This is a genomic window from Oceanobacter sp. 5_MG-2023 (assembly GCF_030548165.1).
Classification (GTDB): Bacteria; Pseudomonadota; Gammaproteobacteria; order Pseudomonadales; family Oceanobacteraceae; genus Oceanobacter.
The window spans coordinates 1-57,671 of record NZ_JAUORS010000013.1 but is presented as its reverse complement, the minus strand read 5'-3'; the positions used below and the strand labels follow the sequence as shown (position 1 = coordinate 57,671).

Below are 57,671 nucleotides of genomic sequence, written 5' to 3'. Positions count from 1 at the left end.
TAGTCCGTCTGCTCTTCAATCTCTTCAAACAGTTGCTGGCGCTGCTCCACCGCAGGGTGCTCGGCATAAGTAGCAGCAGATGCAGCCAGCAAAAACAATACGATCAGGTGTTTCATAAGTGAGTCCTCGTGGTTTGCCTATGACGTGACTTATGTTATTTTGCAAATGCAACTATTGCAATAGCAACTGTTAGAACAGGAACTACCAGGGAGGTCATCCTTTATGCGAATCTGGGATTTGCCCGTGCGTCTCTATCATTGGTTACAGGCGGGCCTGGTCATCACCTTGCTGATCACCGGCTGGACTGGCAGAGGCTCAGCCGGGCTGCACCAACTGGCGGGCTACGCCTTATTGATCTTGTGGCTCTGGCGAGTCCAATGGGGTTTATGGGGTAGCAGCACCACACGTTTCGGCCAGTTAATCAGCACCATTCAACGCTTGCCTGGCTACCTGCAAGGACGAGCCAGCAGCATACCGGGGCACAACCCTCTGGGTGCCATCATGGTGCTGGCCTTACTGCTGTTACTGGCTGGCCAGATAATTTCTGGGCTGGTCGGCTCAGAGCTATTCAACGCCGACGCCAGCAGAACCGCCGCTCGCTGGGCGATATTCATCCACACACAATTGGCGATACTGATCACCATTGCCGTGAGTTTGCATGTGCTGGCTGTGTGCTGGCATGAATACAAAGGCGAACGCCTGACTCAGGCAATGATCACCGGCATCCGCGATATCCGTGGACAACCACCGCGTTTGCAGAGCAAGCGCCTTGCCGCCGGGTTACTATTCATCAGTATCAGTATGTCCGTTGGCTACCTGGCCATTTCGATGAGAGTGTTTATATGACAAGTTATGCAGAAGACCTGATCCTGCCCAGACACAACAGCCTGGGCTGGCTAATCGCCGTTTTGGGCAAACAACTGGCCGAGGATCTGGATCAACGGTTAAAAACCATGGGACTCAATATTGGTGTATGGCCCACTCTGTTTGCCCTGTGGGAAGAAGAAGGCCTGACCCAGACTGAACTGGCCGAACGTTGCATGACCGCGCACTACACCACCACCCGCACCCTCGATACCCTGGAAAAAATGGCATTGGTTGAACGTCGCCCGCACCCGACCAGTCGCCGGGCCTTGCAAATTTACCTCACCCAACAAGGCAAGGAACTCCGTCACTCGGTACTGCAACAGGCCATTGCCTGCAACAAACAGTATCTGGACCGGCTCAGCCAGAAAGAAGCACAAACACTGATCCAATTGCTCAACAAAGCCGCAGGCACGCGATAGCCCACAGTCGATATCCCCAGCGGCCAATACACAGCCACCGGCCACAAAAAAGCCCCTGGTGAGTGATCATCAGAGGCTTGGGTTTGCTTTATGTTTCCGGCGCTACATCTGGATACCGCCGTTTAAAGCAACTGACTGCGATTAACGCATAAACAGCATTTCGCTGTATTTCGGTAATGGCCAAATGTCGTCGGCAACCAGAGTTTCCAACGTATCCGCAAAGCCACGGACTTCCAGCATCAGGCCACAAATCGTATCAGCACAGAACTTCATGTGCGCTTCAGTAGAGTCGAAGTCATGAGTTGCCATGGCGGTTTCCAGCTTGGCCACGGCAGCCATCATGCCATTAAGGTTTTCGCCGACAGTCGTCGCCAAAGAAGCGTCCAGTGCAATCGACAGCTCAGCTGCCCCGGCAATCGCATCCGTCAGGCTCGACAGGTAGCTGACTGCGGCTGGATAAATAATGGTAGTCGCCATATTGACCACCAGTTTGGCTTCCACCTCAATCGACAGCACGTACTGCTCGGCATACACCTCATAGCGGCTTTCCAGCTCGACAGGGGTCAGCACACCGGTTGAATCAAACAGATCGATCACCGTCTGATCCAGGAAGGCAGGCAAGGCGTCAGCCGTGGTCGGGATGTTTTTCAGACCACGCTCTTCAACCGCCATGGTATGCCATTCGCTGGAATAACCATCACCACCGAAGATGACATTGCTGTGCAGCTCCATCAGCTCTTTCAGCACAATAATAACGGCTTCGGTCTTGTCACTGGTGGTTTCCAGTGCCGTTTCCAGTTTGGTCGCAATCCAGCCCAAGGAATCCGCCAGCATGGTGTTCATCGCCACCAGAGGTCCGGAGACCGACTGTGAAGAACCCACCGCACGGAATTCAAAACGGTTACCGGTAAAGGCAAACGGTGAGGTACGGTTACGGTCACCGGGATCACGCTCAAACTTGAGGATTTGATCCAGACCCAGATCCATCAAACCGCCATCGGCGGTTTCATTGATCGCGCCGTCCTTGATATCCATGAACAGTTTTTCCAACTGATCACCCAGATAAACCGACAGGATCGCCGGAGGCGCTTCGTTCGCACCCAGGCGATGGTCGTTGGCTGCCGACGCAATCGCAGCACGCAGCAACGGGCCATAAACGTGAACACCACGAATCACCGCACCACAGAACAGCAGGAAGTTGAGGTTTTTGTCCGGCGTATCACCCGGGTCCAGCAGGTTGCCCTGCGTGGCGTTACCCACCGACCAGTTAACGTGCTTACCGGAACCATTCACCCCGGCAAACGGTTTTTCATGCAGCAAACACATAAAGCCATGTTGCTTGGCAGTCAGTTTCATCAACGTCATCAGCAGTTGCTGGTGATCGGATGCGACGTTAGCCGCTTCAAAATACGGTGCAATCTCAAACTGGCCAGGAGCCACTTCGTTATGGTGCGTTTTGGCCGGAATACCAAGGCGATACAGCTTGTCCTCGAAATCCTGCATAAACACCTGAACACGCTCAGGAATGGCACCAAAATAATGGTCATCAAACTCCTGACCCTTGGCCGATGGCGCACCAAACAGGGTACGACCCGCCAACAGCAAATCCGGACGAGCCGCCGCCAGTGCAGAGTCCACCAGGAAATATTCTTGCTCCGCACCACAGCTGGAGTTCAGCGTCGCGATTTCGGCTTCGCCCATCAGCGCCAGAACTTTTTGTCCGGCCTTGTTCATGGCAGCGTTGGAGCGTAACAGCGGAATTTTTTTATCCAGCGCTTCACCGGTCCACGACATAAAGACACTCGGGATCATCAGCGTCGCGCCGTTGTCCGTGTGCATGATGTAAGCAGGGCTGGTCGGATCCCAGGCGGTATAACCACGGGCCGCATTGGTCATCCGCAAGCTGCCGTTAGGGAATGAGGAGCCATCCGGCTCACCCTTGATCAGCAGGCTACCGGTAAACTCGGTGATCGCCCCGCCATCAGAATTGGTAACAATAAAGCCATCGTGCTTCTCAGCCGTGGCATTGGTCATTGGGTAGAAAATATGGGAGAAAAACTTCACCCCTTTACCAATGGCCCAGTCTTTCATCGCAGCCGCGACAACATCAGCGGTGGCAGGATCGAGTGCCGCACCGGTCTGCACGGTTTTTTTCATCGCCTTGAAGGCATTTTTGGACAGGACTTCTTCCATCGTCGCCATATTAAAGACGTCGGTTGCCCAGATACGGCTCAACGGCTCAGGCTTTTCCACAGCAGCAGGCTGACGATTCACAATGTCACTGATCGCCATCAGACGCGTCTGGTTTCCACTCATATTATTCTCCTGGGTTCCAATTATCATTAGGGGACATCTATTTAATCCGGTGCTCACTCTGAGCTACCGGATGGTTTCGAATCACGAAGCCGACTTGCAGGCCTGACGGGTCAAGTCAAACGTCGGCGACACCGAGTCGAGATCATCCGGCAGCCCCCGAAGGGCGCGGGTTGCCGCCGTCCAGTGCGGTGTTGACGAATTTGAAAAGGACTCGTCATTTCGCTGCATTCGTCGCCTTGCCCTGAACAACGGCAACACTCGCGCAGAGCCGTGCAGGATTAAATAGATGTCCCCATTAGTGCTTCGCTAGCACGTTGATAGTCAAAAAATCACCAGATAGTGGGCTTCCAACACATCAAGGAGCGTAACGACTCAAACTCGGCATTAAAAAAGCGGGCCTGCAATATCACTGCAATAATTGATCCAGACAAACCAGAAACGCCAACCGCCACAAAACAAAGCATGGCCAGACAGTCCGCGCCCGGTTATAGGGAGAAGTGTGAACTAACACATAGAAAACGAGCTAAAAGAGTGCAAAGAAAGGTCACGAAAATGAGCCACACCCCCGGATGGATGGCCAGCCCCAGCCAATAACCGTCGCCCGGCAGCACCGGGCGACCCGCAGATCAGAGCGCCAGCGCGGCATCGATTGCCGCTTGCAGAACCGGCGAATTCACCGTCATATCCGGAGCAAAACGACCGATCACCGTACCGTCTTTACCGATCAGGAATTTTTCAAAATTCCACATCACATCGCTGTCATCGTCCGACAACAGATTCATACCGGCCAGCTTGTCCCTGAAGCCACTTCCCTCTTCGGTCGTACGCTGTGGCTGGGCAGCAATCAACTGCTGATACAAGGGATGACGGCCCTCACCGTTCACCGCAACCTTGCTGAACATCGGAAACGACACGCCATAAGTCAGCGAACAGAACGACTTCACCTCTGCTTCGCTACCCGGCTCCTGACCCAGAAACTGGTTACACGGAAACCCCAGAATCTCCAGACCACTGGCGTGCTTCGCCTGATACAAGGCCTCCAGCTGCTCGTACTGTGGCGTCAGACCACACTTGGACGCGACATTCACCACCAACAATACCTTACCGGCATAGTCAGACAGCGATTGAGAAACACCATCAATGGTGTTTACCGTGGTGTCGTAAATCGTACTCATAATCTATCTCCAGAAGCAGTGCGTTTCAGCCATCCATCAAGACAGCCAGACTCTCACCGTCAGCATAGCAGCCTCAAGGGTAAACAGACGCTCCGTTCGTGACCGGTTTCGTCCGTGGCCGTTTTGCAGCAAACAGCCCCCGGCACAGACAACAAAAGCTTTTAACCATCATCAGGCTGACTTTGCTGCGGCAACGGGGCAAAGTACTCAGGTAAGAAATAACAGGTGCTTTGGCAACCATATGCTGTTTAAAAATCAGTCAACTTTTGCAAATGCGATGATTTTTGCAACCCTCTTTGCAAGCCATTGTTTTATAAGAATTTTTCACAAGAAAGGGTAGAAAACCAACCCTGAATTAAAAGGGATTAAGAGCACCCACACCGCCGTTGCGGACAGCCATAGCGAGCGTCTCTACGGTCGTGCGGAGGATTCCGGGGCAAGCCCGGAATGACGCGGATCGCCGCTACGGGGACAACCCCGGACGGCGTCCCTGCGGCTGTTTATTGTTGCAGCTGTTTTATTGTTGCTGCAACACAGCCACCAGCCAACCTGCGATCACTGGGGAATCCAGGCAAGCGTCGGGTTGACGAACGCTGATCAGTCCTTGTTCGGTGTCTTGCAGCGGGATGCCTTTGCCTCCTCGGTCGGTGAGCAGGGCGTCTTCAAAGTCGAGGGTGAATTCCGGGTGCGGTTGCAGGCTGACGATGCGGTTGTTGAAGTAGCCCAGAACGGCATAGCGGCAGAAGTCGGAATGCGCCAGTACGGTGGCACTGGCGGGCAGAATGGTCACCTGGTCCTGATGCACGGCGTTGATGCTGAGTGTTTGTGGTGCGTGCCCGGTGGCTTGTTCGAGCTGTTGGGCAAAGCCGTTGTCGAGCTGGTAGGTGTTGACTCCGAGACCCCAGCCGCCGTGGTATCTTTCGACCTTGCCGCCAAGTGCTTCGGCAATCAGTTGGTGACCAAAACAAATCCCGACTAACGGTCGTTCGGAATCAGCAATCTGGCGGACAAAATCCTTGAGCTGGACAATCCAGTCCAGTTCTTCGTAAACGCTGTGTCTGGAGCCGGTAATTACCCAGCCGTCGCAGTCGTTTGCTGCCGCCGGGAAGTCGCCCCGGCTGACGCTGTAAACGGTGTATTCAAAGCCGGGGTTATGGGGTTGGAACAGGCGCTGAAACATATCGGCGTAGCTGCCGTATTGGTCGATGAGGGTATCCGGGGTGAGCCCGGTGACCAGAATACCGATTTTCATAAAGTGCTCGTTGTTAACGGTCATAGGGTACGCATAACGCACCGTGATGCGTTATGCGGCTGCCGGTTGGCGGCAGGTATTACGGCTTGGGCCGCTTTCGCATTTGTAACATGGCCACGACAACGCCCACGGCAACAATCAGGATCATCAGGGTGGCCAGGGCGTTGACTTCCGGGGTCACACCCAGGCGTACCTTGGAGAAGATGACCATCGGCAAGGTGCTGTCCCCAGGCCCGGAGACAAAGCTGGCGATCACCAGGTCGTCGAGCGACAGGGTAAACGACAGCAGCCAGCCTGATAAGATCGCCGGTGCAATTAATGGCAGAGTCACCAGAAAAAACAGCGAGGAGGGTTTGGCGCCGAGGTCCATTGCGGCTTCTTCCAGCGAGGTATCAAAGTCTGCCATGCGGGCTTGCACCACCACCGCCACATAGGCCATGCAGAAGGTGGTATGGGCCAGAATAATGGTCAGGGTGCCCCGTCCGGCAGGCCAGCCAAACAGGTCTTCCATGGCGACAAACAGCAGCAGTAACGATAGGCCGGTAATCACTTCGGGCATGATCAGTGGTGCCGAGATCCAGCCCGACAGCAGCATTTTGCCGCGAAAGCGCCCCATCCGGCTGAGGGCAAAACCAGCCATGGTGCCGAATACCACTGCCAGCGAGGCGGAGATAAACGCAATTTTGATACTGAGCCAGGCGGCGCTGAGAATCTGCTCGTTCTGGAACAGTTCGCCATACCACTTGAACGACCAGCCGCCCCAAACGGTCACCAGTTTGGATTTGTTAAAGCTGTAGATGATCAGTGAAATTATCGGCACGTAGAGAAACAGGAATCCCAGTGCCGAGGAGGTATATAAAAACCAGGAACGACGTTGCACGGCCATTATTCAGCCTCCTTGCGGTTGCGCAGCAGCATAATGGGTAGCACCAGTACCACCAGCATCACGGTGGCAACGGCGGAGGCCATGGGCCAGTCGCGGTTGAGTGAGAATTCATCCCACAGTACCCGGCCAATCATCAGGGTATCGGAGCCACCCAGCAATGCGGGGATCACGTATTCCCCCACCGCGGGAATAAACACCAGGGTGCAGCCTGCCAGAATGCCCGGCATGGCCAGCGGAATGGTCACCAGAAAGAAACTCTGGAACGGCCGACAGCCCAGGTCTTCAGCGGCTTCCAGCAATGACATGTCCATTTTTTCCAGCGCGGTATACAGCGGCAAGATCATAAACGGCAGGTAGGTGTAAACGATGCCAATGTAGACGGCAAAATCGGTTTGCAGCATCTGGATCGGTTCGCTGACGATGCCGAGGTTAATCAGGATATCGTTAACCAGGCCGTTTTTTTTCAGCAATCCGACCCAGGCGTAAACCCGCAGCAGGAATGATGTCCAGAAAGGCAAAATAACCAGCGCCAGCAAGATGGTGCGGGTGCGGGATTCGCTACGGGCAATCAGGTAAGCCATCGGGAAGCCGATGATCAGTGCCAGCAAGGTCGAGACGCCAGCAATGCGGATCGAACTCAGGTACGCCTCCAGATAAAAGGAGTCTTCCCACAAAAACAGGTAGTTGCCGAGGTTCAGCTTGATATTGAGCAGCGCGTCTTCCAGCTCGATCAGGGCGGTATACGGCGGAATGGCAATGGCGGTTTCAGACAGTGAGATCTTGAACACCACCAGAAACGGCACAAAAAAGAACACCGCCAGCCATACAAACGGCATCGAGATCACCAGCTGGCGACCCCAGTTGATCCGTTTTAGTGGCAGCTTGTGCAACACCCGTTGCAACCGCGAGTGGGCAGCGGTATAGCCGTTGGCTTGACTCATAAAAGGTATCCTCTCTCAGCTGGTCAGTACGACGGCGCTGTCCACATCCCAGTACAGATGCACCCGTTCATTCCAGGTAAAGCGGGCACCACTGTCGCGGGAGATATTGGGCTGGGTAACGCGGAGTTCTTTACCGCTGTCGAGGCGCACACGGAAGACCGACAGGCTGCCCATATAGGCGATGTCTTCGATCACCCCGGAGCAGGTGTTGTCGGTCTGTGCTGGCGGCTCATGGCTGATCAGCATTTTTTCGGGCCGAATGGCAACACACACTTCCTGGTTGGGCGCGCAGCTGATGCCGTGGTTGAGGTAGACCGGTGGTTCAAAATCGTTGCAGCGGATACGCACCCGGTCTGGCTCGTCTTCGGTTACGCGTCCATCCAGCAGGTTGACCGAGCCAATAAAGCGGGCCACAAACCGGCTGTTGGGGTATTCATAAATATCGTGGGGTTCGCCCACCTGAACGATATTGCCCTGGTTCATCACGCCGATGCGAGTTGCCAGGGTCATGGCTTCTTCCTGGTCGTGGGTCACCACCACAAAGGTGACGCCCAGTTCTTCCTGGATGTTGATCAGTTCAAACTGGGTTTCTTCGCGCAGTTTTTTATCCAGCGCTCCCAGCGGTTCATCCAGCAGCAGCAGTTTGGGGCGTTTGACCAGCGAGCGCGCCAGCGCTACCCGTTGACGCTGACCACCAGACAATTGATGCGGTTTGCGCTTGCCCAGATGGCCCAGCTGTACCATGTCGAGCATATCGGCAACACGACGTTTGATGTCGACATCGGCCAGCCGCTGGCGCTTGAGGCCAAAGGCAATGTTCTTTTCTACTGTCAGATGCGGAAACAGTGCATACGACTGGAACATCATATTAACCGGACGGTTCCAGGGCTGAATGCCAGCCATATCCACATCGTCTATCAGGATGCGGCCCTGGGTCGGCTGTTCAAATCCGGCCAGCATCCGCAGCAGGGTGCTTTTGCCGGAGCCAGAACCACCCAGTAAACAAAACAGCTCGCGCTTGTAGATTTTCAGGCTGATGTTATCCACAGCGGTAAAGTCATCAAATGTTTTGGTGACTCCATCAAAAAACACAAACGGTCGGGCATCCGGATCACGCCATAAATCGGGAGCTGGCGCGGTAAGCGGATTCTTATTCGAAACGGGAGATTTTGCGCTTGTCATAACCTGGCTACCAGTGAGATGGGGGGACAGTCCCCCCTCAGGAATGGTAACACCGCCGGGCGTTCTGCCCGACTGATGCGACGATCAATTAACGGCCGGTTTTCACATTTGACCAGGCGCGGTTCAGTATGCGATCAAATTTGGCGCTGTGGGCTTGCTGGGTAAACAGCTTGGCTTTTACTTCGGCACTGGGGTAGATCCCCGGGTTGCCGATCACGTCTTCGTTCAACAATGGCTCGGCGGCGGTGTTGGGTACGGCGTAATACACATAGTTGGAGATACCAGCGGCTGTTTTTGGCTCCAGGACGAAGTTGATAAACTGGTAAGCCGCGTCTTTATGGGGTGCATCGGCAGGAATGGCCATCAGGTCAAACCATACCAGCGTGCCTTCTTTTGGAATCGCATAGGCCACTTCTACGCCCTGCCCGGCTTCTTCAGCACGGCTCTGGGATTGCAGAATGTCGCCGTTGTAACCCAGGGCTACGCAGATTTCACCATTGGCCAGATCAGAAATGTACTGGCTGGAGTGGAAGTAGCGGTAGTTGTCACGGTTGGCTTTCATCAGGGCTTCGGCTTTGCCGAGGTCGCTTTTGCTTTCTGAGTTAGGATCAAGACCGGCGTAGTTGAGGGCAATCGACATCACTTCTGCCGGGGAGTCCAGAATGCCAATACCACAGTCTTGCAGTTTGGCAGAGATTTTGGGGTCAAAGATCAGGTCGAGGGTATCGGCGGGCATATCACCCAGTCGCGCCTTGATCATTTCCACGTTGTAACCCAGTCCAATGGTGCCCCAGGCCCATGGCACGCTGTGGGCATTGTTGGCGTCGTGACGGGCGACTTTTTCCAGCAAGGTGCTGTCGAGGTTGCCGTAGTTACTCAGTTTGCTGCTGTCGATGGTGGTGTAGATACCAGCCTGGATCTGACGCTCCAGAAACGCTCCGGTTGGAATCACCAAATCATAACCGCTGCTGCCGGTCATCAACTTGGCCTCCAGCACTTCGTTGGAGTCGTAAACGTCGTAGTTCACCTTGATGCCGGTTTTCTGTTCAAACTCAGACACCGCTTCCGGGTAAATGTAGTCCGACCAGTTATAGATATTCAATTCCTTGTTATCAGCGGCCAATACGCTGGATGCGGCCGTCAGCGCACATACAGAGGCCATCAGAGCAGACAGTTTGAGCATACGTTTCTCCAGAAATAAGACGTTATCGATCAAGCTTGATCGTCACGCTACGGATGCCGCTCAGGCATTCCCATACCCCCCAGGGGCTATATCCCCCAGATGCCGGGCGCAGGCCAGTAAAATCAAGCGTTACAGACACATGAATGGCTTGCCACAGGTACAAGCCGACCGACAATGTTCACATTATGGACAACGTGTCCGCAGCCCGGCTGGTTGGCAGGTTATCGCGCTTGGGCAATCTTGATAGCGACCGTCAATCGATCAGGGAAAACAGGCTGGCGGCGACCGGCAAGTCGCGGCAGTGAAATGAGGAAAAACAGGTATAAAAAACGGCTCTGCAAACAGGAACAAAGCCGGCTACCGGCGAGTTAAATGCCGCTCTTGATGTTTGTCCAGGTGCTCTCCAGTACACGATTGAACTTGTCACTATGGGCTCTCAGAGAAAACAGGTTGGATTTCAAGCTCGAGACCGGATACACCCCTTCGTTACTGCTCACGTCCTTATCCAGAAAAGGGGCTGCCGCTCGATTGGGGACCGCGTAATAAACATGGTTGGAAATGCGCGCAGCCGTTTCTGGCTGCAGAATAAAGTCGATAAACTGATAAGCCGCTTCCTTGTTTGCGGCATCCGCCGGAATAGCCATCAGATCAAACCAGATCGCGGTGCCTTCCTGAGGAATTTCATACGCCACGTTAACCCCGTTACCCGCTTCTTCGGCATTGATTTGGGATTGCAGAATATCGCCGTTGTAACCCAGTGCCAGACAGATATCGCCGTTAGCGAGATCTTCTGTGTATTGGGAAGCATGGATATAACGGTAGTTGTCCCGATTGGCCAGTAGCATCTGTTCTACTTTTTTCAGGTGCCGGGTACTTTCGGAGTCCGGCATAATGCCTTTGTAGTTCAGGGCGATGGCGATCACGTCGGAGGGCGAGTCCAGTACACCAATGCCACAGTCTTTCAGCTTGGCGGTGATGGCGGGGTTGAAGATCAGATCCAGGGTATTGGTGGGCATATCCCCCAGCCGCTCGCGGATCATATCGACGTTGTAGCCTAACCCGATGGTGCCCCAGGCCCAGGGGACTCCGTGGGTATTACCTTCATCGTAGGATGAGACCTTGGCCAACAGCACCCGATCGAGGTTGTTGTAGTTATCCAGCTTGCTCCGGTCGATTGGCGCATGTAACCCGGCCTGGATTTGCCGCTCCAGAAAGAGACCAGACGGTACCACAAGGTCATAACCGCTGTTGCCTGCCTTGAGCACGTCATCCAGGGTCTGGTCGGTTTCGTAAACGTCGTAATTCACTTTGATACCGGTTTGCTGCTCGAATTCAGCAACCGCTTCCGGGTAGATATAATCATCCCAGTTATAGATATTCAGCTCCTTGTCTGCGCCCCAGGCGCTGGATGCTATGGTCAGTGCACATATGGATGCTGCCAACTTTCGCATACGTTCCTCCTTGATACGTCGATTAAGCGGCGGACTGTATATCAGACAGGCGGCACAAACAGGCTGCTATAAATCAAGAAAAGCCCAATCGGTGGGCAGAATAAATCCTTCCCTGATGGGCAAAACGGGGCAATGGACGTGGTGTTATGGTAATCGGTGTTATGGCAATCGGTGTTGTGGGAATAGGTGTTATGGGAGTCGCCCCGTCAATCACGCGATGGTGACTGACGAGAACGACTGACCCAAAACGGCGGGTGCGACAGCGGAAAGCCGGCAGAGCCGGTCGGGAACACGCCGCCCCTACAACAAACCCAGGTAAGACTCATATTCAATATCAGAAATACGGCTGTTCAGTTCCGTAATTTCCTGACGCTTGATGGCACAAAACACATCCACAAATTCGTCTCCCAGGTACTCCCGTATCACCGCACTCTTGTCCAGTGCCTTGATGGCGTCATCCCAGCGATACGGCAAGCGAGTGGACTCATCGGAGTCGGCATAGGCATCACCTTCCATGGGTTCCGGTGGGGTCAGCTTGTTGTTCAAGCCATACAAAGCGCCGGCCAAAACAGCCGCCAGCACCAGATACGGGTTGGCATCCGCACCGGATACCCGATGCTCCAGACGCCGTGCTTCCGGGTCGCCTTCCGGTACTCGAACCGCGGTGGTGCGGTTTTCATAACCCCAGCACGCAAAAACCGGCGCGTGCGAGCCATCCTGAAAGCGGCGATAGGAGTTCAGGTGCGGCGCGAACATCAGCATTGAGCTGGGCATCAATTGCAGCAGACCGGCAATCGCCTGGGTCAGCATCTCGGTGCCTTCTTCGCCACCGTTGTCGAACAGGTTATTGCCGTCTTTATCGAGCAGGCTGAAATGCACATGGAAGCCGTTGCCTGAGTGTTCCGCGTATGGCTTGGCCATAAAGGTCGAGGTGTAACCGTGCTTGCGGGCAATCCCCTTGACCAGGCGTTTGAACCAGATCGACTGATCCCCGGCGTTAAGCGGGTCGGACACGTGTTTGAGGTTGATCTCAAACTGGCCCGGCCCCAGCTCGGAAATAATGGTATCGGCCAGTACGCCCTGCACATCACAGGCGGCACGGACTTCGGCAAAAAACGATTCCAGACCATCCACATCTTCGATCGAATAGGCATCAGTGGTATTGAGGCGACGGCCATGACCCCGGTCCAGCACCGGCGGCCGCGGACGCTGTACTTCTTCCGAGTCACCATCCATCAGATAAAATTCCAGCTCCGTTGCCATCACCGGATACCAGCCCTGCTCATGGAAACGGTCGACGATATTTTTTAATACCTGACGCGGATCGACATTAAAGGGCGAGTAATCCGGGTTCATCATCATCGCTTGTAGTTGATGACGCTCCTGACCGGCCCAGGGCACCGGAGTCGGTTTTTCTTGCACCGGCACACAGATGCCATCGTTATCACCGGTTTCAAAAACCAGTCCGTTATCTGGCACATCGCCGCCCCAGAAATCGACACCGATAACAGAGCGTGGCAGCTTGACGCCCTCTTCATAAACTTTTTCCAGCGAGCTGCCTAACAGGCGTTTGCCTCGCAGGTTGCCGTTCAGATCGACGATAAAAAGATCAAAATCATTTTGCATGGAACACCTGGTCATGAAGGAGCACAAGAAAAAGAGGGGTCATAAACACTCTGGCTGACACGCCCGTGTTGTGCTTGAATGTCTGAATTGTGATCACATATTCGATGACAGGCAAGTAAAAAACACCGGTATAACCAGCAGAAAGAGCGCTATCAGCATGGATAAACACACCCCGATTGATCTCACCCTAACTGAGCGCCACAGCGCTGTAACTATCACCCAGTGGGTATACAGCACTCTGCGGCAAGCGGTATTACTGGGCAAAATACCACCAGGACGGGCACTGACAATTCGGGAACTGGCCACATTGCTGGATGTTTCGCCGATGCCAATCCGGGAGGCCCTGCGACAATTGTCTGCCGAAGGCGCACTGGAGATTCAGGGAAACCGGCGCGTGATGGTGCCCAAAATGACGGCGATGAAATTTGCCGAACTGGTCGAAGCCCGCATCTGCCTTGAAACCCACAGTGCCGTCCGCGCCATGCCCTATATCGACGAAGCGCGCTTGGCACAACTCGAAGACCTCGATCACCGCATCGACATCGCCACCGAGCACGGCAACGGCCACGATGTGACCCGTTACAACCAAGAGTTTCACCGTCTGCTGTACACCGCCAACCCGCATCAGGTGACCCAGTCGCTGATCGAAAGCCTGTGGCTGCAACTTGCGCCCTTTATGCAGGTAGCCATCGAAAACCTCGACGATTATTACCAGGTCGATCGCCACAAGGAAGCCATCAGCGCCATTCGTGAGCGCGACTCCCTGGCCCTGCAAATGGCCATCAGCGCCGATATTCGTGACGGCTGCGCCTTTGCTTCATCGCCGGAGCAGCTGCAACAACTGCTGGGTTAGGGGCCGCCGACGGACACTTGTTGCGGCTTGTTTGCCAAATAATGTTAATTCCCTCACAGATCATGGCCAGCCCGGTATCACCCGGCGCGCTGACAGACAATCTGGACGATTGGTCATTTCAGGCCAGTGCTTTTGTACAGCCCTTGACCAAATCATTTTGTGATCACAAAATTGTGATCACATTTTAAAACACGGTCAGCGCCATGAAACACGACTCCACTACTGCTTCCGCCAGCCACTCATCCTTGCAGCAAACCGATGCCCGCTTCCATCTGCATCCGTTCAGCAACGCCACCCGCCTCAATAACAAGGGCGCACGGGTGATCACTCACGCCGATGGTGTGTACATCTGGGATGATCAGGGCAACAAGATTCTGGATGGAATGGCAGGTCTGTGGTGTGTGAACCTGGGCTATGGCCGTGAAGAACTGGCAACGGTCGCCGAACAACAAATGCGCACGCTGCCGTATTACAACACCTTCTTCCAGACCACACATGGCCCGGTGGCCCAGCTGGCAGAAGCCATCGCCAGTGTGACGCCCGGCGACCTCAACCGGATCTTTTTTGCCAGTTCAGGCTCGGAAGCCATTGATACCCTAATGCGGCTGACCCGCCACTACTGGGCCATCAAGGGCAAACCATGGCGTAATATTCTGATCAGCCGTGACAACGCTTACCACGGCAGCACCATCGGCGGCACCAGCCTCGGCGGCATGAGCGGCATGCACCAACAGGGTGGCCCGCTGGTACCGAACATCGAGCGCATCCGACAGCCTTACTGGTATGGCGAAGGCGGTGATCAAAGCGAAGAGGCATTTGGTCTGACGGCTGCACGAGCGCTGGAAGAAAAAATCCTCGCCGTTGGCCCCGACAACGTTGCCGCGTTTGTAGCGGAACCAATCCAGGGTGCCGGTGGCGTGATCGTGCCACCCGCCAGCTACTGGCCAGAAATCCAGCGTATTTGCCGCCAGTACGACATTCTGCTGGCAGTGGATGAAGTCATTTGTGGTTTTGGACGTACCGGCAACTGGTTCGGCAGCGATACCTTCAATATCCAGCCCGACATTATTTCGATGGCCAAGGGTTTGTCCTCAGGCTATCTGCCCATCGCCGCCGTGGCGGTCGGGGATCGCATCAGCAACGCCCTGATGGAGCACGATAACGACTTTAACCACGGCTTTACCTATTCCGGTCATCCGGTGGCCGCCGCCGTGGCGCTGAAAACCATCGAAATAATGAAAACCGAAGGCATTGTTGAGCAGGTACGCGACAGCACCGGCCCCTACTTCCAGAAAGCCCTGCGTGAAAGCCTCTCCGACCACCCGTTAGTGGGCCAGATTGATGGCGTTGGTCTGGTAGCCGGTATCGCACTGGTGCAGGACAAAGCCACAAAAACCCTGTTCCCGTCCAGCCTCGACATCGGCATGATCTGCCGCGACCACTGTTTTGCCAATGGCCTGATCATGCGCGCCGTCGGCAGCCGTATGGTGTTGTCACCGCCGCTGATCATCAGCAAAACCGAGATCAACGAGCTGTGCCAGAAAATCCGTACCTGCCTCGACCTGACCCTCACCAGCGCCCAACAAGCCGGAGCACTCTGATGGCCGATATCATCGCAACCAAAGCCTTGGCCAGTCTGGTCGACCATATTCGCCTGACCAGTTTTCCGAAAGAACTGGCCGATTACCTGGCGACGCTGGCGCATTTCGACACCTGCCTGATGCTGGTGTTTGTTCCCGGTGCCAAGCCAACGCTGGTATACACCGAGACCAGCGAACCCAGCCCGGCGCTGGAAACCTACCTGCATCACAGTTACCTGCTCGACCCGCTCTACAGTGCCTTGCAGAACAACGCCAGCAGCAGCCAGATTACCGGCCTGAGCCGCCTCAGCAGCATCGCACCGGACTCCTTCACCCAGACGGAATACTTCCACAACTGCTATCAGGAATTTGATCTGGTCGACGAGATCAACCTGGTGATCGAGCTGGCAGAAAGCAGCTACTTCACCCTGTCTCTTGGTCGCAAATCCAGCCTCGGCAGCATCACCCGCGCAGAAATGAACCGGCTACAGGAACACTGCGCCATGATCAGCGCGCTGATTCGCCAGTTCTGGCTTTCCAACGCCGACGAATACTTGCCCAACGGCAAAAGTCGCAGCACCCTGACCCAGGCCCTGCGCACCTTCGGCCAGGGCGTACTGACCCGCCGCGAACAAGAGATTACCGCGCTGATTCTGCAAGGCCACAGCTCCCAATCCATCGCCGACCTGCTTAATATCTGTGTCGGCACCGTCAAGGTGCATCGCAAAAATATCCACGGCCGCCTGAATACCTCACAACAAAGCGAGATTTTCACGCTGTTCCTTAATCACCTCAGTGAGATGGATATGCGCATCGTCGCCTGAGAGGATAGGCCTTGCCCGTAGGAACCGCCTCCGTCCGTATCCGCAAACCTATTTCAGGCACAAAAAAACCGGCAGAGCCGGTTTTTTAAATTTACAGCAATCAGGCCATACAGGGCCTCAAGCCAGCGTTGCCAACGCCTCGGTTAGCGCCGCAGACAATTCCGCATTGCTCAGCTCACCTTTCTCAACATCAAAGTTATCGTAGAACGACGGTACCGACAATTGCGCTTTCACGTCCATGGCGAAATACGGCGCAGACCCCACCGCTGCCGCCAATACACTCTGCGCACCCCCGGGGCCTGGGGACGTTGCCATTACACACACCGGCTTGTTCTGATAAACCTTTTGGTCGATGCGGGAAGCCCAATCAAACACGTTTTTATACGCCACACTGAATGACCCATTAAACTCACCAAACGAGATCAGCACGGCATCGGCTTCACCGACTTTCTTGAAAAACGTCTGAGCCGGTTCAGGAATGCCAGACTCCTGTTCACGGTCAACACTGTAAATCGGCATCTCGAAGTCATTCAGATCGAGGATTTCCAACTCAGCACCAGTGGTCTGTTGCAGCTGCTTGGCCGCATGAGTGACCAGCTGCTTGTTAATGGACTGACGGCTGTTAGTAGCGGCAAACGCTAATATTTTCATGCGGTGGCTCCTTTAAGGTGAAGATTGATTGAGAAGGTTGATTGATGAGGTATACCTTACATTAGCCACACAGATTGATTAATAGAGCTTTTGTGGAGTTATTGTTTCCATATGACTATCAATAAGCCATTATTCACGCCGTCAAAAGCCAACACGTCGTGAGCGAGAAAAGGAGACAGCATGACCTACAATGCCCATCTGCTGGACGGCATCATCATCTTCGCCGAAGTAGTCAGTGCTGGCAGCTTCACCCGCGCCGCCGACAACACCGGGCACTCCACCTCCTATATCAGCAAAGAAATCGCCCGGCTTGAAGAACGTCTCGGCACCCGCCTGCTCAACCGCACCACCCGCTCACAGCACTTGACCGCCGAAGGCCGACTCTACTACCAGCAATGCCAGCAAATCATCGCAGACGTCAGCAATGCTCAAAATGCCCTGATGGGTCAGCAACAACAACCGGCCGGCACCCTCAAGGTCAGCTGCCCGGTCAGCTTTGGCATGGCCCAGATGCGCGGCATATTCTCCGACTTTTTGCAGCATTACCCACAGGTCGGCCTCGAAATCGACTTCAACAACCTCAAGGTCGACATCGTCGCAGACGGCTTCGACGTTGTGATACGAGCCACCCCGCAACTGGAAGACTCCAGCCTCATCAGCCGTCGCGTCATGCGCTCACGGGCCGTGACACTCGCCGCCCCGTCCTATTTGCAACAATACGGAACCCCGCAACGGCCGGAAGAACTCGCCGAACATCACTGCATCACCTACAGCGGTTTGAAAACACCGCGCCTCTGGCACTATCGCAACCAATACGGCAAAGATATCCAAGTCGAAGTGAATAGCCGGGTCAGCAGCAACAGCTCGGAAATGGAAATTTCCCTCTGCCTTGCTGGCCACGGCATCGTCTGTATGCCCTCATTCCTATTTACCAACGAAATCAGCAGTGGCCGACTCATCGAACTGTTTACCGACTACCAACCGATGGTGATTGATATCTACCTGATCTATCCCAGCCGCAAACACATGTCCGCCAAAGTACGCTGCTTTATCGATTTTGTTGCCGAGCGACTGGCACAACGCACCGGGATATAAACCTGGCGCTTGCTGTTTCCCTTTGCAAATTTCACACTCCCGATATTCGGTAGCCGTACCAAACCAGCCAATCAGGAGGCAGTCCGCCCAATACCGGCCTCGTATTACTGTGCCATCCGGCATCAACGCAGCACTGACGCAGCACCGGCGCGTGAACTAACCCCTGCCTCCAACTGCTCTATTTCTTCCACCAATCCACCGCTGAAACTGGAACACCTCACAACACCTCACAACACCTCACAACACCATCACAACGCCAGCCCGAACTCTCCCACGGTTTGATCCAGCCCCACCACCCAATCCCGAATAAAGCTGCGTACTTTCTGGCTGTCGGGCCGTTCACTGTCTTGCTGTCGAGACCAGAGGGCGATATCCCGTCGGGCGCTGGTTTGATCTTCTATCTGAATCAGTTGCTGCGGGTCGATTTCTCCGGTCATCAGTGCCAGCCGGGCGGGTAGCCGCACCAGCATATCGGTGGTGTTGAGCAGGTGTATCACCGAGCGAATCCCACCGGTAAAGGCAATACGAGCGGCTTGTTGTGCTGCCGGGTCTTCGACCCCGGACAGGAATCCAGCACTGGCACCCGCAATCAGCCAGCGCTGCTGCGCCACCATATCGAGAGAAACCGGTTGCTGTGAACCCAGCAAGGGCGACTGCTTGCCGACAAAGACGCCGGAGCGGTCGCGGAACACCACTTGCCGTTGCAGCGCCTCCTGGCGATCGCAAGCGTGTGCCACCGACAAGTGTGCCGGGGCCAGCAGAAAGTCCAGCTCACCGTTTTGCAGCCATTCAATCTGGGTAGCAGCAGACCCCACCCGGCAATGGAATACATAACGGCTCTGGCTTAAAAAGCCGCTGGTCATCTCGGCGACGGTGGCGTATTCCCACAGAGGATCAATGCCGATGGTGAACTGGTTGTCGTAACCGCTGTGCCACTGGCGAATGATTTCATCGCCCTGTTCTGTGTCGGCCAGTATCCGTTCACCAAGGTGTGCCAGCCGGGCACCGATGTCAGTCGGCACCATGCCGTAGCGGGTGCGCGTCAGCACCGGTGCGCCGACGCGCATTTCCAATTGCTGCAGCGCACGGCTCAGGGTTGGCTGGGTAATAAACAATTGTTCAGCAGCTGCACTGATCGACCCTTGTTTCACAACCATTGCCAGTTGTTTCAGCAGGTTAGGATTCATATATGTATTTTCTTTGCATCTGAATATAAAAACCAATTTTTCCTGATAACTGGCCACAGGTACAGTGTGATGGCTGATTTATAAAAATAATTCATCACACCTCATCACACCATCCACGACCTGGCTGGGCAACGGCTCAGCCCTGCTGTAGGAGTACCTTATGCAATTTCACCTTAACGGCTTTAACCCCGGCGATCCTCGTTTTGCTGATCCCATGGATGCTGTCGTCGCGCCGCCGCTCAAGCGCCCATTGCCGGAATATGTCGATGTGCTGATTGTCGGTTGTGGCCCTGCGGGTCTGAATCTGGCGGCGCAGCTGTCGCAGTTTGGCGATATTTCGGTCGCCATCGTTGACCAGAAAGACGACCGTCTGCTGGTCGGTCAGGCCGATGGCATTGCCTGTCGTACTCTGGAAATGTTCCAGGCCTACGGCTTTGCTGATCAGGTTATTCAGGAAGCCTGCCAGATCAGCGAAGCGGCATTCTGGAAGCCGGATGCCAATCACCCCGAGCAGATTATCCGCAGTGGCAAGGTGCAGGATGTGGCTGACGATCTGTCCGAGATGCCGCACCTGATCATTAACCAGGCCCGTATTCACGATATGTTTCTGGAGGTGATGCGCCAAGGCCCGGGCAAGGTGGAGCCGCACTACCAGCGTAAATTGCTGGGACTGGAGGTCGACCCGGAAGGCGGCGAGTATCCGGTTACGGTCAAGCTGGAGCGCGGTGTTAACTACTCCCAGTACAGCCAGGAAATCGAGACCGTTAAAGCCAGGTATGTCGTCGGTTGTGATGGTGCCCGTTCCAGCGTGCGCAGTGCGATTGGTCAGGAGCTGGTCGGTGATGCTCTCAACCAGGCCTGGGGCGTGATGGATGTGCTGTTGAATACCGATTTCCCGGATATTCGCCTGAAATCGCTGATCCACTCCAACAACGAAGGCAATATGCTGATCATCCCGCGTGAGGGTGGTTACATGGCCCGCCTGTACATCGAGCTGGACAAACTCAAGGAGAATGAGCGTGTCGCCCGTAACGAGATGACTGCCGACGTACTGATTGCCGGTGCCAATCGCATCATGCAACCGTACACCATTGATGTGAAAGAAGTGGCCTGGTGGAGTGTGTATGAGATTGGTCAGCGCATCACCACCGCCTTTGATGATTCAACTCCCGAGCGGCCGGCACGGGTTTTTCTGGCCGGTGATGCCTGCCACACCCACAGCCCGAAAGCCGGTCAGGGGCTGAATACATCGGTTATGGATACCTGGAACCTGGGCTGGAAACTGGCTCACGTACTGACCGGGCTGGCCGAAGAGGATCTGCTAAAAACCTATTCTGCCGAACGACGTGAGTACGGTCAGGCGCTGATCGATTTCGACCGCGAGTTCTCACGCATGTTCAGTGCCAGACCGAAGTCGGCCGAGTACCCGGAGGGGATCGATCCCGCTGGATTCCAGCGCTACTTCCAGCTCTTTGGCCAATACACGGCCGGGGTTTCCATTCAGTACAAGCCATCCGTCCTGGTGTCTGACGACCGCTATCAGTACCTCGCCAGTGGCCTCACGGTAGGGAAACGTTTTCACTCTGCGCCGGTTATCCGTCAGGGCGACGCCAAACCGGTGCAGCTGGGCCACTGTCATACCGCCAATGGCGCTTATCGGATTTATGCCTTTGGCGGCAGTGCAGACGCCATGTCGGATCAGTGTGGCGTCAACGCCTTGTGTGACTTTCTCGCCAACGATCCCCGTTCACCGTTATTGCGTCACACCCCGGCAGGAGCTGATAGGGATACGGTCATTGATGTCCGTGCGGTGTTTAACCAGCCACATCAGACTCTGGAAACCGGCAGCATACACCCGGTGCTGGCACCACAAAAAGGCAAGTACGGCCTGCGTGACTACGAGAAAGTTTTCTGTGCCGATCACCGCCCGGAGTCGTCTGGTGGTGGCCAGAATATCTACGACCTGCGCGGCATTCATAAAGCACAGGGCTGCCTTGTGATCGTGCGGCCAGATCAGTACGTTGCCGATGTGCTGCCACTGGATGACTACACCCGCCTGACAGCCTTGTTTGAGGGCCTGTTGAAGTTGCAGTAAACCAGCACGACTCACCGGGGCTGATACCGGTGAGTTTATCGACGCCGTCGTGTTTCAGCGCGCCACCCGTCGCAGCTGGTTGGTCATCACAAACACCGCGGTTCCCAGTACCACGCCCCAGAATGCCGAGCCGATACCATAAATACTGATACCGGATGCGGTGGTCATAAAGGCCACCATCGAGGCTTCCAGGTGCTCCTTGTCATCCAGCATCCCCGCGAGGCTGCCACTGATGGCTCCCAGCAAGGCCAGTCCGGCAATAATGGCAATCATCTCCGTTGGAAAGCTGGTAAAAAACAGCACCACACTGCCAGCAAACAAACCCGCCAACAGATAAAAAAAGCCGCTGGCAATACCAGCAATATAACGCTTGTCCGATTCCGGGTGAGCATCCGCACTGGTACACATGGAAGCGGTAATGGCCGCCACAACGGTCGTAATGCCGCCAAACAGGGCAATAGGAATCGAGGTCAGCGACAAGACGGTAATGACCGGTCGGGTCGAGACCGTATAACCGGCCGATTTGAGAATGGTAAACCCCGGCAAGAACTGCCCGGTCAGGCTAACGATCATCAGCGGTAACGCCAGGCTCAGAGTCGAGCTGATCGTCCACTCCGGCATAATCAGGGTCGGGGTCGCCATTTCCCAGCGCAGCGAGCTGAGATCGGCATCCAGCACGGTAAACGACAAACCAAAGCCAAGTACGACCAGCAGCACCAGAAAATAGCTGCGGCTAAAAAACTTGAACATCACAAACGCCAGCACCATCACCACCGCCACAACCGGTGTCGACTCCAGCGTACGGAATGCCCCCAAACCAAAATCAAACAGAATACCGGCCATCATGGCGCTCGCCACTCCGCGCGGAATCAGATGCACCACCCGGTCAAACAAACCACTGATGCCAATCAGCAGCAGGATCACCGCCGCCGTGATATAGGCACCAATTGCTTCGTTTAACGACAATTCAGGGAACAGCGTCACCAGCAATACCGCCCCCGGTGACGACCAGGCCGTGATCACAGGTACCCGCAGCCAGGCGCTCAGACAGATCCCGGTGATGCCAGCGCCAAACGACAAGGCCCACACCCAGGAAGTCATCATCGCATGAGAAACACCGGCCTGTTCAGCCGCCTGAAATACAATCGCCAGTGGCCCGGAGAACGACACCAGCACCACCATAAATCCCGCAATCAACGCGGACGCAGAGACATCTTTGATCATCGAGCCTGTTCCTGATAAATCATTCAAATTGGGCGACACCCTTCACTTCCAGAAAATACCCGGGCGCACCACATAAAGAGGCCGCACCAATTGCCGTCCAGGCAACCAGGATACCGTCCAGATAGCGGTCACGTACTTGCATAAATAACGGCAGGTCACGCATATCGGTGTGAAAGCTGGTCATTTCGACCAGGTCGCCAAACGAACCACCCGCCGATTCTAACACCCGCTTCATATTCTCGAACACCATAACAAACTGGGCTTCTTTATCTACCACCAGCTGGCGTTGGGAATCCCGGCCAATCTGGCCGGAGATATACAGTGTATTGCCGACCAGAACACCCGGTGCATAACCGATGTCATCGCGAATAAATTCCATGCCTGCTGGCACAATGGCTTGTGATTGAAGAGTCGTCATAGCAGTACCCGTATACATCATGGTGATGGATGGTCAGTCGAATGGTTACCGGTAAAAAGCAACCAGAGAACAGGCTAGCCGGGCGAGATGCCCGGCCACTATCCATATCACTTCAATTTGTATCCAGTCACTGCAGAGCGGCAGGAAAACAGCAGGCGGGGAGCCTGCTAGCCCAGCTCCAGTACTTGCTGGCCCGGCAAAATCAGATCCCGATCATGGCTGTTGGCAATCACCAGCTGGTGTTGCCAGTGATCGGCCAGGTTGGCAAAGACCTGCTGGGCCAGATCAACGTCCATTCCGGCTCCCGGCTCATCCAGCAGAATAATCCGCGGCTGCTGCAACACCAGTCGTGCCAGCCCCAGCCGTTTGCATTCACCGCCCGATGCTTGCCACTCACCGTCGCCAAGCCAGGTATCCAGCCCCTGCGGCAGCTGCATGGCCCACTCGTCCAACTGCACCAGAGCCAATGCCGCCAGAATATCGTCATCGCTGTGCGGGTGGTTCAGACACACGTTGTCACGCAGACTGGCACGCAAGATATCGATACGCTGTGGCATCAAGCCTATCCCTTCAGGGCTGTCCAGCGACAGCTGAATGGCACCGGCCGAAGCCTGCAACTGACCAGCCAGCAAGGCAATCAGCGTGCTTTTGCCACAGCCACTGGGGCCATAAATCCAATGCCAGCGGGTGCGCCCCACCTGCGTTTCAAAACGATGGTTGAAACCATCAAACACCGCCGCTGGCTGGCCAGGGTAGCGATAGTGCAACTGCTCCAGCACCACGGCCAGATCCTCCCGGTCGCCGACGAACTCACGGCCATCGACAGCAACATGATCACTCGCGGCCAGTTGATCAAGCCGTTGTAATGCTTTCATACCCAGCTGCCAGGCTGCCACCACCGGGCCAGCCGTCAACAACACTTCGCCACTCCCCAGCGTCAGCAGCAGCAACATAAACAGGTTGGCTCCGGCCAGCTCACCCGCTTGATAGGCAACAAATCCTTGCCAGAAAATCACCACCACCAGCGCCACCAGTCCAGCCTCAGCCAGTAGCAGCAGTGTATGCTGGCGAGACACCGCCCGTACTTCCTGACGATCGGCGTCACCGGCCTGTTCGACCAGTTGCTCCCCGGCCGCCTGTAAACGGCCATGCAGCGTCAGCGTGCGCATATTACTGAGCAAGGCACTGGAGCGTCGCCATTGTTCTGACCGCAGCTGATGGCTGCCATCCTGCGCCTGCAACACTGCCCGGCTGTACAGTAACGGCATCACCAGCACCACCAGCACCAGCAGAGGGATGGCCCAGGGCACCACGGCAGGCAATACCAGCGCCAGGGTCAACAGATAGCCCAATACCGTCGCCACATTCACCACCGCCGGTAATACCGCCGACAGATAGATGGACTCGATATGCTGCACGTCTTGTAGCAAGCGGCTGGTTGATTCATGCCGGTCCAGCTGGATTTCCTGCCACTGCCGCCGACCAATCAGCCGGAACAGATCCCCTCGCAAGCGGGATATAATCCGGAAGGTCGCTTCATGACTGGCCAGCCGTTCACCATAACGCCCCAGGGTTCGTGAGATCGACAGGCCGCGAACCATGGCCGCCGGGGTAAAATAATTAAACTGATGCGCCGCCACAGCATTCAGCCCTGCCATGGCCGCAGCACTGATAAACCAACCCGAGACGGCCAGCAAGGCAACCCCGGAAAATGCCGTCAGCACCGCCAGAAAAATCCCCAGCAGAGCCAGCTTTTGCTCAGCCGCCAGCTGGCGAAAATAATGTTGTGACAAGGACTTCATAACAAGGCCTCCGCTGCTGCCGCTTTGGTCAGCGAGATCTCCAGATCAAACAACTCACGCTCCCCCGGGCGATGACTGGCCATTACCAGCATGCCGCCATCCGCCGCAAAAACCGCCAGCTGCTGCATAAATTCAGCCGCGGTATCCTGATCGAGATTGGCTGTTGGTTCATCCAGCAACAACAAGGCAGGCCGATGCAGAAACACCCGCGCCAAGGCAATCCGCTGGGCCTGGCCACCCGACAGATAACCGCCGCTGTCGCTGATAAGGTAATCCAGCTGACCCGGCAAGGCCGCTACCAGCACACCGACACGCGCATTGCTCAAGGCTGCCCACAGCGCCTCATCACTGAACGTGCGCCCCAGGGTCAGGTTCTCGCGAATGGTGGCAAAGAGCAGTTCCGGCTTTTGCGACAGATAACCAATCTGCTGAAACCAATCCGCCTGACGATACACAGAGGCCGGTTGGCCATTGATACACAACGCCCCGGCCAGCACTGGCCGCAAGCCCGCCAGCGTATCCAGCAAGGTGGTTTTACCCGACCCGGAAGGGCCGTTTAACAAGACTTTCTGGCCTGGGTGCAGCTCCAGATCAACCGGCCCATGCACCGGTTTGTCGAGCTCACCACTTTGCACACCACGCAGCTGCAACGACGTCAGTGCCGCCACCTCATGGGGTTGGCTGTCTACCGCCAGTTGGCGATGCCAGCTATCCAGTTGCAGCAGGTGTTCGGCAACACTGACCGCATCCGAACGGTCGTGATACAAGGCTCCCATACGCCGTAATGGCTGGTAGAACTCCGGTGCCAGCATCAATAAAAAGATACCGTCAAACAGACCATACCCGGCCGCGTAACTGCCAACATCGTATTTATCGAGAAAGAACAGCCCCAGATACAGCGCCACAATCGCCACACTGATGGCACTGAAAAACTCCAGTACCGTGCCCGACAAAAATGCCAGCTTCAGCACCTGCATGGTCGATTTGCGATAATCTTCCGACTGTTCAAACAGCCGATCGCCTTCCTGCTCTACCGCACCTGCCAGTTGTAATGCCTGCAGATTCTTCAGGCGGTCGGCCAACAAGTCCCCGAGGCGGTTGAGCTGCTGCAAATTGGCGCGGCTGACATCGGCAGCTTTGGAACCCACCAGCACCATAAACAAGGGCACCAGAGGAGCGGTCAGTAACAGAATCACAGGCACCAGCCAGCTGACAAACGCCGACGCCAGCAGAATCACCAGCGGCATCAGACCGGCGAGCCGCTGCTGCGGTATAAAATCGGCAAAATAACCCCGTTGTTTGTCGATTTCAGTGGTCAGCAAATTGCTGACTTCCGCAGCGTTAAAGTGAGGAAACAAACGAATATTGAGGCCAAAACAACGCTGTAAGGCAAATTGTCGCAGCGCCGCCCGAATCCGCAGACTGGCGCGATTACCCAGCAATCCTTGACCCCAGACCGCCAGCGCCCGCAATAACAGAATCGCCGCCAACTGCAGCCAGTCCTGTAATGATGGCAATACCGATGAAGGCTGGTACACCGCCCGATCCAGCAAGGTCGCCACCTGCCAGGCCAAGGCAATGGTCATCGCCACCTGTAACAACCCCAGCAGGGTTGAAAAAGCGTTATAAACGCGGGCTTTGCGGCCAAAATATTTAAGTAACGCCGCCGCAGTGGCAAATTCCGGCGTCTGGTCTGGCGATTTCATCATGGCGGGGCCTGTGCAGAAGTCGAGGCTATATAAACGGCGAGACATACTATCAGAACCCATGGCAGGAAACTGTAAGCACGGACTGAAGAATACTGTTTCAGATTCGCCGTTAGCACTCTGACCAATACCGCCACCCGGCTCCTCTCACTACCCGCTCACTACCCTCTCACTACCCGCTGCGGATATCCATGGTTCTAACCGGGCTGATGTCTGGGCTTATATCCGCGCACCAACCACTTGCTCGATCAACCACTGCAAGGCCGGGTCCTGTACGTGCAGCGGATGTTGGATCAGGGTCATGTCCCAATGCGGCATATCCGCTGGCCCATCCACCGTACGTACCGGCAGCCAGTCACTAAACAGTTCGGCCATACGACGCGGCAGGGTTAATAAGGCCCGGCGTTCGGCAACCAGACGGGCGGCGGCAAGATAATTGATCATTTGAGCCAGGCGCTGGCGCTGACGTTGCTGGCCAGCCAGCCAGCGGTCGATGCCATTGGTGCTGGTATCGGTCTGGTCCAGCATCACCACATGAGGAAAATCCAGGTACTGATCAAGGGTGAGCTGGTCGGGAATATCATCGAAGCGTGTGCCCGCCAGGCAGACCAGTTGTTCGGTCAGCCAGGGCTGCCGTAACAGGTGCGGGGGAATGCTGAGATTTTCATCCAGACCAATGACCAGATCCACCGAGCCATTTTCCAGCCGCTCCAGCGAGGCGTGCGGGCCAATCATTTCCAGGTCAAAGATAACCCCGGGGGCTTGCTGTTGCAGCGTCGGCATCATGTCTGGCAATACCACCGCCTCAAAGTAGTCCGTGGCTGCAATGGTAAATACCCGCTGGCTATGGGCCGGTTCAAATTGTTTCGGCGGTGCCAGCGTCAGCTCCAGTTGCTTCAGAATGGCTTTGACTTCGGGCAGCATCGCCAGCGCCCGAGGCGTGGCCTGCAAGCCACTGCCACAACGTACCAGCAAGGGATCGTTAAGTTGCTGACGCAGCCGATTGAGGGCATGACTGGTGGCCGACTGACTCAAAAACAGCCGTTCCGATGCCCGCGAGACATGGCATTCGCTGATCAGGGCATCAAATACCTGCAACAGGTTAAGGTCAAAATGTCTTAGTGGTGACGTGGTATCCGACATATTCAAAGTCTCAGCCAATTATGCACAGTGTGCATTATGTCAGGAATATTATTCATTTCTCTAATAATTTGGCGACGCTTATTCTGCGCTTCATACCGTATCGAGACACAGGTAACACCCTGATCTCAGCTTCTGACAACCCAATGAGTGACTGGAATATTCATGTACCCGACGTCTGCTTCCCATAATCCGCTGGCTACCTCCTCTGCCAATGCCGACCTGCCGCTCTACGGGGCGTTAGGTATGACCTTTATGCAGTGCCCGTTGATGACAGATATCCGCACCTCCCTCGCCGATGTCATTGTCGCGGGAGTGCCGTTTGATATGGCTACGTCTGGTCGTCCCGGTGCCCGTTTCGGGCCTCAGGGAGTGCGTCAGGCATCGGCCAATCTGATTTGGGAAGGCAAGCGCTGGCCATGGACTTTTGCGCTGGATGACGTGTTAAAACTGGAGGATGCCGGGAACCTTGCGTTCCGCCATGGCGAACCACAGACTCTGGTCGACAACCTCGAAGCCTTCGCCGCTGCTTTGGTACAGGCCGGGAAAAAGACACTGTTTTTGGGTGGCGATCACTTTGTCACCCTGCCGATCCTGCGGGCCCAGGCAAAGCAACACGGGCCGCTGGCACTGATTCATTTTGATGCTCATACCGACACCTATGACGGCGGCAGCCAATACGATCACGGCACCCTGTTTCACCATGCCGTAGTGGAGGGACTGGTGGATACAGAACACTCGATCCAGCTGGGAATTCGTACCGCGTATGAATCAGACGGACACCCGTTCGAAGTTATTGACGCCGCAGAACTGAATGACCTTGGCCCGGCCGCGACACTGACGCGTATTCGTCAGCGAGTGGCAGGACGGCCGGTTTATATCAGTTTTGATATCGATGCCCTCGACCCGGCATTTGCCCCAGGTACCGGCACACCAGTATCCGCGGGTCTGACAATGGATGGGGCACTAAAAATCATCCGGGGCCTGGCTGGAATGGATATACGTGGCATGGATGTGGTGGAAGTAGCACCTGCTTACGACCATGCAGAAATCACCTCGCTGGCAGGAGCAACCCTGGCGCTGGACATGCTGTACGCCGTTGCCGCAGGAAAAATGCAAGCCGGGTTACCGGCAGCATAGACGGCAGAACCGTCCAGGGACGATGCAATCACAACCCGGTCAGCGTTGAATCCCAATGCCCTTGCTGACCCGGGTTGCTGCTCACGGGATTCCTTCCTTCTTGCATAGAACCCGGAAGGTGTTTCCAATTTCAAAAAGGGAAGAACACATGAGCGGAATCATTGAACCACTACATAAGTAATGTCAGCGCCACGCATGGGGAGTCCGACAATTCATTAAAAAAGAGTATTTTACCAAAGCCAGCAGGCATCAGAGATAAAATCAACAGCCTGCTAGAGCACCCTCAATCTCATCTATTCCTTTATTTGTTAGTAGTTTTATACTCGGGAATATAACGCCTCGTTAAAAAGCAAAAAAATGTTGACTAAAATTAGCAACGAAGGAGCAAAAGCCAACTGTTTTTTGTCCTTTGAATTAGCTTGTTAGCACTCTTTAAAACGGTTCCTGAACAATCTCTTCGAGGTGCTCTTGCGTATATTCATTGTCATAAGGCTTATCACCAACAACCTGTTTTAAGAAATTCACAATGCTTTTTTCCTCATCATCAATATCTAGAGTTTTAGAAAACTCATATGCTGATAAAGGTTTTCCCTTTTGGGAATCGTGAGAATAATCATGGCTATTTTCAAAATTCCTGACAGATACATAGCGTTTAACAGATGCCCCTTTTGATTTTGCTACTTCCATAGCATCCCAAATCTTGGCATTTAATGTCCAAGCACTATTAGCTTTAGGATCTCCATCATTTTTTAACCTCCTTTGTCCTTCGGTGTAAAGATACCTTTCATCAGAGTCATGTATTACATGCTGATTGATTTTAAAATGGCTTAATACTTCAATAAAAAATGGAATGTTATTTTTGGTTCCAGTGTTTAGTACAAATAAATCACTATTTGGATAATGCTCATATATTAAGCCTCGTAAAACTATTGCTTCTGTATCACCTTCAACCAAAATCACTTCATCAGAAAAAAATGTTTCACAGATGTGAGGGTTAAACCGATTAAGCATTAGAACTCGGTCTTTCGTTTCCTCATTCTTTGAAAAAACATTATCGCCTGCTTGATAAATAATTGTTTCGCCATTTTCTTTCTTCACAAACCGAGCTAAAGAGGTATGTTCCCTGCTCATATCAATTAATTGAGGATCATGAGACACGCAAATTATTTGATAATCATCTTGTTCTGCTATTTGGTATAGAGTATTTCTGAACTTCCTTTTATTACTTGGATGTAAGTACAACTCAGGCTCTTCAAACAAAATAATGTGTTTTTCACCATCTTTAGTATCTTTAAACAAAGACAGTATATTAATTATTGCCTGTCTAATTAACCCATGTCCATGCAAATCAAATTTACGATCTATTTTAGAGGAGCTCTCATCACCTAATAGCTCTTCAGCGGCTTCAACAGCTTCTGCCAATTTGATTTTTTCATCTTTTTTATCGCCGATCGTGACACTAAAATCTTTTTCAAAAGCCTTGCTTAAATCAGCTTCCTTATAAGGTGTTGACTGTATACTTAACTGAAGTTCGGGGAATGTTTCACTAAAGTAACGATTAGCTTTCTGGCTTATTTCTCCAAGATAACCTTCATTCTCAACCTTTTCTTGCAATGACTTGATAGCCGTAAGAGCACTACTATATTCCGCCTGATGATTATCTTTTAATTTTCTAAGTAACTTATTCTTTATTTCTTTTTCTAACCAGTCCGTTAATGATTTGACACTTGGCATAGCTTCAATAAAAATGATATTCGGTGTAGCGTTTGTAAGAATAGGTTCTAATCCTCCAAACCCACCGGCAACAAAATCACTTTCATCAATACTATAAGTCATTTTATTCGCAGCCTTATCAACTTCGCTCCAAACTTTCCTAAACTTGACTAAGCCATTAGCGTCCACCCATTTATCCAAACCCTTTTCATTGAAATTATCAATATCACTATCTTCTTTGAGAAAAGTAGCTTCTATCACGATTTCCTTGGTTGTATCTTGTTCATAAAAATCTGTTATCAAGGATTTTTGAGAGGGTGATGTAAAATACCTATAAGCATGTAACACGCTAGATTTCCCAATATTATTTTTCCCAAAAAGAAAAACAATATTATTATCTTTAAATTCAATTACATTCTCTTCGCCGTTAATGGCACGAAAGTTATTAATTTTTAGAGATACAAGTTTCATTCAATATCCTTATGTACGAAATTGACGCAAAATTTAAGAGACTGCTAACGCCCTGTTAACAGGCAAAAAATAGTTGGTTAAAATTAGCGACGAAGGAGAAAAACCAACTGTTTTTTGTCCTTGTTTAACAGCTTGTTATGAAGCACTTTCACTGGCGCTTTCAATACTTTTTGTCAGTTCACTTGGGCTAGAAGCTACAATCTCTAGCTCTTTTAAGCTTAATTTATTTGATATCTCGTTGTACCTTAACTCAAATTCATTAAGGATTTGCTTCCAAGTTTTAACTATGATTCTGAAGTTCCCAGTCTTTTGAACCAAGCCAGGTTCACCGTGAATTCTATTAGTTTCCAAATCTGAGTGTAAATCTACTGCTGTTATTTTACTTTCAGAGATTTCATTCCCTATGAGCACAAAGTCCCATATCGAGTTTTCATCTTGAAATTGAGGCTCATTAGCTATTACATTTTTATAAGCTTTAATTTGTGCTAACTCTTTATCTCCAAGCTTTATGCTCGGCCTCTTAAGCTCAATAACAACGTGATGAAAATACTTTTTATCATCATCAGCAACTTTAAAGCCTTTTTGTGCGATAAACAGATCCATTTCTTTATTTTTATCTGGATGAGTCAAAGGCTTTCTATCGTAGTATCTATCTTCTGAATTAAAGTCCAATAAAGACCTTAGGGCTTGATCAAACTTATCTTCTTCAGATGTTAGTAAGTGATATTTTTCACCAAAAAGCCATAGGTTTGATTCAATACATTTTTGAATATGCGGCACTTCAAGTGCGAACTTTTTATGATCGTATATTAATGATTTAAAGCTTTGAATTATATCCAGACGATCTCTAACATGTTCAGCTGTTTTAGTTATATTTTCCAAAGATGTTCGTTGCAGAAGGCCTGAGATACGCCCCATGTCATCCTCTGATAAAGAAACGATTCCATCTAACACATCAAATAATTCTGAAAGCCTATTAGATTGAACAATTCTATCTAAAAGCTTTATCAAAATACGCTTTTGAGATTTGTTCAATTGCTTAGAAAACACAGCAGGTTCTGCTTCATAAATTATTTTAATAGTTGATATTAGTTGTTCACGATGAAACTCGTTAAGAACGCGGTTATCTCCGCTCATTTCAGGGAAAACACCTTCTTTGATATATTGCTGTATTAAGTTGTCAGCAGCAGAATTTCTAAAGTTTATATACTCTTGTCTTAACCTGTTTTTTGCTAGAGCTAAAATAGTAACAAACACTTCTGATTCGGTATTTTTATTTCCCGATAAAAGATCGGCTTTACTATTAAAGCCGTCAAACCAATCAGAAGAAACATAAGACGAGCAATAAAAACCTTTCAAATTTAGTTCTGATAGCTCTTTATGCACAATCTCATTAGAAGAGTCAATGAAATATACCAACGATTTTTCTTGGTTTGGTTTCTCTTCCCAAATAACACTTTTTAGATTAAAAACACCTTCCTCGAACTCTTCTTGGTGAGGAATCGCCTCGTAGTCTGAAGTATTTAATTGAACTCCGTTTACTATAATTTTCAATTCAGGATTTGATACAAGCAACCAAGTAAATTCATTTCTTAAGAAAGGAACCATATAATCATTAAATAGATTAAAGTCGACATCTTTAATGTGCGAAAAAACAACCTTTGTTCCTTTTTTATTTGTTTTGGTTTTGACTATTTTCTCTGGCTCATATTTATTTAAATAACCTGAGTCAATTGTAAAACAAAAACCATTATGACCTGATGATGTTTCCCAATAAGCTTGTTCACAAAACTTGATAAAGGTAAAACGGCCACGGCCTTTTTTTCCTCTAGTGGTAGGCTTTGAGATATTCTTCTTTTTCGAATCAAGAAATAAATCTAGTGTATTTTCAAGATCATCATAATCAATTCCATCACCATTATCTTGTATGGTCATTGAAATGAGGCTTTTCAACTCATTCATTTCAGTATTGATTTCAATTTTCGTAGCGTTTGCATCGAAGCCATTCCAGATATATTCAGCTAATGCTTGCTCTGGCTTTACGCCCGATAATTGACTTTTAATACTTTGGTCTGTTGTTTTAAGATATCTAGCTTTCATATATTTGCCGACTCCTTTGGCAGAGACTACCTTGTGCTTCATAACGCCGCCGTAAGAGGCGGAAAATGCTTGGCTATAATTAGCAACGAAGGAGCGCAAGCCAAGCTTTTTACGTCCTTTCTTGACGACTTTGTTATGTGATTTTAATACAGCAGGTCAGCGTACTTATCTGGTAGAACCGCAAACTCTCCCCAGCCCACACCTTCTATCGACAATCCAATACCACTTTTTGTAACTGTACCAAACATAATTACAATTTTACCTTTGGCATCATCGTCAACACCATGGTCTCTCGAAATTTCATCTGTAGCCTTAAGGCAAAAATCCACATACTCACCTCTAGGGAATTCAAACATTGTTTGCCTAATGTTTTGTGGGGTTGGCCCGCAATTCCACGACCGACTCACTTTTGCAAAATAGAACTTTGGAACTTCATCTGTTTCTCTAACATTTCTAATATCAATCAAAAGATTATTAAGTTGAATTGCGTTTTTTCTGCCAGGAAGATGAAAATATTTATATAGGTTTTTATTAAAATTCCGACAAAGTCCTCTTACAGTGGTGATTCGTGAGGGTAAGCTAAAAGTTTCCCCATTATGTCTACTAATAGGAACTTTTGCTAAGTCACCATCAGTGTCTTCAACTGGCTCACCTTGATATTGCTGCGGATTATCAATTTTAGGTGGTTTTGGTTTTTCTTTCATAAAATATTTTACCACTACCAGTTCCTCATCCTCTATAGCTTTCTTGGCTATTTCTTCAGAGTCGTAACGCTTTCCCGGTGCTTTTTTTACTCTCAAACTACATGTAGGCTGGTGTTTTCGACTATGGGCATAAAACGCTTTTCTGCCATTGGTATCATAATCTTTCTCCTCTGGAGATCGAAATAAACCTGCACTACATTCAGGACAAAAAATATGCCCTTTCATATTCTTTATGTATTCTGTAGTAGTTACTCCAAGACCTTTTTTTTTCAAGACTTTTTTATCACCACTCTCAAAGTCCCAATCTTCAAGATATAATGCAAACTTTATTTGATTGTTATCTTCCATAAATTTACCTCTAATCTTCCAGAATCACATAACAGTTTATTAGTGCACATGCGCGGTTCCTGGGAAATCACCATAACTACTTGAATAATAAGAAGTAAAATCCATTTCCAGATCAGTCCATTCTATGAAAGCGAGCATGCGCATTAACTCCTGTGTGCCTTGTGCATTAATCTGTCAACCTGCGCAACAACTTTCCGTGTATCAATGCCTTGACGATAACAACGTCCGGGAAAGCGCGCAAGGCTTCTGAAAAAGCGCGCATTAATTTGGGCAATCTTTCAATTATACTGGATATACATACATATCAGATCAAGGAGTGATGAATCTGCTCGACCAGCTGCCGTTCGCTGCGAATACTGAAGAGGATTTTCAGCAGCAAGGTTCTCAATAAAGGCTCCGGAGGAATGGATTCCCGCCCACGCCCGGAATAGATCAGGCTGAGTTTCCAGTCGATGTGGGTGAGTGCCTGATCGAACAGGGTTTTGATGGATCGTAAAGGATGATCGTCTGGAACCCGTTCATCCAGTTTGATGGTGGTTTACCGAAGCCAGTAGGCATCAGGGATAAAATCAATAGCCTGCCAGAGCCCCTTTCCGCCCTTTTTATTCCTTCACTCCCTCATTCATCACTTGCCAGCTTCCCTCTGTCTTTAACTGCTCCATTTCCCTGCGCCAGCCACCAGCCATTGGCTTAAATCATCTCTGTGCACAAAACGGATAAACCTTATCCGGCTCTGGATAGTTCGTTTTTCGTCAGGCTTTTAACCTGATCATAAATACGGAGGGTCCATTGATGAACGAGCAACTGATAACAAAAATCCAGGGCATGATGGAAGAAGACAAGGAGCAAGGTCTGTTCCGCTGTCGCCGTGACATGTTTACCGATCCGGAGCTGTTTGAGCTGGAGATGAAGCATATCTTCGAAGGCAACTGGATCTATCTGGCCCACGAGAGCCAGATTGCTGAAAATAACGATTTTTTCACCACTTATATGGGCCGCCAGCCGGTATTTATTGCCCGTAACAAGGAAGGTGAGCTGAACTGTTTTATCAATGCCTGCTCCCACCGGGGCGCGGTGTTGTGCCGTACCAAAAAGGGCAACAAGTCGGTATTGACCTGTCCTTTCCATGGCTGGAGCTTTAATAACTCCGGCAAGCTGCTGAAAGTAAAAGATCCGAAAGAAGCCGGTTACCCGGATTCTTTCAACTGCGATGGTTCCCACGATCTGGCCAAGGTCGCCCGCTTCGAATCCTATCGTGGCTTTCTGTTTGGCTCGCTGCGAGACGACGTCAAACCACTGACCGAGCACCTGGGCGAAGCAGCCAAGATTATCGATATGATCGTCGATCAGTCACCGCAAGGTCTGGAAGTGGTCAAGGGTGCCTCCAGCTATATCTATGATGGCAACTGGAAGGTTCAGGCTGAAAACGGTGCCGATGGTTACCATGTCTCGTCCGTGCACTGGAACTATGTAGCCACCACCGCCCGCCGCAAAAACGGCATGTCGGATGATGACGTCAAAGCCATGGATGCGTCGACCTGGAACAAACAGAAAGGCGGCTTCTACGCCTTTGAACAAGGCCATATTCTGCTGTGGATGCAATGGCCGAATCCGCAAGACCGCCCACTGTATGAACGCCGCGACGAGCTGGTTTCTCAATATGGTGAAGCCAAAGCCGACTGGATGATCGGCAACCTGCGCAACCTGTGTTTGTACCCGAACGTGTTCCTGATGGATCAGTTCAGTTCGCAGATTCGTCATTTCCGGCCGATCTCGGTCGACAAGACCGAAGTCACCATCTATTGCATCGCCCCCAAAGGCGAGAGCGCCGACGCCCGTACCCACCGCATTCGCCAGTATGAAGATTTCTTCAACGCATCAGGCATGGCAACGCCGGATGACCTGGAAGAATTCCGCGCCTGTCAGGAAGGCTTCAAGGCCGGTGGCCTGCCCTGGAACGATATGTGTCGGGGTGCCACCCACTGGATTGACGGCCCGGACGACGCTGCCAAGGCCATCGACCTCAAACCAGTGATGAGTGGTGCCAAATCGGAAGATGAAGGCCTGTACACCATTCAGCACCGTTACTGGGTGGATTACCTGTCTGCCTGTGTCGATAAAACCGGTTCTGATAAAGCCAACGGCTAAGGAGCAAGACCATGAGCTTTGATTACCAACAGATTCTGAATTTTCTCTACTCCGAAGCCCGGGCGCTGGATGACAAACAGTGGGACCAGTGGCTGGAACACTACGACCCGGAAGCCGAGTTCTGGATTCCCAGCTGGGATGACGATGGCGAGCTGGTGACCGATCCCCAGGCCCACGTCTCGCTGATGTATTACCGCCGTCGCGATGGCCTCGAAGACCGGGTGTTCCGTATCAAGACCGAACGCTCCAGCGCCTCCAGTTTGCCGGAGCCGCGCACCAGCCATAACACCAGCAATGTTGAAATTGTTGCCGACCATGGTGACCGCTGCGAGATCCGCTACAACTGGTGCACCCACAGCATGCGTTACCACACCGTGGATTCTTATTTCGGCAACGCCTTTGTCACGCTGATCAAGACCGAAGCCGGCCTGAAGATCCTGCAGAAAACCGTTGTGATCAAGAATGACTACATTCATCACGTCGTCGACATCTATCACGTGTAAGACGCTGGCCGGTGCGCTGCCACATAACAACAAAAGCCCTCAACAAAGGCTGGAGATACCGCTATGCCCAAAGTAGCCCTCAATTTTGAAGACGGAGTTACCCGTTTTATCGACGCCATGGCGGGCGAAACCGTGGCCGATGCCGCCTACCGCTCGCAAATCAATATTCCGATGGATTGCCGAGACGGTGCCTGCGGTACCTGCAAATGCCAATGGGAATCCGGCCAGTTCGAGATGGACGATTACATAGACGACGCCCTGTCCGAGCAGGAAGCAGAAGCAGGCAAGGTGCTTACCTGTTGCATGGTGGCAGAAACGGATTGCGTGATTAACGTCCCGGCGCTGTCATCCCTATGTGTACAGACCCAGATGGCGGATATTCATGCCGAGGTGGTCGAGCTTGACCGGCTGTCACCTTCTACCCTCAGCTTTACCCTGGCCAGTGATCAGGTTCGTGCCCTGCATTTTTTGCCGGGGCAATACGTCAATCTGCAAGTACCTGGCACCGATCAGAGCCGGGCCTATTCGTTCAGCTCGCTGGTGCAGGCAGACAGTGGCGCAGTGTCGTTTCTGGTGCGGGTAGTACCGGACGGTTTGATGAGCCACTGGCTGACCCACGATGCCAAGCCGGGCGATAGCATGACCTTGCGCGGCCCGTTCGGCAGCTTCTACCTGCGGGATGTCAAACGTCCGCTGTTGATGCTGGCGGGCGGTACCGGTCTGGCGCCGTTTCTGGCGATGCTGGAAAAACTCGAACGCGATGGCTGCCCGCAACCCGTACATCTGATTTACGGCGTTACCAACGACAGCGATCTGGTTGAACTGGACACTCTGGAAGGCTTGGCAGCCCGCATCGACAACTTCAGTTTTACCGCCTGTGCCGCCAACCCGGAGGCAGAGTACCCGGTAAAAGGGTTTGTAACCCATCATATGAACGACGCCGTATTACACCACGGCGACCTCGATATTTACCTCTGCGGGCCACCACCCATGGTCGACGCCGTCAACGGTTTTATCACCGACAAAGGCATCCAGCCGGTGAATTTCTATTACGAGAAATTTGCTTCCAGTTGATCCGCGCCCGTTTGTGGCGGTGTGTCTGGCACATCGCCCCGCTTCAGGAGAACACCTTTTATGCGTCCCTCTCGTTTTGAAAATAAAGTCGTTATTGTCACCGGTGCCGCTCAGGGCATTGGCCGGACGGTGGCGGAATCCCTGGCGGCGGAAGGCGCAATACTGGCGCTGATCGATCTGTCGCCCATCGTCGAAGAAGTGGTTGCAGCCTGTCTTGCTGCAGGCTCACCCAACACCATTCACCGGCTCGCCAATCTGGAGCAGTTCAAAAGTGCCAACGACGCCATTCGTTCGGTCATTGCGGAGCTGGGCCGGGTCGATGTGCTGGTGAATAACGTTGGTGGCACCATCTGGGCCAAACCCTATGAAGCCTACAAGCCGACCCAGATTGAAAAAGAAATCCGCCGCTCGTTGTTCCCGACCTTGTGGGGCTGTCATGCGGTGCTCGATACCATGCAGGCGCAACGCAGCGGCACCATTGTGAATGTGTCGTCCATTGCCACCCGGAGCCGTAATCGCGTGCCGTATGCGGCTGCCAAGGGCGGCGTCAATGCCATCACGGCCTGCCTGGCATTCGAGAACGCCGAATATGGCATCCGCGTCAACGCCACCGCACCGGGCGGTACTGATGCAGCCCCACGCCGGATTCCCCGCAACACCAACAAGCAAAGCAAACAGGAAGCCATCTGGTATCAGCAGATTGTCGACCAGACCGTCGACTCAACCCTGATGAAACGTTATTCCACCTTGCAGGAGCAAGCCGATGCGATTCTGTTTCTGGCGTCGGATGAGTCGTCTTACCTGACCGGTTCGGTGATTCCGGTTGGTGGTGGTGATTTGGGCTAGGCCGGTGGCCAGCTTGTGCCCGCCAGGGCCGTGACGGTGCGGTGGATACAAGCGGAGAGGTTGTCCTGTTTTAATGCGTCTCGTACTGAACCTGATGCCAGTTATCTGTCTATACTGGAGCAGTACACCATCACGTATTCAACAGGGGGAGCACATGATCAATCGTCGCATAATGCTGCGCCTCTGTGTCTGTATTGCTCTGCTCGGTACGTTAGGGGCACTCAATCTGCTGGATACCCGGGGCGAGCACAACGTCCTCTGGAGTAACCAGCTCACCTTCAGCGATCTGCCAGCCCTGCTGGATCATGATAACGATCGCCACTATTTCAGCGTCGCTTCCCCTTTTCAACTGCTCACTCTGGTCCTGACCGCCGTCTTGTTCTTTGCCCCGCTCTCGGGTTATCGGACACGTCAGCGCGACAGCCTCCGGGCGCGCGGCCCTCCTTCATTCTGATTCCCAGGCTCCCATACGGGGTGGCCTGGACAACGCCTGACGTTTTTGTACCCAACAATCAGAATTTGGCCTGACTGGGACGCCGCTGTGCGCCACAGGCCGTGGAGTATTTCTTATGAGCAAATTGACCCTGCATTCCGTCCAGAGCATTGATGATCTGGCCTTCCCGGAAAAACCGGTATATATCTCCATGAATAGCCCTGCCAAGACGGTTTTTACCGATTTTATCGACCATGAGCCCATGGTGGTTGATGCCTCGATGACTGCCCTTGAAGCCCGCAACATGATGATCAAAACCCATGTACGCCTGAAGCTGGTGGTGGATGAACACAATCAGTTTCTGGGCGTTATTGGAGCAGAGCATCTATCCGATCAGTACGTTCTGTTGCAAGCGGCCAATACCGGCTTGCGCAGCCTGAAAGAAGTGCTGGTGGCGGAGCTGATGGTGCGCAAAAAAGATCTGGTGGCGCTGGATTATGCCGAGCTGGATAAGTCGACGATTGGGAATGTGGTGAATTTCCTGCAAGACAATCACCAGCAACATTGTTTGGTGATTGATCAAGACAATCACACTATTCGTGGGTTGTTTTCCGCCAGCGATATCTCTCGCAAGCTGCGGCTGCCGATTGATATTCATGAGCAGTCCAGCTTTGCCCGGGTATTTTCAGCGGTATCGTGATATTACGCCCCAGGGATGGGGCTGATCGGATCGCCAGCGTTCTCTCTGTTACTGAATCCCCTTCTCTTCTCCTATACTCCGGCTGCTTGCACTGGCTACTTGCACTGGCGCACCGGCTGATTACTATGCCTGCCATATCGAGACCACCAACCACCAACCACCAACCACCAACCACCAACCACCAACCACCAACCACCAGCCACCAGCCATCAGCCATCAGGGCCATTGACGCCAATTCTCCCTGGCTAAACAGGCTTGTTGAACAGAATGGTTATTGTTGTCGATTACGGATCAATTCATACCGGGAACATCTATTGATAGCATTAAGCTTCATACTGTATGGTCGCGTCTCTGTTTCTCCAGCCGGTTGATAACAACCATCGGTGGGAACAGCGTGTTTTCGCCAGCTACTTGATCCGGCACCCTTCTTCCTGAATCCAGCCTGCGTTTTTTATGCTGCACGAGCGGTCGGTGACGAGGTCGCCCAATAACACCGGCCATCGTCCGGATGTCGAGCAGCTCTCGGCGTTCTATCTGAATTTATTGCCAACGCTCGTGGTTATCCAACCGGCGTGGTACGTTTTTTGTCTTTCCGGAGAATTATGTCTGCTATGACGGCTCGCCTGACCCCTGGCTTCTTGTTAATGCTTTCAGCGTTAACAGCGCTGGCGCCTTTGGGCACTGATATCTATTTATCCGCAGTACCGGTGATCGCCAGTGAGTTCAGTAAATCACTGCACGAGGTTGAACTGTCGGTCAGTGTTTTTCTGATGGGTTTCAGCCTTGGGCAACTGCTGGGTGGGCCGTTGTCGGATCGTTATGGTCGTCGCACCATGGTGATTACCGGGCTGGCCATTTTTGCTGTCGGTGCCGGCGGTATCCTGCTGTCGCAATCGCTGGATGAAATGTTGGTCTTCCGGGCCGTGCAGGCCCTCGGCGGTGGACTCGCCGTCGTCAACAGCACCGCGATTATTCGCGACCTTGCCAGTGGCCGTGAAGGTGCTTCGGCCATGATCCGGGTCATTCAGGTCATGATGGTTGCGCCGCTGATTGCGCCGCTGCTGGGTATGTTTATTCTGAAACTGCTGGGCTGGCATGCCATTTTCGGCTTTTTGCTGGTGTATGCCCTGTTGTTGATTGCGCTGTTTTATTACCGCTTGCCGGAAACCCGCAAAGTCCGTACCGGAGGTAATCCGCTGCGTAACTACTGGCAGGTGCTGGGTGATCCGCGGGTCTGGGGGTTTATCGCCTCAACCTGTGGCGCATACGCTGGCATGCTGTCGTTTGTCACCTCATCCCCGGGTATTTTTATGGGCTATTTTGGTTTGACTGAAACCGTTTATCCCCTCGTATTTGGCTGTGTGGTGTTCACCATGCTGTCGATGAGCAAGGTCAATCTGCACTTGTTGAAGCGGCTTGATCCACCGGTGCTGATTGGTATCGGACAGAAAATCCAGATCACCATGGCGCTGCTGATGATCGGCTATGTGTTCCTGTTCGACCAACTGTCGGTCTGGCTGTTAACCCTGATGCTGATGCTGTATGTCGGCAGTCATGGCTTTGTGGTCGCCAATGCAACCTCGTCCATCACCGAATTTTTCCCTCACCTGGCCGGTACCGCCACAGCGCTGGTGGGTGCCATGGGTTTTGCCAGTGGGGGTATTGCCGGGTCGGTGGTCAGCAGCTTCTCGGACGGCTCACCCAAGGCGATGATTTGCATGATGCTGGCGGCGGCGTTGTTCGGCTTTACCGTGCGTACCCTGGCGTCACCCAAAACATCGGTTGCCGGATAATCACCGCATCAAGCCCCAGACGAGACCCTGAAGCGGACTACGCACCAGGGTCGCAGCCGTTATCTGTCTTGCCGGCTTATTCCGTTGGCTTATCGGCAAGAGGCGGAGTTACAAACGGGTATTGCCCATCCCAGTCGCGATAGTTGAACACCTGGCCCGCCTTGCGCACATGGGCCAGTTCAGCCAGATCCAGGTCGGCATAACACCAGCCCGGCTGGTTGGTGGCTAAGCGGGTGATGATGCCGTCATCCGGAAAACCATAATCCACCGGTGAGTAAATACCGGCAGCACCGTAGTTCACATCAATTGCCGGAGACCAGGCCGCCTCACCCACCGTGGGGGACTGCAACACAAAGCACTGGTTTTCCAACGCCCGTGCCCGACAGCTCAACTGTACCCGGTGGTACCCTGCCAGTGTATCGGTGCAGGAAGGCACCAGAATCAGATCGGCCCCCTGGGCCACTTGCTGATGGGCAAACAGCGGGAATTCACTGTCGTAACAGATATTGATCGCCAGGCGGCCAAAGGGTGTATCAAAAACACGCAACTCATCCCCTGCCGAGATGCCCCATTGCTCGCGTTCAAAACGGGTCATTTGCAGCTTGTCCTGCCAGTGCACTTCACCCGAGGGGTAACACAGATAACAGCGGTTAACGTATTGTTCCCAGCCCGCCACCGTTGCCAACCCGACCGGGAAGGTGCCAGCAGCGATCACCACCTGGTGTTGCTTTGCCAGCCGCACAAATTCGGCCACAAATGGCACTCGTAGCCCTTGCAGCTCGATCAGTTGCTGCTTCAGTGACTGGTACACCGCCGGAGGAAACAGCGAGGTCAGTTCCAGCGATACATATTCTGGCAGCAGCAGTACTTTCGCACCGTCCTCGGCGGCTTCTGCCACCAAAGCCGATATTTTTTTTTGCCAGTCGGCAAAACTGGCCAGAAAGCCAACCTCGTAGGCGGCGGTTGCAACGCGCAAGGTAGTCGCAGTGTTTGTAGTCACAGTGATTTCATCCAGAACATCATGGGGTGGGCACTGGCGGCATCCTGATCAATATCCTGCCAGTCGTAATGCGTTATCAGATCCGGGCATGGCCGGTAGCCAAAGTGCTGCCAGACCTTATCCAGAGGCCGATAGTCGGCCGGTTTCAGCGGGTGCTGCGGTGGTCGTACCACGGCGCAAAAACACAGGGCATCAAAGCTGCCCTGACCTCGTGCGTGCTTTTCCCGTCCGGCAAAAAATCCGCGATAGATTCCTTGACCACGGTAAGCGGGTAACAACACCGATTCAGCACAATAAAACAGCCGGGAGGTATTCATACCGGCCCGTTCAAACGGCTGTCGGAAGGCAGCGTCTTCATAACCCATGGGGATGCCGGTTGAAGCACCAACAACCTGTTGACCCGGCGGCAAACAATCATCAATGGCCAGGATCGCCATTGCCGCACCAGAACCGGTATAGGTCTGCAGATACTGCCGCTCGTATGCAGCAGACCCTTGGTACAGATAGGGATATTCCCGAAATACTTGTATGCGTAATCGTGCCAGATCGTCAATCCAGGCTTGCAGCTCAACGCCGCTGACGTACAACAGGGAAACGGACATGCCACCCTCTTCGTCTGTTTTGTGAGTCTGTTCAGTATCGATAACGAGAGCGCTACCCGGCTTTACAGCCATCGCCCTTCGCGGTGATGTCCAGACTGACAAAGCCGTTGGTGCATATCAATTAAAAGGTCTTTTTCATCCGCGTGCCATGACGCAAGTCCGTTCCTTTCCGCAACGATGGGATGAACATCAGGTATTGTCGTGAGAGTCCGGCTGACACAGACGGGCGAGCATATCGATCAGCAGGTCTTTTTCACCGGCTTCCAGTCGCGCTTCCAGCGCACGTTCCTGTTCTTTCACCCGGTTTTCAATGGTCTGATAAAAACGTTCGCCGTGTTCGGTCAGATAAAGTGCATAGGAACGGCGATCATTCAGGGATGGACGGCGCTCGACCAGATCCATTTTTTCCAGTTTGTCGACCGCTGCTACCATGGCCGAACGATCATTACCCAATGCCTGGGCAATGGCAGTCTGGGTGCGGCCAGGATTACGCGTTACCAGCACCAGTACCCCAAACAGGCCGGGGCTGATACCCAGATCGGTGCAGGCTTCCGCAAAGCGGTTAAAAAAAACCAGCTGGGTGCGACGCAGGCGATAGCCAATCAGATCGTGCAAAATACCAAAATCGAGAGAATCAGAAGATGAGCCAGAAGTTGCCATAAGATGCCTGGTGTCGGAACAGCCCAAAGGCTGCGGAGTAAAAAATAATCACAGCCGCCAGTATAGCAAACAACAATTGTTCTCCGGGCAATTGTTGTTTGTTAAACCGTTCTCAAACCACACATCATTTACCCGAAACTGACGGCTGCCCCTGCCCCTATCCCTACCCTAAAGAGTGTGGATAGCCGAGCCGCCGGTCACAGTCCCGGCAAACACTCAGGAACCGGTTTGCTGCTGGTACTTGGTAATCAGCGCGTTGGCTTTGTTGTACAGGGCCTGGCCATTCAGGCCATCGTCCGTCATATCGTTAATCCAGGCATCCGTCACCGGTTGCATCTGTTTTTTCCAGTGGGCGGCTTCCGATGCCGGCAAGGTATAGAAATGATTTCCCCCTGCAGCCGTAATGTCATACCCGGCCTGTTCGGACTGGTCAAACAAGCTGCCGATATGGCGAGACAGCTCTATTCCTGCGTTATTATCGATGACTTTTTTCAGCTCGGCAGGCAGTTTGGCATAGGTTTTTTTGTTCATACTGAACACAAAAAACTGGGTATACAGGCCACGATCACCACTGACCAGCGTATGGTTATTGGTCAATTGGTTGATTTTCATCGGGACAACCACTTCGAACGGCAAGGCGGCCACATCAAGAATACCTTTCGACAGGGCACTCGACATTTGTGTCACTGGCATAAAGACCGGTGCCGCGCCCATGATATCGAACGCTTCCGCCATGGCTTTGTTCGGCGCACGTAGTTTCAAGCCTTTGACGTCCGCCGAGGTTTTCAGCAGCTCGCCCCGGGAATGCAAGGAGCCGGGGGCATGGGTGTGCAGCGCCAGTACGTGTACATCACTCAGCTCGTCCTGCATTTCTGCTTCGCCATATTCTTGCAGCGCCATACTGGTGGCTTCGGCACTGGCTGCCATAAAGGGCAATTCAAACACACTGGCTTTCGGGAAACGGCCCGGTGTATAGCCTCCCACCGTCCAGGAAATATCCACCACCCCTTTACGGACCTGATCGAGTAGCTGCGGCGGTTTACCACCCAGTTGCATCGCCGGGAAGACGTCGATCTTGATACGTCCTCCAGATTCTTTCATCACCTTGTCGGCCCATGGTTGCAGAATTTTTTTATGAGCCATCGCCATGGGTGGCAGAAAATGATGCAGCTTGAAGGTGTATTCCGGTTCTGCCGCCTGGGCATGGAAAGCTGTCGTCAGACTGCCCAGCGTCACACCCAGTGCAACCAGCAGGTTTTTGATTTTCATGATTCATACCTTTTTATTTTTATTGGTTCGTTCAAGGCTGGCCGACACAGGCCTGTCACCTTGCGTCAATGAGTTTGTCCCGACGAATTGTTTATGTCAACAACAGTTGATTTCATACCCATTAATGACCAAGCGTGTTTTTCGCCTCTCTGACATCACCTGTTGATATGACGAAGTTATGGGTTGCAAACTGTTGTACGTATAAACTATATTTAAAAACAACAAATATCCGAATGACTGGTTTCAGCGGATAACTAACAACAATAACGCCGGAGAGGCCCGCTCATGAGTAACTATCAACACCTGACGTTCCGTGTCGACAACCATATTGGCCATCTGACCCTGAACCGCCCAAACAAAAAGAACGCCATCAACGATGCCCTGTGCCTGGAGATCGAACAGGTCTTTATCAATATGCCCAAGGACGTCAGCGTCGTACTGTTCTCAGGCAACGGCCCGGAGTTCTGCTCCGGCCTCGACCTGTCGGAACATACCGCCCGAGAACCATTTGAAGTGGTTGTGCATTCGCGCATGTGGCACCGCGTCTTCAGCCATATCAGCAACAGCGGTATTCCGATTGTGGCGGCGCTGCATGGTGCCGTGATTGGTGGTGGTCTGGAGTTGGCGATTTGTGCCCACGTCCGGGTCTCCGACGAGACAACTTTCTACCGCTTGCCCGAAGGTCGCCACGGTATTTTTGTTGGTGGTGGCGCTTCTGTTCGGGTGGCGCAGACCATAGGCCATGGCCGCATGACCGAGATGATGCTGACGGGTCGCACACTCTCAGCCAGCGACGGGGAACGTCTGGGGCTGGCTCATTATGTTGTGCCGCAGGGCAGCGCCCTGGCAAAAGCCCAGGAATTGGCCGCCACCATCGCCAGCAATTCCCGTCTTTCCAACTGGGCAATGGCTTCCGGTCTGGCTCGTATCAACAATATGGCCAGCGACGACGGCCTGTTTACCGAATCGTTGCTGACCGGCATGACCCAGACCAGTGGCGAGGTCAAAGAACGGATCGACGCCTTTCTTAATCGCAAAAAATCATCCTGACACCCGTTCGATTGTTTATGAACCCGAGTCGTTGCATCCAATTTTGTGAAGAAGGAGTGATCCATGAATCTTGCCAATAAACATTGTCTGGTCACCGGTGCCGGTTCTGGCCTCGGTGAAGCCGTTGCCCGCCGTCTGCTGAGCCAGGGCGCTCGCGTGACATTGGTCGACATCAATGCCGAAACCGGTAATCGACTGGCCACCCGGCTGGCGGCGGACTTCCCGGGCAGCAGCCTGTTTTGTCACTGCGATATTACTGCAGAAGACGCCGTAGCCAGCGCCATTCATCAAGGTATTGAGCGCTTCGGCAGCCTCTTCGGACTGGTTAACTGCGCTGGTATTCCAGGGGCTGAGCGCGTTATCGGCCGCGAAGGGCCTCACCGGCTGTCCTCTTTCCAGAGAGCTCTGAATATTAACCTGCTCGGCACCTTCAATATGATTCGCCTGTGTGCCGACCAGATGCAACACAACGAACAGGAAGCCACCGGTGAACGTGGCGTCATTATCAATACCGCGTCTGTCGCCGCTTTTGATGGCCAGATTGGCCAGGCCGGTTATGCCGCATCCAAGGCCGGAGTGGTCGCCATGACGCTACCGATTGCCCGGGAACTGGCCCGCTTCGGTATTCGGGTAATGACCATTGCCCCGGGATTGTTCAAAACCCCCATGATGGCGGTACTACCCGACGAAGTGCAGCAATCCCTCGGCGCTGCAGTCCCCTTTCCAGCACGACTGGGGGAGCCGGACGAGTTTGCCCAACTGGTGCAGCAGATTTTTGAAAACTGCATGCTGAATGGCGAAACCATCCGTCTGGATGGCGCGATCCGCATGGCGGCCAAATAGGGAGAGTGGCAATGAGTGAATATCTGGCACCCTTAAAAGACATGCAGTTTACCCTCGAACTGGTACGCCAGCACACAGGTCTGGACCAGATCGAGGTACTGGCTGAGATGACCCCTGATTTCGCCAATACAATTCTGGCTGAAGCCGCCAAATTTGCCACTGGGGTACTGTCACCCCTCAATCAGGTGGGCGACCAGCAAGGCTGCCGCTTCGACAATGGCACCGTCATCACCCCACCGGGCTGGCAACAAGCCTATCAACAGTTCTGCGATAACGGCTGGATGGGGCTGGCCATGACAGAAGCCGCGGGAGGGCAGGCACTGCCCCGGTTTATCGCCCAGCCAGTAAACGAGATGTGGCTATCGGCCAATCTGGCTTTTGTGATGTTCCACGCCCTCAACCAGGGTGGCAGCGATATCCTGCGGCACTTTGGCAGCGCCACACAACAACAGCGTTATCTCGAACCCCTCGCCAGTGGCCAGTGGACCATCGCCATGGCGCTGACCGAACCGGGTGCTGGTTCCGACCTGGCTGCGACCACCACCAAAGCCACACCGCTGGCGGATGGCAACTATCGCATCAAGGGGCAGAAGATTTTTATCACCTATGGTGAGCACGACATGGCCGCCAATATCATCCATCTGGTGCTGGCCCGTACCCCGGATGCACCGGCAGGCAGTCGCGGTATTTCCCTGTTTGCGGTACCGAAATACCGTATCGAAGCTGATGGCTCACTGGGTGCACACAATGATGTGGTCTGTAGCGGCATTGAACACAAGATGGGTCTGCACGGCAGCCCCACCTGTTCGATAAGTTATGGCGACCACGACGACTGTATTGGCGAGCTGATCGGCGCTGAAAACCAAGGCCTGATGGCCATGTTTGTACTGATGAACGAAGCCCGTCTCAGCACCGGCATGCAAGGGGTCGGGTTTGGTGAGCTCAGTTACCAGCACGCCCTGCGTTACGCCCAGGAGCGCAGTCAGGGCAGTCACTTCCAGAACGGCACCCGGGTCACCATCAACCAGCACCCGGATGTGCAGCGTATGCTGCTGACGATGCGCAGCCAGACCATGGGTCTGCGAGCACTGGGGTATCTGCTGGCAGCCTGGATTGATCTGGCTGAACACAGCAGCGATGAGCAGCAACGCCAGCAACTGCGGGGGCAAATTGCCCTGCTGACGCCGGTCTTCAAAGCCTTTGGCACCGAACAGGGCAACCAGATGAGCTACACCTGTTTGCAGGTATTTGGTGGCATGGGCTTTGTTGAAGAAACCGGTATTGCCCAGTTTATGCGCGACGCCCGCATCATCACCATTTACGAAGGCACCACCGGCATTCAGGCACGCGACCTGCTATTCCGCAAAATACTGGCCGATAAGGGAACCGCCTTGCGGTGCCTGCTACGGCATATCCACCAGGATGCCGATCGACTGGCGACGCCATTGGCTGAATTACAGAGTAATCTGATTCATTCCGTCGCGGCGATGCAGAACCAGCTAGAAGCCCTGCTCGACAGCGCCAACAAGACAAGTGAGCAGACTCGCTTACATGCCGGGTCTGTGCCTTTGCTCGACGCACTGGGAATACTCTGCGTTGGCTGGCAGCTGGCTTTACTGGCCGATCAGGCCTGTATACGCGGCGACAGTGATGCCGACTATCATCGCAACCTGATCGCCCAGGCCCGCTTCTATTTTGCCCATGAGATGCCCCGTATCCAGGCGCTCTTAGCCACAGTAGCTGATGCCGATAACGGCCTGAAAGATTTCGACTTTAACGCCGCCGGATAAACCCGGCAGCCAGCATGACCAACCAATAACAACTCACACTCGATGCAAATAATCATAAAAAGTGCATCATGGAGCCTCAACATGCTTGCTGATTTTCATCCTGTCCATGTCGTGACCCATCGGGTCGATGTTGAACACCGCGAAGATGGCAGTCGCATTATCCGTTCGGTCGGAGAGCTGTGCGACTATCCGGAACGAATTACCGACCGCCTGGACTACTGGGCAACACAGACCCCGGAGCGGCCGTTTGTCAGCCAGCGCCCCCAGGCCGGTACCGACCACCAGCACTGGCAAACCCTTAACTATGCCGACACCCGCCGCCGCGTACGGGCCATCGCCCAATGGTTACTGGATCTGCGCATCGACGGCGAACCCCTGAGTCAGGAGCGGCCGATTGTGATTCTGTCGGGCAACAGCAGCGAACACCTGCTGCTGGCACTGGCTGCCATGTACGTCGGTATTCCCTATGCTCCTGTTTCTACGGCCTACTCCACCATTTCTACCGATTTTGGCAAGCTGCGCCATATCGTCGAAACCCTGACCCCGGGACTGGTATTTGCCGACAACCTCGGACCATACCGTGATGCCATTGATGCCGTATTACCCGGTTTGCCCGTGGTCGCGGTTGTATCTGCCCACGGCAACGACGGTCTGGAAGGAGTACTGACCCCATTTGATACCCTGATCAACACCACAGTGACCGCTGCCGTCGATCAGGCCAACCGGGCCGTCAGTGCCAGCAGTATCGCCAAATTTCTTTTTACCTCCGGCTCCACCGGTATGCCCAAAGGGGTGATCAACACCCATAAAATGCTCTGCGCCAACCAGGCCATGCTCGCCAGTGTACTGGCCTTTGTGCAGCAACAACCACCGGTAGTGGTCGACTGGCTGCCGTGGAACCACACCTTTGGCGGCAACCACAACGTCGGCCTGGTGCTGTTCAACGGTGGTTCACTGTATATCGACCAGGGCAAACCTGTCCCCAAAGCCATGCCAGTCACGCTCGACAATCTGCGCGATATTTCGCCGACGGTGTATTTTAACGTGCCCAAAGGCTTTGAATTGCTGGCCCAGGGGCTGAAAGACAATCCCGATGTCGCCGCCAACTTTTACCGCCACCTGAACGTCATGTACTTCGCCGGTGCTGGTCTGGCCCAGCATGTATGGGATGCACTGGATGAACTGGCGATTCAGCATACGGGTAGAAAAGTCCCGATGCTGACGGGCCTTGGCTCAACCGAAACCGGCCCGGCGGCGTTGTTCGCTTCAATAGAAGAGTGCGCTTCCGGTGTGGTTGGTGTACCCGCGCCGGGTACCGACATCAAACTGGTGCCCAATGGCGGCAAACTCGAAGCCCGTATCCGTGGCCTCAGTATTACTCCGGGGTACTGGCGCGATGCAGAGAAAACCGCCACCGCTTACGATGAAGAAGGCTTTTACTGTCTCGGTGATGCCCTCAAGTTTATTGATGAACAACAGCCCGATCGGGGATTTTACTTCGATGGTCGAGTGTCGGAAGACTTCAAACTGGATACCGGCACCTGGGTCAGCGTCGGCAGTCTGCGACCGTTTGTAATCCACCATTGCGCCCCCTACGTGCAAGACCTGGTGATTGCGGGCCGCGACCGGGGCTATATTTCGATACTGGTCTTCCCCGACCTGTCGCAACTGCATCAGCTAACGGAACTGCCCGCCGACGCCAGCGCCAGCGAGCTGGTATCACACCCCCGCACCCGCGAGGTCTTCGGACGCCTGCTCACTGAAATGGCTGCCTCGTCAACCGGCAGCTCCAACCGGGTTCAGCGCTTGGTCATTGAAGCCCGGCCACCACAGCTGGATGCCCATGAAATTACCGACAAAGGCTCCATCAATCAAAATGCGGTATTAACCAATCGTGCCGATACCGTTGCCGAGCTGTACGCGGCCGAGCCTGCCGCCCATATCATCTGTCTGTCCTGACTCGGTTAGCTCCCATAACCCGTGCCGCCAGCAAATTACACCAGCGGCACGGCCATTGCGGCTGCGCCAAAAATTTGCCTGGCTGCTGAGTCAGGAGCCAGGCTGATACAGAGATACAGAGATACAGAGATACAGAGATATATGGAGAATGGAGAATAAATAGAGAGGGAGAAGCGGATGAGAAGCAAGAGAAGCAAGAGAAGCGGAAGAAAAAAGGTAGCCTGCTATCAGATATTCACCTGACAGCAAGGCTACCCGATCAGGGGTTACGGCCCGTAGATATAAGCAGGGAACCAGTTAACCAGTCCAGGGAAAGCAATCAGCAGCGCCAGGGCTGTCAGTTGCAGCAAGATAAACGGAATAACACCTTTATAGATGGTTGTCAGGCTGACTTCGGGCGGGCACACACCCTTTAAATAAAACAGCGAGAAACCCACCGGCGGTGTCAGGAATGATGTCTGCAAGGTCAATGCAACCAGCATGACAAACCACACCAGTGTCGGGTCATCCATCACGCCATAGCCATTAATCGCGATATCCAGCGCACTGATCACCGGCGCAACCAGCGGCAGAATAATCAGCGTGATTTCGATCCAGTCGAGAATAAAGCCCAGCAAGAAAACAATACCGAGAATAAACAGGATGATGCCGTATGGGCCAAATGGCAGAGAGGTCAGCAGCGACTCGATGTATTCATCACCGCCCAGCTCCCGCAGCACCAACGCAAACATGGTGGCACCGATAAATATCGCAAAAATATAACCACTGACGTTCAGCGTATCGTGCAGACATTCCCGAATCACCTTAATGCTCAGGCGTTTGTTTTGCCAGGCCAGTCCCATGGCAGCAGCAGCACCCACGGCAGAAGCTTCGGTGGGCGTCGCGATGCCCGCAAAAATACTGCCGAGTACCGCCAGAATCATGGCCAGCGTTGGGGCCACGGCCTTGAACACATCGATCCAGACCTTGGCAGTCACTGGCTGGATATTGTCATCCAGCGGCATCGATTCCGGTTTGAACAGGCCCCAGCCCAGAATATAGACAATGTACAGCACGCCCAGCAGCAGACCGGGCATGACGGCCCCCATAAACAGGTCGCCAACCGATAACGCCAGCTGGTCGGCCATAATCACCAGCATGATGCTGGGCGGAATCAGGATACCCAGCGTTCCGGCACTGGCGATGGTGCCCACGGTGACGGTTTTCTCATAACCCTGACCCAGCATCGCCGGTAAGGACATAACCCCGAGCAGCACCACGGAAGCACCAACAATACCAGTGGAAGCGGCCAGAATAATCCCGATCAGTACCACGGTAATGGCCAGTCCGCCCCGCACCCGACCAAACAGCGCCTGGAAGGACTTCATCAGGTTTTCGGCCACGCCGGATTTGTCGAGCAGGTTGCCCATCAGAATAAACATCGGCAACGCGACCAGAATCCAGTTATCCATGATCTTGTAGGTGCGGTCGACCACCAGTCCGACCGAGGTAAAGTCGATGCCGATAATGGTATCGAGGTACATATCCGACAGATAAGCCAGCAACGCAAACACGGTGCCGACACCCGCCAGCACCCAGGCCACCGGAAAGCCGGTAAACAGCAGCAGGATAAAACTGGCGAACATGGCGATGATCAGGATTTCATTAATTTCCATGGCACTGACCTCCACTCCGCTGGCGCTGCAACAGCACCACTTCGCGACCGATACGATTGAGCGTCGCGATAATCATTAATCCCATGGTGACGGGAATCAGGGTTTTGATCAGCCAGCGCCAGGGCAATCCGGCAGGGGCAATCGAGCGTTCATTAATACGCCAGGACTGATAGACAAAATCCAGCCCGTGATAAAACACCAGCATCAGGAACGGTAATAACAGCAACGTCAGCCCGAGAATTTCGACCACATGTTTGGTGGTCGGGCTGAAATGACTGTGCAGTACGTCGACCCGGACGTGACTGTTGTTGGCCTGGGCATACAGCACACCGGCAAAGACACCAATGGCGTATAGATGCCATTGCAGCTCTTCCAGTGCAATCATGCCTGCGCTGAAGCCACGCCGTAACATCACCTGGGTGAGAATCACCACCATCAGGAGGGCGAAAATCCAGGCAATGGCCTGACTGAGCCGGATCAGTAGCCGGTCGATCCTATCGGCAAAAGGCACCGGAGGCGGAGTATCTGGGTGCTGGTTCATGGGAGTTCCTGAGGAGTGTTCGGATGGATAAAACCTTGCGGCCAAAAGCAAAACAGAGTGTCTGACAGACACCCTGCCGCTCGCAGCGGCAAGGTGCCTGTAACCAAATCAGACCAGATCAGTCACGCGGCAAAAAGGCGCGGCTGGACCACAGTTGATAGTTGGTACGGAAGGTTTGCAGGTCGTCGTAAACCGCTGCGAAGGTTGGGTCCTTGCGCTGCTCGGCGGCCACTTCATCCCAGGCACCCTTGAAAGCATCCAGCATTTCTTTGGGCCATTCGTGTACCGTGACGCCCCGTTCTTCCATATTGGCGCGAATCGCTTCGAACTGGATAAATTCAGACTCAGCAACCGAGTTGGTAACGGAAGCCTTACAAGTGGTAGAGACAACGGCGCGTTGCTGGTCGGACATGCTTTTCCAGGTGTCGCCATTGATCAGCAGCTCAAAGAAAGTGGCTTGCTGGTGCCAGCCCGGAAAATAGTTGTGCTTGGCAACCTTGTAGAAACCGAGTTTCTGATCAATCGCCGGTTGTGAAAATTCAGTCGCGTCGATAGCGCCTTTTTCCAGCGCACCAAAGATCTCACCGCCAGGAATCAACGAGGTCGACACGCCCAGCTTGGCCAGCACTTCACCACCCAGACCATAGAAACGCATGTTCAGACCCTTGAGGTCTTCGAGCGAGTTAACAGGCTTCTTGAACCAGCCGGACGTTTCCGGGCTGATCAGCGAGCAAGGCTCGACATGGACGTTATAACCGGCATCGTCGTACATTTTCTGATACAGCTTGAGGCCGTTGCCGTAATACATCCAGGCCGCAAATTCCGGCGCTTCCGGGCCAAAGGGAATGGTTGAGAAAATGGCCGCCGCAGGCATCTTGCCGGCCCAATAACCGGCAATGGAGTAACCGGAATTGACCTTGCCCGCAGACACAGCGTCGAGGATCTGCAGCGGTGCAACCAGTTTGCCCGGCTCATACAGTTTCATTTTGACTTCGCCACCGGAGACCAGTGGTAACTGGTCGGCAACCCAGGCAATCGGAGTGCCCAGTGCTGGCAGGTTCGAACCAAAGGCAATCGGGGTTTTCAGCAAGATGGGTTTGGCTTGTACGGCGGTGCAGCAGAGCGCCAGCGCGGAGGTAGCCACCAGAGTCGAAAGAGTGCGTTTCATAGCCTGATCCTGATTATTATTTTTCAGTGACTGGAGCTGCCATCGGTTGGAGTAATGGCTCGCCAGAGTGTCTGAAAAACTATAGGGAGGCGACCTGGGGCATCCTACCCTTCTTTGGTAGGGGAATTAGCCATCACCTACCAAAGTAGGTTGAGCGCGGCCAGCAACCTGTATACAAGGTGATAAGCGTCAGAAAGAGTGACTCGGATTCACGTTTTCAGGAAAACAATAACAATGACCTCTGTACCGGCAAAACGCCTGTGGCAACCAGCGTGTGGACGTGTGTTTGAGTCTGTTTGTAGCCTGTGCCTGTGCCTGTGTGTGAGCGTGAGCGTTCGTTATGGATAGCCTGATCCACCAGGTCTGGTTTGTGGGTGGGCTGTCGCTGATGTACGTCGGCTTTTTGTTTGTGATCGCGATATGGGGATCACACTGGATGCGGCCTTCCTGGCAGCCGTATGTCTACAGCCTGACGCTGGCGATTTTCTGCACCAGCTGGGCATTTTACGGCACCGTACAGCAAGCGCTGACCCATGGCTGGATTCTGGCTCCGACCTACACCGGCGCCATTATTCTGATTACCGTCGGCTGGAAGGTCATGGACCGCATCATCCAGATTGCCCGCCAGGAAAACAGCACCACCATTTCGGATTTTATTTCCGCCCGCTTTGGCCACAGTCGCGGCGTTGGCATTCTGGTGGCCTTGTTATGTTTGCTTGGCGTAGTGCCCTATATCGCGCTGCAGCTCAAAGCGGTGTCGGCCAGCTTCCAGCTGGTTACCCTGACCAGCTCGGTGGAGCTGCGCTGGTTCAGCGACCCGACGCTAATTATTGCGGGGATCATGGCGGTTTTCAGTATCTTGTTTGGTACCCGAACGGTCGACTCCAGCGAAAGCCATCAGGGCATGATGCTGGCCATTGCCTTTGAATCCCTGGTCAAACTGGTGGCCTTGATGGCAGTGGGACTGTTTGCCGTCTATGGCCTGTACGACGGCTTTGCGGATCTGGTCAGTACTGCGATGGCTGACCCATTGATTGCGCAGACCCTGACCGATTATGCCGATCCCAGTGTTTATCTGACCCATGCCTTGCTGGGAGCCATCGCCATTATTGCCTTGCCACGTCATTTTCACGTGGCGGTTGTCGAGTACCGTTCACAGCGGGATATCCGGGCGGCACGCTGGATGTTTCCGCTGTATTTGCTGGCAATCAACCTGTTTTTGTTACCGCTGGGGCTGGCGGCAACGCTGAACCAGGACATGCTGGAATCCTTCACCTATATCACGCTGGAATTACCGCTGGCTTTTCAGCAGGAATGGCTGGCGCTACTGGCTTACATTGGCGGCTTGTCCGCCGGTACCTCGATGGTGATTATTTCTTCCATCACGCTGGCGACCATGGTGTGTAATGAAATTGTCTTGCCGATTCTGATCCGGCTGGGCTGGCAGGGCAACGGGACAGGCATCAAATCCCGGGTGTTGCTGATTCGTCGGGTGGCGATTGTGGGCGTGCTGGCGCTGGCGTTTGTGTATTACCGGCTGTTGTCGCAATTTCATAATCTGTCGGAAATCGGCTTGCTGGCGTTTGTGGCCATCGCCCAATTTGCCCCCGCCATCCTGATCGGCATGATCTGGCACGGAGCCAACCGGATGGGAGCCTACTGGGGTATTGGTACCGGTTTTGCCGTCTGGTCGTACACCCTGTTTCTGCCGGTTGCATCGAGTATGGGCTGGGGCGATCCGTCCCTGCTGGATGGCCCGTGGGGGCTGGCATTTTTACAACCCCATGGCCTGTTGGGGCTGGGGGAATTAAACCCGATTGTGCATGGCACCTTCTGGAGCCTGATGCTGAATACCCTGATGCTGGTGATTGCCTCGCTCTATCACAAGCCCAGCTTTGCCGATACCGAACAGGCTCAGCGCTTTGTCTACAGTACCGCCTCGTCCGCACCGATCAATACCCGGCGTTATGCCATTCATGCCCAGGATTTGCGCGCCTTGTTGCAGCGTTTTATTAACCCGGCCAAGGTCAGTGCGTTTTTTGAGGATTTCAGCAATCCGCTGACAGGACGGATTCTGCATCGCGGCGAAGTGGATGAAGCCATGCTCAAAGAAGCCGACCGCTTGCTCAGTTCGGTGGTTGGACGCAAAGGCTCGGCGCTGCTGCTACGTAATCTGGTCGAAGATGGCACCGGCCAGTACACCACATTGAACAACCTGGTTGAGGAAGTTTCCGAGGTGGTGCTGTTTAACCGGGATCTGCTCAACTCCATTCTGCACAGCCTCAACCAGGGCATCACCGTGGTCGACGAGCATTTAACGCTGGTGGCCTGGAACCAGAGTTTTGCCAGCCTGTACGGTTTCCCTCAAGGGCACTTGTACGTTGGCCAGTCGGCGGAGGCACTGCTGGGGCATATTGCCCGTTCCGGCGGCTATGGCGACCAGGACGTTGATGCCATCGTCGCGCAACGCTTCAAGGAATTACGCCAGCGCGAGAAACTGCACTATGTACGCAAAACCCGGGACGGCCGTTCGATTGAACTGAGTGGCACCCCGATTGGCGACAGCCTCTACATCACGGTGTACAGCGACATTACCGAGTATCGTCATATTGAAGAGCAGCTGCGCAGCGCCAACGAAGTACTGGAACAACGGGTCGATGAGCGCACCCACAAGCTCACCGAGCTGAACCACGACCTGCAAAAAGCCAGCCGCAACAAAACCCGCTTTCTGGCGGCAGCCGGGCATGATCTGGTGCAACCGCTCAACTCCGCATCACTGTTTTCAGCATCGATCCTGAACAAACTGGAACGCCGGCAACTGAGCAGCCCGGGGCTGGTGGAAGAAATCATGCCAGTGGCGCAGCATCTCGACCAGTCGCTGCATTCGGCCGAATCGCTGCTGAATGAATTATTGGAAATTTCCAAGCTCGATGCCGATATCGTCCGCCCGCGCCGTCAGGAGTTTGAACTGGATCAGATGCTGGACTCACTGGTGGAAGAATTTCGCCCGCTGGCAGCCCAGAAAGGCATTGAACTGCACTATGTCCGCAGCCGCATCGGCGTGGACTCAGACCCGGTGTTACTGCGTCGCATCATCCAGAACCTGCTGAGTAACGCCCTGCGGTATACGCGGACAGGCCGGATTCTGGTCGGCAGTCGTCGCCGGCAACAGCAGGTATTAATACAGGTGTTAGATACTGGCATTGGTATCCCGGCCCATGAACTGGATATGATTTTTGAGGAATTTCACCGGTTGGCAGCCGAACGCACAGGTGCAGACACCGACAT

The 57,671-nt window shown here is 53.4% G+C and carries 48 protein-coding genes (1 of these 48 running past the window's edge); 20 read left to right on the top strand and 28 right to left on the bottom strand.

Going from position 1 to position 57,671, the window contains the following annotated elements; translation table 11 throughout:
* A protein-coding gene (locus Q4551_RS10350; RefSeq protein ID WP_303433610.1) for a cytochrome c crosses the window boundary here: on the bottom strand, positions 1-116 show its 5' portion. The gene continues 298 nt to the left of window position 1, outside the view; 116 of the gene's 414 nt are visible here — the first part of the coding sequence; the start codon lies at positions 114-116; its stop codon lies off the left edge, out of view.
* A gap of 106 nt (positions 117-222) precedes the next feature.
* Here Q4551_RS10350 and Q4551_RS10345 point away from each other — a divergent pair, with 106 nt between their 5' ends.
* Together Q4551_RS10345 and Q4551_RS10340 are read left to right on the top strand one after the other, a co-directional pair.
* Positions 223-846 carry a cytochrome b/b6 domain-containing protein gene (locus Q4551_RS10345; RefSeq protein ID WP_303433607.1) on the top strand — a complete coding sequence of 208 codons (624 nt, stop codon included), beginning with the start codon at positions 223-225 and terminating at the stop codon, positions 844-846.
* Positions 843-1,286 (top strand): MarR family winged helix-turn-helix transcriptional regulator, encoded by a 444-nt coding sequence (locus tag Q4551_RS10340; protein ID WP_303433606.1) that lies wholly within the window; start codon positions 843-845, stop codon positions 1,284-1,286. Before Q4551_RS10345 ends, Q4551_RS10340 begins: the two co-directional genes overlap by 4 nt.
* A 141-nt stretch (positions 1,287-1,427) precedes the next feature.
* On the opposite strand, the gene Q4551_RS10335 is transcribed toward Q4551_RS10340, so the two are convergent.
* From Q4551_RS10335 to Q4551_RS10295, 9 genes are all read right to left on the bottom strand, one after another.
* Positions 1,428-3,602, bottom strand: a complete 2,175-nt coding sequence (locus tag Q4551_RS10335; RefSeq protein WP_303433604.1) for a glutamine synthetase III — start codon at positions 3,600-3,602, stop codon at positions 1,428-1,430.
* Positions 3,603-4,228: 626 nt separating this feature from the next.
* A complete protein-coding gene (locus Q4551_RS10330) occupies positions 4,229-4,777 on the bottom strand; it encodes a glutathione peroxidase (RefSeq protein WP_303433602.1) in 549 nt (182 codons plus the stop codon).
* Positions 4,778-5,294: 517 nt separating this feature from the next.
* Positions 5,295-6,053, bottom strand: coding sequence for a type 1 glutamine amidotransferase (locus Q4551_RS10325; protein ID WP_303433601.1), 759 nt, complete (start codon positions 6,051-6,053; stop codon positions 5,295-5,297).
* 55 nt (positions 6,054-6,108) lie between these two features.
* A complete protein-coding gene (locus tag Q4551_RS10320) occupies positions 6,109-6,915 on the bottom strand; it encodes an ABC transporter permease subunit (protein WP_303433599.1) in 807 nt (268 codons plus the stop codon).
* Positions 6,915-7,856: an ABC transporter permease subunit gene (locus tag Q4551_RS10315; protein ID WP_303433597.1), complete on the bottom strand. Its 942-nt coding sequence runs from the start codon at positions 7,854-7,856 to the stop codon at positions 6,915-6,917. Before Q4551_RS10315 ends, Q4551_RS10320 begins: the two co-directional genes overlap by 1 nt.
* A 15-nt stretch (positions 7,857-7,871) precedes the next feature.
* Positions 7,872-9,038, bottom strand: coding sequence for an ABC transporter ATP-binding protein (locus Q4551_RS10310; RefSeq protein WP_303433595.1), 1,167 nt, complete (start codon positions 9,036-9,038; stop codon positions 7,872-7,874).
* 88 nt (positions 9,039-9,126) lie between these two features.
* Positions 9,127-10,221 carry a polyamine ABC transporter substrate-binding protein gene (locus tag Q4551_RS10305; RefSeq protein ID WP_303433593.1) on the bottom strand — a complete coding sequence of 365 codons (1,095 nt, stop codon included), beginning with the start codon at positions 10,219-10,221 and terminating at the stop codon, positions 9,127-9,129.
* 368 nt (positions 10,222-10,589) lie between these two features.
* Complete coding sequence (locus tag Q4551_RS10300; RefSeq protein WP_303433591.1) at positions 10,590-11,672, bottom strand: polyamine ABC transporter substrate-binding protein; 1,083 nt, start codon at positions 11,670-11,672, stop codon at positions 10,590-10,592.
* Positions 11,673-11,972: 300 nt separating this feature from the next.
* Positions 11,973-13,298, bottom strand: a complete 1,326-nt coding sequence (locus Q4551_RS10295; protein ID WP_303433589.1) for a glutamine synthetase family protein — start codon at positions 13,296-13,298, stop codon at positions 11,973-11,975.
* 157 nt (positions 13,299-13,455) lie between these two features.
* Here Q4551_RS10295 and Q4551_RS10290 point away from each other — a divergent pair, with 157 nt between their 5' ends.
* The 3 genes from Q4551_RS10290 (at position 13,456) to Q4551_RS10280 (ending at position 16,555) form a co-directional block, all read left to right on the top strand.
* Complete coding sequence (locus Q4551_RS10290) at positions 13,456-14,151, top strand: GntR family transcriptional regulator (protein ID WP_303433587.1); 696 nt, start codon at positions 13,456-13,458, stop codon at positions 14,149-14,151.
* 203 nt (positions 14,152-14,354) lie between these two features.
* Positions 14,355-15,752, top strand: coding sequence for an aspartate aminotransferase family protein (locus tag Q4551_RS10285; protein WP_303433585.1), 1,398 nt, complete (start codon positions 14,355-14,357; stop codon positions 15,750-15,752).
* Complete coding sequence (locus Q4551_RS10280; protein WP_303433583.1) at positions 15,752-16,555, top strand: helix-turn-helix transcriptional regulator; 804 nt, start codon at positions 15,752-15,754, stop codon at positions 16,553-16,555. The genes Q4551_RS10285 and Q4551_RS10280 overlap by 1 nt, the downstream gene beginning before the upstream one ends.
* A 117-nt stretch (positions 16,556-16,672) precedes the next feature.
* On the opposite strand, the gene Q4551_RS10275 is transcribed toward Q4551_RS10280, so the two are convergent.
* Positions 16,673-17,206: an NADPH-dependent FMN reductase gene (locus tag Q4551_RS10275; RefSeq protein WP_303433582.1), complete on the bottom strand. Its 534-nt coding sequence runs from the start codon at positions 17,204-17,206 to the stop codon at positions 16,673-16,675.
* Positions 17,207-17,386: 180 nt separating this feature from the next.
* Here Q4551_RS10275 and Q4551_RS10270 point away from each other — a divergent pair, with 180 nt between their 5' ends.
* Positions 17,387-18,301 carry a LysR family transcriptional regulator gene (locus tag Q4551_RS10270; protein WP_303433580.1) on the top strand — a complete coding sequence of 305 codons (915 nt, stop codon included), beginning with the start codon at positions 17,387-17,389 and terminating at the stop codon, positions 18,299-18,301.
* 248 nt (positions 18,302-18,549) lie between these two features.
* Here Q4551_RS10270 and Q4551_RS10265 read toward each other — a convergent pair whose 3' ends face one another.
* Positions 18,550-19,488, bottom strand: coding sequence for a LysR family transcriptional regulator (locus tag Q4551_RS10265; RefSeq protein ID WP_303433578.1), 939 nt, complete (start codon positions 19,486-19,488; stop codon positions 18,550-18,552).
* Positions 19,489-19,648: 160 nt separating this feature from the next.
* Here Q4551_RS10265 and Q4551_RS10260 point away from each other — a divergent pair, with 160 nt between their 5' ends.
* Positions 19,649-21,583, top strand: coding sequence for an FAD-dependent monooxygenase (locus Q4551_RS10260; RefSeq protein WP_303433576.1), 1,935 nt, complete (start codon positions 19,649-19,651; stop codon positions 21,581-21,583).
* 54 nt (positions 21,584-21,637) lie between these two features.
* Here the strand turns inward: Q4551_RS10260 and Q4551_RS10255 are convergent, their stop codons facing one another.
* The 5 genes from Q4551_RS10255 to Q4551_RS10235 form a co-directional block, all read right to left on the bottom strand.
* The gene (locus Q4551_RS10255) at positions 21,638-22,807 is read right to left on the bottom strand and encodes a benzoate/H(+) symporter BenE family transporter (protein WP_303433575.1); all 1,170 of its coding nucleotides are present in this window, start codon (positions 22,805-22,807) and stop codon (positions 21,638-21,640) included.
* A gap of 19 nt (positions 22,808-22,826) precedes the next feature.
* The gene (locus tag Q4551_RS10250; protein WP_303433573.1) at positions 22,827-23,225 is read right to left on the bottom strand and encodes a RidA family protein; all 399 of its coding nucleotides are present in this window, start codon (positions 23,223-23,225) and stop codon (positions 22,827-22,829) included.
* Positions 23,226-23,392: 167 nt separating this feature from the next.
* Positions 23,393-25,027: an amino acid ABC transporter ATP-binding/permease protein gene (locus tag Q4551_RS10245; protein WP_303433571.1), complete on the bottom strand. Its 1,635-nt coding sequence runs from the start codon at positions 25,025-25,027 to the stop codon at positions 23,393-23,395.
* A complete protein-coding gene (gene cydD, locus Q4551_RS10240; protein WP_303433569.1) occupies positions 25,024-26,781 on the bottom strand; it encodes a thiol reductant ABC exporter subunit CydD in 1,758 nt (585 codons plus the stop codon). The genes Q4551_RS10245 and cydD overlap by 4 nt, the downstream gene beginning before the upstream one ends.
* A gap of 171 nt (positions 26,782-26,952) precedes the next feature.
* Positions 26,953-27,876, bottom strand: a complete 924-nt coding sequence (locus Q4551_RS10235) for a LysR family transcriptional regulator (RefSeq protein WP_303433568.1) — start codon at positions 27,874-27,876, stop codon at positions 26,953-26,955.
* A 162-nt stretch (positions 27,877-28,038) separates the two neighbouring features.
* On the opposite strand from Q4551_RS10235, the gene speB reads away from it, so the two are divergent.
* Positions 28,039-29,013, top strand: coding sequence for an agmatinase (gene speB, locus Q4551_RS10230; protein ID WP_303433566.1), 975 nt, complete (start codon positions 28,039-28,041; stop codon positions 29,011-29,013).
* Positions 29,014-29,445: 432 nt separating this feature from the next.
* On the opposite strand, the gene Q4551_RS10225 is transcribed toward speB, so the two are convergent.
* From Q4551_RS10225 to Q4551_RS16240, 4 genes are all read right to left on the bottom strand, one after another.
* Entirely contained in the window at positions 29,446-31,197 is a 1,752-nt protein-coding gene (locus Q4551_RS10225) for an ATP-dependent endonuclease (protein ID WP_303433564.1), read from the bottom strand.
* 135 nt (positions 31,198-31,332) lie between these two features.
* Complete coding sequence (locus Q4551_RS10220) at positions 31,333-33,339, bottom strand: ATP-binding protein (protein ID WP_303433562.1); 2,007 nt, start codon at positions 33,337-33,339, stop codon at positions 31,333-31,335.
* Positions 33,340-33,440: 101 nt separating this feature from the next.
* A complete protein-coding gene (locus Q4551_RS10215; RefSeq protein WP_303433561.1) occupies positions 33,441-34,349 on the bottom strand; it encodes a hypothetical protein in 909 nt (302 codons plus the stop codon).
* 304 nt (positions 34,350-34,653) lie between these two features.
* Positions 34,654-34,755 carry a transposase gene (locus tag Q4551_RS16240; protein ID WP_368501385.1) on the bottom strand — a complete coding sequence of 34 codons (102 nt, stop codon included), beginning with the start codon at positions 34,753-34,755 and terminating at the stop codon, positions 34,654-34,656.
* A 386-nt stretch (positions 34,756-35,141) separates the two neighbouring features.
* Here Q4551_RS16240 and benA point away from each other — a divergent pair, with 386 nt between their 5' ends.
* From benA to Q4551_RS10180, 7 genes are all read left to right on the top strand, one after another.
* Entirely contained in the window at positions 35,142-36,497 is a 1,356-nt protein-coding gene (gene benA / locus Q4551_RS10210; protein WP_303433559.1) for a benzoate 1,2-dioxygenase large subunit, read from the top strand.
* A gap of 11 nt (positions 36,498-36,508) precedes the next feature.
* On the top strand, positions 36,509-37,000 hold the full coding sequence (benB, locus tag Q4551_RS10205; protein ID WP_303433558.1) for a benzoate 1,2-dioxygenase small subunit: 492 nt from the start codon (positions 36,509-36,511) through the stop codon (positions 36,998-37,000).
* Between the two features lie 63 nt (positions 37,001-37,063).
* A complete protein-coding gene (gene benC / locus Q4551_RS10200) occupies positions 37,064-38,074 on the top strand; it encodes a benzoate 1,2-dioxygenase electron transfer component BenC (protein ID WP_303433557.1) in 1,011 nt (336 codons plus the stop codon).
* A gap of 60 nt (positions 38,075-38,134) precedes the next feature.
* Positions 38,135-38,920, top strand: a complete 786-nt coding sequence (locus Q4551_RS10195; protein WP_303433555.1) for a 1,6-dihydroxycyclohexa-2,4-diene-1-carboxylate dehydrogenase — start codon at positions 38,135-38,137, stop codon at positions 38,918-38,920.
* A gap of 154 nt (positions 38,921-39,074) precedes the next feature.
* A complete protein-coding gene (locus Q4551_RS10190; protein WP_303433553.1) occupies positions 39,075-39,374 on the top strand; it encodes a hypothetical protein in 300 nt (99 codons plus the stop codon).
* A gap of 115 nt (positions 39,375-39,489) precedes the next feature.
* Positions 39,490-40,053, top strand: a complete 564-nt coding sequence (locus Q4551_RS10185) for a CBS domain-containing protein (protein WP_303433551.1) — start codon at positions 39,490-39,492, stop codon at positions 40,051-40,053.
* A gap of 602 nt (positions 40,054-40,655) precedes the next feature.
* The gene (locus Q4551_RS10180; protein ID WP_303433550.1) at positions 40,656-41,846 is read left to right on the top strand and encodes a multidrug effflux MFS transporter; all 1,191 of its coding nucleotides are present in this window, start codon (positions 40,656-40,658) and stop codon (positions 41,844-41,846) included.
* A gap of 76 nt (positions 41,847-41,922) precedes the next feature.
* Here the strand turns inward: Q4551_RS10180 and Q4551_RS10175 are convergent, their stop codons facing one another.
* The 4 genes from Q4551_RS10175 to Q4551_RS10160 form a co-directional block, all read right to left on the bottom strand.
* A complete protein-coding gene (locus Q4551_RS10175) occupies positions 41,923-42,846 on the bottom strand; it encodes a carbon-nitrogen hydrolase family protein (protein ID WP_303433548.1) in 924 nt (307 codons plus the stop codon).
* Complete coding sequence (locus tag Q4551_RS10170) at positions 42,843-43,448, bottom strand: GNAT family N-acetyltransferase (protein ID WP_303433547.1); 606 nt, start codon at positions 43,446-43,448, stop codon at positions 42,843-42,845. Before Q4551_RS10170 ends, Q4551_RS10175 begins: the two co-directional genes overlap by 4 nt.
* Positions 43,449-43,637: 189 nt before the next feature.
* Entirely contained in the window at positions 43,638-44,108 is a 471-nt protein-coding gene (locus Q4551_RS10165) for a MarR family winged helix-turn-helix transcriptional regulator (RefSeq protein ID WP_303433545.1), read from the bottom strand.
* 216 nt (positions 44,109-44,324) lie between these two features.
* Positions 44,325-45,377 (bottom strand): TRAP transporter substrate-binding protein, encoded by a 1,053-nt coding sequence (locus Q4551_RS10160; protein ID WP_303433543.1) that lies wholly within the window; start codon positions 45,375-45,377, stop codon positions 44,325-44,327.
* A gap of 285 nt (positions 45,378-45,662) precedes the next feature.
* Here Q4551_RS10160 and Q4551_RS10155 point away from each other — a divergent pair, with 285 nt between their 5' ends.
* The 4 genes from Q4551_RS10155 to Q4551_RS10140 all read left to right on the top strand — a co-directional run bounded on the left by Q4551_RS10155 (position 45,663) and on the right by Q4551_RS10140 (position 51,019).
* Positions 45,663-46,427 (top strand): crotonase/enoyl-CoA hydratase family protein, encoded by a 765-nt coding sequence (locus Q4551_RS10155; RefSeq protein ID WP_303433542.1) that lies wholly within the window; start codon positions 45,663-45,665, stop codon positions 46,425-46,427.
* A gap of 63 nt (positions 46,428-46,490) precedes the next feature.
* Positions 46,491-47,270 (top strand): 3-hydroxyacyl-CoA dehydrogenase, encoded by a 780-nt coding sequence (locus tag Q4551_RS10150; protein WP_303433540.1) that lies wholly within the window; start codon positions 46,491-46,493, stop codon positions 47,268-47,270.
* Between the two features lie 11 nt (positions 47,271-47,281).
* On the top strand, positions 47,282-49,060 hold the full coding sequence (locus tag Q4551_RS10145) for an acyl-CoA dehydrogenase (protein WP_303433539.1): 1,779 nt from the start codon (positions 47,282-47,284) through the stop codon (positions 49,058-49,060).
* Between the two features lie 81 nt (positions 49,061-49,141).
* Entirely contained in the window at positions 49,142-51,019 is a 1,878-nt protein-coding gene (locus tag Q4551_RS10140; RefSeq protein WP_303433537.1) for a feruloyl-CoA synthase, read from the top strand.
* Between the two features lie 266 nt (positions 51,020-51,285).
* Here the strand turns inward: Q4551_RS10140 and Q4551_RS10135 are convergent, their stop codons facing one another.
* The 3 genes from Q4551_RS10135 to Q4551_RS10125 all read right to left on the bottom strand — a co-directional run bounded on the left by Q4551_RS10135 (position 51,286) and on the right by Q4551_RS10125 (position 54,383).
* Entirely contained in the window at positions 51,286-52,674 is a 1,389-nt protein-coding gene (locus tag Q4551_RS10135) for a TRAP transporter large permease subunit (protein WP_303433535.1), read from the bottom strand.
* Positions 52,664-53,215, bottom strand: a complete 552-nt coding sequence (locus tag Q4551_RS10130; protein WP_303433533.1) for a TRAP transporter small permease subunit — start codon at positions 53,213-53,215, stop codon at positions 52,664-52,666. The genes Q4551_RS10135 and Q4551_RS10130 overlap by 11 nt, the downstream gene beginning before the upstream one ends.
* 118 nt (positions 53,216-53,333) lie before the next feature.
* A complete protein-coding gene (locus tag Q4551_RS10125; protein WP_303433530.1) occupies positions 53,334-54,383 on the bottom strand; it encodes a TRAP transporter substrate-binding protein in 1,050 nt (349 codons plus the stop codon).
* A 340-nt stretch (positions 54,384-54,723) separates the two neighbouring features.
* On the opposite strand from Q4551_RS10125, the gene Q4551_RS10120 reads away from it, so the two are divergent.
* Positions 54,724-57,671, top strand: a 2,948-nt coding sequence (locus tag Q4551_RS10120) for a PAS-domain containing protein (protein WP_303433528.1), incomplete at its 3' end; no start/stop codon positions are given.

Coding starts and splice junctions, on each gene's coding strand:
- Q4551_RS10345 (WP_303433607.1), top strand. CDS start 223: ATGCGAATCTGGGATTTGCCCGTGCGTCTCTATCATTGGTTACAGGCG.
- Q4551_RS10340 (WP_303433606.1), top strand. CDS start 843: ATGACAAGTTATGCAGAAGACCTGATCCTGCCCAGACACAACAGCCTG.
- Q4551_RS10335 (WP_303433604.1), bottom strand. CDS start 3,602: ATGAGTGGAAACCAGACGCGTCTGATGGCGATCAGTGACATTGTGAAT.
- Q4551_RS10330 (WP_303433602.1), bottom strand. CDS start 4,777: ATGAGTACGATTTACGACACCACGGTAAACACCATTGATGGTGTTTCT.
- Q4551_RS10325 (WP_303433601.1), bottom strand. CDS start 6,053: ATGACCGTTAACAACGAGCACTTTATGAAAATCGGTATTCTGGTCACC.
- Q4551_RS10320 (WP_303433599.1), bottom strand. CDS start 6,915: ATGGCCGTGCAACGTCGTTCCTGGTTTTTATATACCTCCTCGGCACTG.
- Q4551_RS10315 (WP_303433597.1), bottom strand. CDS start 7,856: ATGAGTCAAGCCAACGGCTATACCGCTGCCCACTCGCGGTTGCAACGG.
- Q4551_RS10310 (WP_303433595.1), bottom strand. CDS start 9,038: ATGACAAGCGCAAAATCTCCCGTTTCGAATAAGAATCCGCTTACCGCG.
- Q4551_RS10305 (WP_303433593.1), bottom strand. CDS start 10,221: ATGCTCAAACTGTCTGCTCTGATGGCCTCTGTATGTGCGCTGACGGCC.
- Q4551_RS10300 (WP_303433591.1), bottom strand. CDS start 11,672: ATGCGAAAGTTGGCAGCATCCATATGTGCACTGACCATAGCATCCAGC.
- Q4551_RS10295 (WP_303433589.1), bottom strand. CDS start 13,298: ATGCAAAATGATTTTGATCTTTTTATCGTCGATCTGAACGGCAACCTG.
- Q4551_RS10290 (WP_303433587.1), top strand. CDS start 13,456: ATGGATAAACACACCCCGATTGATCTCACCCTAACTGAGCGCCACAGC.
- Q4551_RS10285 (WP_303433585.1), top strand. CDS start 14,355: ATGAAACACGACTCCACTACTGCTTCCGCCAGCCACTCATCCTTGCAG.
- Q4551_RS10280 (WP_303433583.1), top strand. CDS start 15,752: ATGGCCGATATCATCGCAACCAAAGCCTTGGCCAGTCTGGTCGACCAT.
- Q4551_RS10275 (WP_303433582.1), bottom strand. CDS start 17,206: ATGAAAATATTAGCGTTTGCCGCTACTAACAGCCGTCAGTCCATTAAC.
- Q4551_RS10270 (WP_303433580.1), top strand. CDS start 17,387: ATGACCTACAATGCCCATCTGCTGGACGGCATCATCATCTTCGCCGAA.
- Q4551_RS10265 (WP_303433578.1), bottom strand. CDS start 19,488: ATGAATCCTAACCTGCTGAAACAACTGGCAATGGTTGTGAAACAAGGG.
- Q4551_RS10260 (WP_303433576.1), top strand. CDS start 19,649: ATGCAATTTCACCTTAACGGCTTTAACCCCGGCGATCCTCGTTTTGCT.
- Q4551_RS10255 (WP_303433575.1), bottom strand. CDS start 22,807: ATGATCAAAGATGTCTCTGCGTCCGCGTTGATTGCGGGATTTATGGTG.
- Q4551_RS10250 (WP_303433573.1), bottom strand. CDS start 23,225: ATGACGACTCTTCAATCACAAGCCATTGTGCCAGCAGGCATGGAATTT.
- Q4551_RS10245 (WP_303433571.1), bottom strand. CDS start 25,027: ATGAAGTCCTTGTCACAACATTATTTTCGCCAGCTGGCGGCTGAGCAA.
- cydD (WP_303433569.1), bottom strand. CDS start 26,781: ATGTCTCGCCGTTTATATAGCCTCGACTTCTGCACAGGCCCCGCCATG.
- Q4551_RS10235 (WP_303433568.1), bottom strand. CDS start 27,876: ATGTCGGATACCACGTCACCACTAAGACATTTTGACCTTAACCTGTTG.
- speB (WP_303433566.1), top strand. CDS start 28,039: ATGTACCCGACGTCTGCTTCCCATAATCCGCTGGCTACCTCCTCTGCC.
- Q4551_RS10225 (WP_303433564.1), bottom strand. CDS start 31,197: ATGAAACTTGTATCTCTAAAAATTAATAACTTTCGTGCCATTAACGGC.
- Q4551_RS10220 (WP_303433562.1), bottom strand. CDS start 33,339: ATGAAGCACAAGGTAGTCTCTGCCAAAGGAGTCGGCAAATATATGAAA.
- Q4551_RS10215 (WP_303433561.1), bottom strand. CDS start 34,349: ATGGAAGATAACAATCAAATAAAGTTTGCATTATATCTTGAAGATTGG.
- benA (WP_303433559.1), top strand. CDS start 35,142: ATGAACGAGCAACTGATAACAAAAATCCAGGGCATGATGGAAGAAGAC.
- benB (WP_303433558.1), top strand. CDS start 36,509: ATGAGCTTTGATTACCAACAGATTCTGAATTTTCTCTACTCCGAAGCC.
- benC (WP_303433557.1), top strand. CDS start 37,064: ATGCCCAAAGTAGCCCTCAATTTTGAAGACGGAGTTACCCGTTTTATC.
- Q4551_RS10195 (WP_303433555.1), top strand. CDS start 38,135: ATGCGTCCCTCTCGTTTTGAAAATAAAGTCGTTATTGTCACCGGTGCC.
- Q4551_RS10190 (WP_303433553.1), top strand. CDS start 39,075: ATGATCAATCGTCGCATAATGCTGCGCCTCTGTGTCTGTATTGCTCTG.
- Q4551_RS10185 (WP_303433551.1), top strand. CDS start 39,490: ATGAGCAAATTGACCCTGCATTCCGTCCAGAGCATTGATGATCTGGCC.
- Q4551_RS10180 (WP_303433550.1), top strand. CDS start 40,656: ATGTCTGCTATGACGGCTCGCCTGACCCCTGGCTTCTTGTTAATGCTT.
- Q4551_RS10170 (WP_303433547.1), bottom strand. CDS start 43,448: ATGTCCGTTTCCCTGTTGTACGTCAGCGGCGTTGAGCTGCAAGCCTGG.
- Q4551_RS10165 (WP_303433545.1), bottom strand. CDS start 44,108: ATGGCAACTTCTGGCTCATCTTCTGATTCTCTCGATTTTGGTATTTTG.
- Q4551_RS10160 (WP_303433543.1), bottom strand. CDS start 45,377: ATGAAAATCAAAAACCTGCTGGTTGCACTGGGTGTGACGCTGGGCAGT.
- Q4551_RS10155 (WP_303433542.1), top strand. CDS start 45,663: ATGAGTAACTATCAACACCTGACGTTCCGTGTCGACAACCATATTGGC.
- Q4551_RS10150 (WP_303433540.1), top strand. CDS start 46,491: ATGAATCTTGCCAATAAACATTGTCTGGTCACCGGTGCCGGTTCTGGC.
- Q4551_RS10145 (WP_303433539.1), top strand. CDS start 47,282: ATGAGTGAATATCTGGCACCCTTAAAAGACATGCAGTTTACCCTCGAA.
- Q4551_RS10140 (WP_303433537.1), top strand. CDS start 49,142: ATGCTTGCTGATTTTCATCCTGTCCATGTCGTGACCCATCGGGTCGAT.
- Q4551_RS10135 (WP_303433535.1), bottom strand. CDS start 52,674: ATGGAAATTAATGAAATCCTGATCATCGCCATGTTCGCCAGTTTTATC.
- Q4551_RS10130 (WP_303433533.1), bottom strand. CDS start 53,215: ATGAACCAGCACCCAGATACTCCGCCTCCGGTGCCTTTTGCCGATAGG.
- Q4551_RS10125 (WP_303433530.1), bottom strand. CDS start 54,383: ATGAAACGCACTCTTTCGACTCTGGTGGCTACCTCCGCGCTGGCGCTC.